54 protein-coding genes, 1 tRNA gene and 1 riboswitch (1 of these 56 cut by a window edge) are annotated in these 56,317 nt (G+C 72.4%); of the genes, 41 read left to right on the forward strand and 14 right to left on the reverse strand.

All coding sequences use genetic code 11. The features are described 5' to 3' along the window. From FB554_RS00005 to FB554_RS00030, 7 genes are all read left to right on the forward strand, one after another. Window positions 1-732, forward strand: a 732-nt coding sequence (locus tag FB554_RS00005) for a TadA family conjugal transfer-associated ATPase (RefSeq protein ID WP_170206727.1), incomplete at its 5' end; no start/stop codon positions are given. Further along, window positions 726-1,469, forward strand: a complete 744-nt coding sequence (locus FB554_RS16985) for a hypothetical protein (protein ID WP_170206728.1) — start codon at window positions 726-728, stop codon at window positions 1,467-1,469. The genes FB554_RS00005 and FB554_RS16985, both read left to right, overlap by 7 nt. After that, the gene (locus FB554_RS16990; protein ID WP_170206729.1) at window positions 1,466-2,116 is read left to right on the forward strand and encodes a type II secretion system F family protein; all 651 of its coding nucleotides are present in this window, start codon (window positions 1,466-1,468) and stop codon (window positions 2,114-2,116) included. Before FB554_RS16985 ends, FB554_RS16990 begins: the two co-directional genes overlap by 4 nt. A gap of 146 nt (window positions 2,117-2,262) precedes the next feature. Beyond that, the gene (locus tag FB554_RS00015) at window positions 2,263-2,457 is read left to right on the forward strand and encodes a DUF4244 domain-containing protein (protein WP_142004066.1); all 195 of its coding nucleotides are present in this window, start codon (window positions 2,263-2,265) and stop codon (window positions 2,455-2,457) included. A gap of 3 nt (window positions 2,458-2,460) precedes the next feature. Further along, window positions 2,461-2,829, forward strand: coding sequence for a TadE family type IV pilus minor pilin (locus FB554_RS00020; RefSeq protein WP_236022187.1), 369 nt, complete (start codon window positions 2,461-2,463; stop codon window positions 2,827-2,829). Then, the gene (locus tag FB554_RS00025; RefSeq protein ID WP_142004067.1) at window positions 2,819-3,229 is read left to right on the forward strand and encodes an Rv3654c family TadE-like protein; all 411 of its coding nucleotides are present in this window, start codon (window positions 2,819-2,821) and stop codon (window positions 3,227-3,229) included. The genes FB554_RS00020 and FB554_RS00025 overlap by 11 nt, the downstream gene beginning before the upstream one ends. Further along, the gene (locus FB554_RS00030; protein WP_142004068.1) at window positions 3,226-4,593 is read left to right on the forward strand and encodes a M20/M25/M40 family metallo-hydrolase; all 1,368 of its coding nucleotides are present in this window, start codon (window positions 3,226-3,228) and stop codon (window positions 4,591-4,593) included. The genes FB554_RS00025 and FB554_RS00030 overlap by 4 nt, the downstream gene beginning before the upstream one ends. Before the next feature lie 54 nt (window positions 4,594-4,647). Here FB554_RS00030 and FB554_RS00035 read toward each other — a convergent pair whose 3' ends face one another. Both FB554_RS00035 and FB554_RS00040 read right to left on the reverse strand, forming a co-directional pair. Further along, window positions 4,648-5,322: a hypothetical protein gene (locus FB554_RS00035; protein ID WP_142004069.1), complete on the reverse strand. Its 675-nt coding sequence runs from the start codon at window positions 5,320-5,322 to the stop codon at window positions 4,648-4,650. Between the two features lie 110 nt (window positions 5,323-5,432). Further along, on the reverse strand, window positions 5,433-7,772 hold the full coding sequence (locus FB554_RS00040; RefSeq protein WP_142004070.1) for a DEAD/DEAH box helicase: 2,340 nt from the start codon (window positions 7,770-7,772) through the stop codon (window positions 5,433-5,435). A gap of 107 nt (window positions 7,773-7,879) precedes the next feature. Between FB554_RS00040 and FB554_RS00045 the strand changes: the two genes are divergently transcribed. The 4 genes from FB554_RS00045 to FB554_RS00060 all read left to right on the forward strand — a co-directional run bounded on the left by FB554_RS00045 (window position 7,880) and on the right by FB554_RS00060 (window position 11,138). After that, window positions 7,880-8,221 carry an anti-sigma factor antagonist gene (locus FB554_RS00045; protein WP_142004071.1) on the forward strand — a complete coding sequence of 114 codons (342 nt, stop codon included), beginning with the start codon at window positions 7,880-7,882 and terminating at the stop codon, window positions 8,219-8,221. A gap of 30 nt (window positions 8,222-8,251) precedes the next feature. After that, complete coding sequence (locus FB554_RS00050; protein ID WP_142004072.1) at window positions 8,252-8,953, forward strand: AIM24 family protein; 702 nt, start codon at window positions 8,252-8,254, stop codon at window positions 8,951-8,953. 10 nt (window positions 8,954-8,963) lie between these two features. Next, the gene (locus FB554_RS00055) at window positions 8,964-10,472 is read left to right on the forward strand and encodes a DUF7059 domain-containing protein (RefSeq protein WP_142004073.1); all 1,509 of its coding nucleotides are present in this window, start codon (window positions 8,964-8,966) and stop codon (window positions 10,470-10,472) included. Window positions 10,473-10,568: 96 nt separating this feature from the next. After that, a complete protein-coding gene (locus FB554_RS00060; RefSeq protein ID WP_142004074.1) occupies window positions 10,569-11,138 on the forward strand; it encodes a hypothetical protein in 570 nt (189 codons plus the stop codon). Window positions 11,139-11,175: 37 nt separating this feature from the next. Here FB554_RS00060 and FB554_RS00065 read toward each other — a convergent pair whose 3' ends face one another. Then, window positions 11,176-11,955 (reverse strand): dioxygenase family protein, encoded by a 780-nt coding sequence (locus FB554_RS00065; protein ID WP_142004075.1) that lies wholly within the window; start codon window positions 11,953-11,955, stop codon window positions 11,176-11,178. Window positions 11,956-12,105: 150 nt separating this feature from the next. Between FB554_RS00065 and topA the strand changes: the two genes are divergently transcribed. Both topA and FB554_RS00075 read left to right on the forward strand, forming a co-directional pair. Next, a complete protein-coding gene (gene topA, locus FB554_RS00070; RefSeq protein WP_142004076.1) occupies window positions 12,106-14,922 on the forward strand; it encodes a type I DNA topoisomerase in 2,817 nt (938 codons plus the stop codon). Between the two features lie 148 nt (window positions 14,923-15,070). Beyond that, on the forward strand, window positions 15,071-15,781 hold the full coding sequence (locus tag FB554_RS00075) for a DUF4352 domain-containing protein (RefSeq protein WP_142004077.1): 711 nt from the start codon (window positions 15,071-15,073) through the stop codon (window positions 15,779-15,781). Window positions 15,782-16,267: 486 nt separating this feature from the next. Here the strand turns inward: FB554_RS00075 and FB554_RS00080 are convergent, their stop codons facing one another. Both FB554_RS00080 and FB554_RS00085 read right to left on the reverse strand, forming a co-directional pair. Then, window positions 16,268-17,287: an IS481 family transposase gene (locus FB554_RS00080; RefSeq protein ID WP_142004078.1), complete on the reverse strand. Its 1,020-nt coding sequence runs from the start codon at window positions 17,285-17,287 to the stop codon at window positions 16,268-16,270. Between the two features lie 113 nt (window positions 17,288-17,400). After that, window positions 17,401-18,759 carry a serine hydrolase domain-containing protein gene (locus FB554_RS00085; RefSeq protein WP_142004079.1) on the reverse strand — a complete coding sequence of 453 codons (1,359 nt, stop codon included), beginning with the start codon at window positions 18,757-18,759 and terminating at the stop codon, window positions 17,401-17,403. 112 nt (window positions 18,760-18,871) lie between these two features. Here FB554_RS00085 and FB554_RS00090 point away from each other — a divergent pair, with 112 nt between their 5' ends. The 5 genes from FB554_RS00090 (at window position 18,872) to FB554_RS00110 (ending at window position 24,075) form a co-directional block, all read left to right on the forward strand. Beyond that, on the forward strand, window positions 18,872-19,738 hold the full coding sequence (locus FB554_RS00090) for a polysaccharide lyase family protein (protein WP_211344502.1): 867 nt from the start codon (window positions 18,872-18,874) through the stop codon (window positions 19,736-19,738). Between the two features lie 45 nt (window positions 19,739-19,783). Continuing rightward, window positions 19,784-20,575 carry a MerR family transcriptional regulator gene (locus FB554_RS00095; protein ID WP_338070542.1) on the forward strand — a complete coding sequence of 264 codons (792 nt, stop codon included), beginning with the start codon at window positions 19,784-19,786 and terminating at the stop codon, window positions 20,573-20,575. A 67-nt stretch (window positions 20,576-20,642) separates the two neighbouring features. Further along, window positions 20,643-21,281, forward strand: coding sequence for a dTMP kinase (gene tmk, locus FB554_RS00100; RefSeq protein WP_142004081.1), 639 nt, complete (start codon window positions 20,643-20,645; stop codon window positions 21,279-21,281). Continuing rightward, window positions 21,278-22,423 (forward strand): DNA polymerase III subunit delta', encoded by a 1,146-nt coding sequence (locus FB554_RS00105; protein WP_142004082.1) that lies wholly within the window; start codon window positions 21,278-21,280, stop codon window positions 22,421-22,423. The genes tmk and FB554_RS00105 overlap by 4 nt, the downstream gene beginning before the upstream one ends. Window positions 22,424-22,524: 101 nt before the next feature. Continuing rightward, window positions 22,525-24,075 (forward strand): alpha/beta hydrolase, encoded by a 1,551-nt coding sequence (locus FB554_RS00110; protein ID WP_142004083.1) that lies wholly within the window; start codon window positions 22,525-22,527, stop codon window positions 24,073-24,075. 45 nt (window positions 24,076-24,120) lie between these two features. Here the strand turns inward: FB554_RS00110 and FB554_RS00115 are convergent, their stop codons facing one another. Then, window positions 24,121-24,609 (reverse strand): SRPBCC family protein, encoded by a 489-nt coding sequence (locus tag FB554_RS00115; protein WP_142004084.1) that lies wholly within the window; start codon window positions 24,607-24,609, stop codon window positions 24,121-24,123. A 91-nt stretch (window positions 24,610-24,700) separates the two neighbouring features. Between FB554_RS00115 and FB554_RS00120 the strand changes: the two genes are divergently transcribed. The 9 genes from FB554_RS00120 to FB554_RS00160 all read left to right on the forward strand — a co-directional run bounded on the left by FB554_RS00120 (window position 24,701) and on the right by FB554_RS00160 (window position 32,865). Next, window positions 24,701-24,773 (forward strand) — tRNA-Thr (locus FB554_RS00120). Between the two features lie 122 nt (window positions 24,774-24,895). Further along, a complete protein-coding gene (locus FB554_RS00125; protein ID WP_142004085.1) occupies window positions 24,896-25,816 on the forward strand; it encodes a hypothetical protein in 921 nt (306 codons plus the stop codon). Beyond that, entirely contained in the window at window positions 25,809-26,234 is a 426-nt protein-coding gene (locus FB554_RS00130; RefSeq protein ID WP_142004086.1) for a hypothetical protein, read from the forward strand. The genes FB554_RS00125 and FB554_RS00130 overlap by 8 nt, the downstream gene beginning before the upstream one ends. Window positions 26,235-26,663: 429 nt before the next feature. Beyond that, window positions 26,664-27,401 (forward strand): ABC transporter ATP-binding protein, encoded by a 738-nt coding sequence (locus FB554_RS00135; protein ID WP_142004087.1) that lies wholly within the window; start codon window positions 26,664-26,666, stop codon window positions 27,399-27,401. A gap of 35 nt (window positions 27,402-27,436) precedes the next feature. Beyond that, window positions 27,437-28,684, forward strand: a complete 1,248-nt coding sequence (locus FB554_RS00140; protein WP_142004088.1) for a hypothetical protein — start codon at window positions 27,437-27,439, stop codon at window positions 28,682-28,684. 68 nt (window positions 28,685-28,752) lie between these two features. Further along, entirely contained in the window at window positions 28,753-29,295 is a 543-nt protein-coding gene (locus FB554_RS00145; RefSeq protein ID WP_142004089.1) for a hypothetical protein, read from the forward strand. Window positions 29,296-29,453: 158 nt separating this feature from the next. Then, window positions 29,454-30,806, forward strand: a complete 1,353-nt coding sequence (locus FB554_RS00150) for a hemolysin family protein (RefSeq protein ID WP_142004090.1) — start codon at window positions 29,454-29,456, stop codon at window positions 30,804-30,806. Then, window positions 30,806-31,837 carry a hemolysin family protein gene (locus FB554_RS00155; RefSeq protein WP_142004091.1) on the forward strand — a complete coding sequence of 344 codons (1,032 nt, stop codon included), beginning with the start codon at window positions 30,806-30,808 and terminating at the stop codon, window positions 31,835-31,837. Before FB554_RS00150 ends, FB554_RS00155 begins: the two co-directional genes overlap by 1 nt. Next, window positions 31,834-32,865, forward strand: coding sequence for a serine hydrolase (locus FB554_RS00160; protein ID WP_142004092.1), 1,032 nt, complete (start codon window positions 31,834-31,836; stop codon window positions 32,863-32,865). The genes FB554_RS00155 and FB554_RS00160 overlap by 4 nt, the downstream gene beginning before the upstream one ends. 34 nt (window positions 32,866-32,899) lie before the next feature. Here FB554_RS00160 and FB554_RS00165 read toward each other — a convergent pair whose 3' ends face one another. Beyond that, entirely contained in the window at window positions 32,900-33,883 is a 984-nt protein-coding gene (locus FB554_RS00165; protein ID WP_142004093.1) for an alpha/beta fold hydrolase, read from the reverse strand. 56 nt (window positions 33,884-33,939) lie between these two features. On the opposite strand from FB554_RS00165, the gene FB554_RS00170 reads away from it, so the two are divergent. Together FB554_RS00170 and FB554_RS00175 are read left to right on the forward strand one after the other, a co-directional pair. After that, window positions 33,940-34,596 (forward strand): GntR family transcriptional regulator, encoded by a 657-nt coding sequence (locus FB554_RS00170; protein WP_142004094.1) that lies wholly within the window; start codon window positions 33,940-33,942, stop codon window positions 34,594-34,596. 5 nt (window positions 34,597-34,601) lie between these two features. Then, window positions 34,602-35,954, forward strand: coding sequence for an MFS transporter (locus tag FB554_RS00175; protein WP_236022188.1), 1,353 nt, complete (start codon window positions 34,602-34,604; stop codon window positions 35,952-35,954). Window positions 35,955-35,983: 29 nt separating this feature from the next. Here the strand turns inward: FB554_RS00175 and FB554_RS00180 are convergent, their stop codons facing one another. The 4 genes from FB554_RS00180 to FB554_RS00195 form a co-directional block, all read right to left on the reverse strand. Beyond that, window positions 35,984-36,547 (reverse strand): acyl-CoA thioesterase, encoded by a 564-nt coding sequence (locus tag FB554_RS00180; protein ID WP_236022189.1) that lies wholly within the window; start codon window positions 36,545-36,547, stop codon window positions 35,984-35,986. Window positions 36,548-36,552: 5 nt separating this feature from the next. Further along, entirely contained in the window at window positions 36,553-37,566 is a 1,014-nt protein-coding gene (locus tag FB554_RS00185) for a ribonucleotide-diphosphate reductase subunit beta (RefSeq protein ID WP_211344503.1), read from the reverse strand. Beyond that, entirely contained in the window at window positions 37,563-40,196 is a 2,634-nt protein-coding gene (locus tag FB554_RS00190; protein WP_142004095.1) for a ribonucleoside-diphosphate reductase subunit alpha, read from the reverse strand. Before FB554_RS00190 ends, FB554_RS00185 begins: the two co-directional genes overlap by 4 nt. Before the next feature lie 122 nt (window positions 40,197-40,318). Next, window positions 40,319-40,544, reverse strand: a riboswitch (cobalamin riboswitch). Window positions 40,545-40,861: 317 nt separating this feature from the next. Further along, window positions 40,862-41,452, reverse strand: a complete 591-nt coding sequence (locus FB554_RS00195) for an inorganic diphosphatase (RefSeq protein ID WP_142004096.1) — start codon at window positions 41,450-41,452, stop codon at window positions 40,862-40,864. 124 nt (window positions 41,453-41,576) lie between these two features. Between FB554_RS00195 and dacB the strand changes: the two genes are divergently transcribed. The 9 genes from dacB (at window position 41,577) to FB554_RS00240 (ending at window position 50,790) form a co-directional block, all read left to right on the forward strand. Continuing rightward, window positions 41,577-43,007, forward strand: a complete 1,431-nt coding sequence (gene dacB, locus FB554_RS00200) for a D-alanyl-D-alanine carboxypeptidase/D-alanyl-D-alanine endopeptidase (protein ID WP_142004097.1) — start codon at window positions 41,577-41,579, stop codon at window positions 43,005-43,007. A gap of 36 nt (window positions 43,008-43,043) precedes the next feature. Next, the gene (locus FB554_RS00205; protein WP_142004098.1) at window positions 43,044-44,084 is read left to right on the forward strand and encodes a zinc-dependent metalloprotease; all 1,041 of its coding nucleotides are present in this window, start codon (window positions 43,044-43,046) and stop codon (window positions 44,082-44,084) included. Then, on the forward strand, window positions 44,060-45,193 hold the full coding sequence (gene tilS, locus FB554_RS00210) for a tRNA lysidine(34) synthetase TilS (RefSeq protein ID WP_236022190.1): 1,134 nt from the start codon (window positions 44,060-44,062) through the stop codon (window positions 45,191-45,193). Before FB554_RS00205 ends, tilS begins: the two co-directional genes overlap by 25 nt. A 2-nt stretch (window positions 45,194-45,195) precedes the next feature. Further along, window positions 45,196-45,747: a hypoxanthine phosphoribosyltransferase gene (gene hpt, locus FB554_RS00215; RefSeq protein ID WP_142004099.1), complete on the forward strand. Its 552-nt coding sequence runs from the start codon at window positions 45,196-45,198 to the stop codon at window positions 45,745-45,747. A gap of 226 nt (window positions 45,748-45,973) precedes the next feature. Continuing rightward, window positions 45,974-48,001 carry an ATP-dependent zinc metalloprotease FtsH gene (ftsH, locus tag FB554_RS00220; protein ID WP_142004100.1) on the forward strand — a complete coding sequence of 676 codons (2,028 nt, stop codon included), beginning with the start codon at window positions 45,974-45,976 and terminating at the stop codon, window positions 47,999-48,001. Then, window positions 47,979-48,557, forward strand: coding sequence for a GTP cyclohydrolase I FolE (gene folE / locus FB554_RS00225; RefSeq protein WP_142004101.1), 579 nt, complete (start codon window positions 47,979-47,981; stop codon window positions 48,555-48,557). Before ftsH ends, folE begins: the two co-directional genes overlap by 23 nt. Before the next feature lie 45 nt (window positions 48,558-48,602). After that, entirely contained in the window at window positions 48,603-49,412 is an 810-nt protein-coding gene (gene folP / locus FB554_RS00230) for a dihydropteroate synthase (protein ID WP_142007330.1), read from the forward strand. Continuing rightward, window positions 49,409-50,296, forward strand: a complete 888-nt coding sequence (gene folK, locus FB554_RS00235) for a 2-amino-4-hydroxy-6-hydroxymethyldihydropteridine diphosphokinase (protein WP_142004102.1) — start codon at window positions 49,409-49,411, stop codon at window positions 50,294-50,296. The genes folP and folK overlap by 4 nt, the downstream gene beginning before the upstream one ends. Next, window positions 50,293-50,790, forward strand: coding sequence for a DUF3180 domain-containing protein (locus tag FB554_RS00240; RefSeq protein WP_142004103.1), 498 nt, complete (start codon window positions 50,293-50,295; stop codon window positions 50,788-50,790). Before folK ends, FB554_RS00240 begins: the two co-directional genes overlap by 4 nt. A 297-nt stretch (window positions 50,791-51,087) precedes the next feature. Here FB554_RS00240 and FB554_RS00245 read toward each other — a convergent pair whose 3' ends face one another. The 3 genes from FB554_RS00245 to FB554_RS00255 form a co-directional block, all read right to left on the reverse strand. Beyond that, window positions 51,088-52,047 carry a DUF6801 domain-containing protein gene (locus tag FB554_RS00245; RefSeq protein WP_142004104.1) on the reverse strand — a complete coding sequence of 320 codons (960 nt, stop codon included), beginning with the start codon at window positions 52,045-52,047 and terminating at the stop codon, window positions 51,088-51,090. Between the two features lie 237 nt (window positions 52,048-52,284). Continuing rightward, entirely contained in the window at window positions 52,285-53,451 is a 1,167-nt protein-coding gene (locus tag FB554_RS00250) for an NADH-quinone oxidoreductase subunit D (RefSeq protein WP_142004105.1), read from the reverse strand. Window positions 53,452-53,470: 19 nt separating this feature from the next. Continuing rightward, window positions 53,471-54,481 carry an EamA family transporter gene (locus FB554_RS00255; RefSeq protein WP_142004106.1) on the reverse strand — a complete coding sequence of 337 codons (1,011 nt, stop codon included), beginning with the start codon at window positions 54,479-54,481 and terminating at the stop codon, window positions 53,471-53,473. Between the two features lie 41 nt (window positions 54,482-54,522). On the opposite strand from FB554_RS00255, the gene FB554_RS00260 reads away from it, so the two are divergent. The 3 genes in view from FB554_RS00260 to FB554_RS00270 are tightly spaced (at most 60 nt apart) and all read left to right on the forward strand, a layout consistent with a single transcriptional unit that may run on beyond the window. Next, on the forward strand, window positions 54,523-55,074 hold the full coding sequence (locus FB554_RS00260) for a CGNR zinc finger domain-containing protein (protein ID WP_142004107.1): 552 nt from the start codon (window positions 54,523-54,525) through the stop codon (window positions 55,072-55,074). A 46-nt stretch (window positions 55,075-55,120) separates the two neighbouring features. Then, the gene (locus FB554_RS00265; RefSeq protein WP_142004108.1) at window positions 55,121-55,978 is read left to right on the forward strand and encodes a DUF8017 domain-containing protein; all 858 of its coding nucleotides are present in this window, start codon (window positions 55,121-55,123) and stop codon (window positions 55,976-55,978) included. A 60-nt stretch (window positions 55,979-56,038) separates the two neighbouring features. Continuing rightward, window positions 56,039-56,317: the 5' end (the start) of a DUF8017 domain-containing protein gene (locus FB554_RS00270; RefSeq protein WP_142004109.1), read on the forward strand. 774 nt of this gene lie beyond the right edge of the window; the window shows 279 of its 1,053 coding nt (coding positions 1-279); it begins with the start codon at window positions 56,039-56,041; its stop codon lies beyond the right edge, outside the window.

The following is a 56,317-nucleotide window of genomic DNA, read 5'->3' on the forward strand; positions in this document are numbered from 1 at the left end:
CAGGGCGCCGCACACATCTCGCTGCGCGTGCCCCGCTCGACCGGCCTCGACCTCGACGCGCTCGGGCGCAGCGGGGGCGTGTCGCCCGTGCTCGTCCCGGTGCTGCGTCGCCTGGTGGGCGCCCGTCTGGCGTTCGTCGTGAGCGGCGGCACCGGCTCGGGCAAGACCACCCTGCTCGCCGCGCTGCTCGCCGAGGCCGACCCCGGCGAGCGGCTGGTCGTCGTCGAGGACGTGCGCGAGCTCGCGATCGCCCACCCGCACGTGGTGCGGCTCGAGGCCCGCTCGGCCAACGTCGAGGGCCGCGGCGCGGTGACGATGACCGCGCTCGTGCGCCAGTCGCTGCGCATGCGACCCGATCGCCTCGTCGTGGGCGAGGTGCGCGGGGCCGAGGTGCGCGAGCTGCTCAGCGCGCTCAACACGGGCCACGAGGGCGGCTGCGGCACGCTGCACGCCAACACCATCGGCGACGTCGTCGCGCGGTTCGAGGCGCTGGGTGCGCTCGCCGACATGACGCCCGAGGCCACCCGCACCCAGCTCGCGAGCGCGGTCCGCGTGGTGCTGCACCTGCGCCGCACCACCGGTCGCCGGCACCTCGCCGAGATCGGGGTGCTGCGCCGCGACGGCGGTGACCTGCGCTGCGTCCCGGCGTGCACCGTGCACGACGACCGGGTCGAGCCGGGGCCGGCGGCCGACGAGCTCGAGGCCCTGCTCGGGTCGGTGCCCGCGTGGTGATCCTCACGGCGCTGCTGCTCGCCGCAGCGGTCTGGGCCTGGCCCGGGCGGCGCGAGCGAGCGTTGCTGCGGGTCGCCGTGCTCGACACCGCCGACGCCGGTGCCGAGGCCGGCGCCGTGTCGGTGCCGTGGTGGCGGCGGGAGGTGCGGCTGCCCCGGCGGAGCGGTTCGGGCCGTGAGGAGGTCGTGCAGCAGCTGCTCTCGGGTCTGGCGGCCGGCCTGGGGGCCGGGCTGGCGGCACCCGCCGCGCTGTCCGCCGCGGTGGCGTCGTTGCCGGCGGCCGTCCGTCGCGACGCCGCACTGGTGCGTGCCCTCGGAGCGCTCGAGACCGCCGTGGCCGGGGGAGGGTCCGCGGGCGCCGCATGGGTCGACCTCGGGCAGCAGCTGCGGCTCCCCGTGGCGCTGCAGGTCGGTCGGGCCTGGACGATCAGCGAGCGGCTCGGGTCGCCGTTGTCCGAGGCGGTGCGCAGCGCCCTCGATGCCCACAACGCACGGCGCGCCGTGGAGCGGGCGTTCGCCGCGCAGGCGGCCGGCCCGCGGGCCACCGCGCAGCTGCTCACCTGGTTGCCGCTGCTCGGGGTGCTGCTCATGCCGGTGCTGGGCGTCGCCCCGACGTCGGCCTACCCGCCCGCCGTGCTGCTGCTCGCCGTGGCACCCGGACTCCTCCTGCTGCTCGCCGGACGCCGGCTCACCCGGCGGCTCATCGACCGGGCGCTGCGCCCACCCCAGCTCGGATGAGCGCGCTGGCGGCGGTGCTCGCCGGGTGCCTGGTCGGCGCCGTCGTCTGGTTGCTGCCGACGCTGCGCCGCGCACCGGGCCTGCGTGCCGCGCCGCTGGTCCGCGCCGAGGCGAGCGTCGACGACGAGCACGAGGACGAGGGCTCCGGTCCCGGAGGCACCGAGAGCACGACCGGTGCCGTCGCTGCCCCCGCGTCCGACGACCAGGCCGCGGTGGGGCCGCAGGAGGTCGCCGACGCCATCGACCTGCTCGCCCTGGCCCTGACGAGCGGGGCGGCGGTCACCTCCTGCCTCGACCTGGTGGCCGAGCAGTGCCCCGGGCGCGTCGGTGCCGAGCTACGGCAGGTGTCGGCGGCGCTGCACTGGGGCGTCGAGCCGCGCGCCGCGTGGGCCTCGGTGTCACCCATGTGGGCGCCGGCCGGGGCGGCGCTCGTGCTGGCCGAGACCGCGGGCGCCGCCCCGGCCGCGCTGTGCCGCGAGGCCGCCGCGCGGGTGCGGTCCGACGAGCGGCACCGCCTCGAGACGGCCGGGGCCAAGGTCGCCGTGCGGCTCGTGCTGCCGCTGGGGCTGTGTTTCCTGCCGGCGTTCGCGCTGCTGACCGTCGTCCCGGTCGTCGTGGCCATGGCCTCGGCGATGCTCACCTCCTGAGCGGCTGGATCTGGTTGATCCACAGGGAGATTCGGCGAGCGACCGTGATCCACAGGGTCGGCTCCACCGCTGGAGGGTGACCGTCTCCAGGCGCAGGCTGGCTGCAGAGGCGGCGCACCTGTCGCCGCCGCGAAGGAGGTTTGCGCATGACTCGATCCATGGCCGCACGGTGGCGCCGGCTGCGCGTGCTCGGTGAGGCGGGGATGACCACGGCGGAGTACGCCGTCGGCACCCTCGCCGCCGTCGCGTTCGCCGGGCTGCTGATCGCGGTGATCAAGAGCGGTCCGGTCAAGTCGGCGCTGAGCGGGATCATCACGTCCGCGCTCAGCGTCGCCGGCTGAGCCGTGGCGCGGTCGCGGGCCCGGGCCGACGCGGGCATGGTGACGGCCGAGCTCGCGACCGCGCTGACCGCCCTGGTGCTGGTGCTCGTGCTCAGCCTGAGCGCCCTGGTCGCCGGGGTCGACCTGATCCGGTGCACCGACGCAGCGCGGGTCGGAGCCCGCGCGGCGGCCCGTGGCGACGACCCGCAGCAGGTGCGCGCGCTGGTGCTCGAGGCGGCGCCCGACGGGGCGTCGGTCACGGTGACCGACCGCGGTCAGGCGCAGGTCGAGGTGACCGTGCGCAGCCGCCCGCGAGGGCCGGTCGGGGTGCTGGTCGGGTCAGACCTGAGCGCCCGGGCGGTCGCGGTCAGGGAGGGCGCCGATGCCCCGTGAGCCGAGCGCGCGTCGACGCGACGAGGGGTCCGGCACGGTGCTCGTGGTGGGGGCCATCGGGGTGCTGGTCGTCCTGCTCCTCGGCGGCCTGACGCTGGTGAGCGCGGCGCACGCGAGCACCCGCGCCCGCACCGCGGCCGACCTCGGCGCCCTGGCCGGAGCGATGCAGCTGGTGCGCCCCGACGGCGCCGACCCGTGCGCGAGCGCCGCGGCCGTGGTGCGCGCCAACGGGGGCGCGCTGCTGGAGTGCCGCGCGACCGCGCAGGTGCTCGACGTGCGGGCCTCGGTGCCCGCAGGCTGGCCAGGGCTCGGTGCGGCCACCGCGCGCAGCCGCGCCGGACCGCAGGTGGGTGAAGGGCCCGCCCTCGACCGGCCCGCGGTGGCAGGATCGCCCGGGTGAGCGATCCCGTCGAGACCGACCGCACCGACGCGTGGGCCGACGCGGCGGCCGAGCACCTCGCGGCGCTGGTCCGGCTGCCGACCGTCTCGCGGCCCGACCGCGACGAGCAGGACGCCGAGGCGTTCGCCGAGCTGCCGCGGCTGCTCGAGCGGCTCTATCCGCGCCTGCACGCCACCCTGGAGCGTGAGGTCGTGGGCCCCGGCGGCCTGCTGTTCCGCTGGCCCGGCGCCTCGCCCGACCGCCCAATCGTGCTGATGGCCCACTGGGACGTCGTGCCCGCCGACGCGGACACCTGGCAGGTGCCGCCGTTCGAGGGGCGGATCGACCGCGCCGCCGGCGTCGTGCACGGCCGCGGCACGCTCGACGACAAGGGCTCGATGGTCGTCGTCTGCGAGGCGGTGGAGTCGCTGCTCGCCGAGGGCCGCGCGCCCGCCCACGACGTCTACCTGTCCTTCGGGTGCGACGAGGAGGTCTTCGGCACGGCCGCCGAGGCGGCCGTCGAGGCGCTGGCCGCACGGGGCGTACGCCCGTGGCTGGTGATCGACGAGGGCGGGGCCGTGGTCGAAGGCGTGTTCCCCGGTCTGCAGCGACCCGCGGCGATGATCGGCGTCGCCGAGAAGGGGGTGCTCGATCTGCGGATCCGGGTCGAGGACCAGCCCGGCCACGCCGCCACCCCGCGTCGCGGGGGAGCGGTCGCGCGGCTGGCGCGGGCGCTGCACCGCATCGAGCGGCACCCGTTCCCCGTGGTCCTCACCGACCCCTCGCTGGCGATGGTGCAGACGCTCGGACGGCACGTCACCGGGCCCCTGCGTCCGCTGCTCGCGCGCGCCCACCGGGCCCGCCCAGCGGTCGCGCGTGCACTCGCCGCGCTCGGCCCCGAGACCTCGGCCGTCGTGCGCACCACCGTCGCCCTCACCCGGCTGAGCGGAAGCCCGGCCGTCAACGTCGTCGCGGCCAGTGCCGAGGCGCGCGCCAACATCCGCATCCAGGTGGGGGAGACCGTCGACGGCGTCGTCGCCCGGCTGCGCCGGGTCGTGCGCGACGAACGGGTGCAGCTGGAGGTCGTGAGCGGCAACGACCCGAGCCCCGAATCACCCAGCGACGGACCGCAGTTCGCGCTGCTCGCCCGCGCGGTCGAGGCGACCTACCCCGGCACGGTGGCGGCGCCGTACGTCATGCTCCAGGCCTCCGACGCGCGGCACTTCTGCCGGATCAGCGATCACGTCTATCGGTTCAGCCCGTTCGCCATGTCCCGCGCGCAGCGCGACAGCATCCACGGCGTCGACGAGCAGGTCGACCTCGACTCGCTCGGCCGGGGCGTCGCGTTCTACCGCACTCTCCTGCTGCACGACGACGGCGCCTGAGCCGCGGGAGATCCGCGGGCTCAGGCGCCGTCAGGTCGTGCTAGCCGGCCCTCGTCAGCGACGGTCGGTGTCGCGGTTGAACTTGTCGCGGGCACGGTCGAACATGCCCTCGCGGCCCTGGGCGTTGCCACGGCCGTGCGGGTCGTTGCCCGGCTCGACGTAGTCACCGTCGCGGCGACCGTCGGTGTAACCCGCCTGGCCGCGACCCGGCTCGACGTAGTCACCGTCCCGGCGGCCGTCGGCGACACCGGCCTGGCCACGGCCGGGCTCGACGTAGTCAGCGTCGCGACGCGGCTCGACCACGTCGGCGTCGCTGCGCGTCTGGGCGCCGGCCGGGGTCACCCGCGACTGGTCGCCCTGCACGACGGTGTCGCGCTCGCGCTCGGCGTCGCGGGCCGCGACGCGACCGCGCGCGGCCTCGACGTCGGCGCGGTCCTTCTTGCGGATGGCGGTGTCACGCGACTCCTCGGCCTCGTCGGCCCGCCGCTCCAGGTCCTTGCGGTTGCGACGGCGCTGGATGCCGCGCTTGCTGCCGTACTTGATCATCCAGAGCGCCAGGGCGGCGAGGACCGCCGCCGCGGCACCGAGGATGAACGCGGTCAGCCCGTTCATGTCCATGCTGATTCCGGCAGCGTCGATCGGGAACGTCGTGCTGGTGTCTGCACCAGTGACGACCCACAGAACGATCGCTGCCACGATGACGAGCAGCAGGATGGCTGCGATGATCATGGTGACTTCACTCCCTCACACCCCGAGACGAAAGTGCTTGCTGTTACTGACGATACAGAAACAACAAGCGGATGAGCAGGAGGAAGTCACCGGCCCCAACGGATGGGAAGTCAACCCCTGGACGGATGTTCGGCCTCCCGGAGCACCAGCTCCAGCACCCGGCGCGCGCCCTGCTTGTCGAGCGGCTCGTTGCCGTTCCCGCACTTGGGTGACTGCACGCAGGCCGGGCAGCCCGACCGGCACGGACAGTCCGTGATCGCGGCCAGCGTGCCGCGCAGCCAGGTCGCCGCCCGCTCGAAGCCGCGCTGGGCGAACCCGGCCCCGCCGGGGTAGCCGTCGTAGACCACGACGGTGGGCAGCTCGGTGTCGGGGTGCAGCATCGTCGACACTCCGCCGACGTCCCACCGGTCCGACTGGGCGACCAGCGGCAGCATCGCGATCGCGCAGTGCTCGGCGGCGTGCAGCGCGCCCGGGCCGTCGGCCTCGTCGACGACCTCGGCGAGCAGCTCGGGAGGAGCCGTCCACCACACCCCTCGCGTCGTGAGCCGCTGCTCGGGAAGGTCGAGCGGGTGCTCACCGATGACCTCGCCGGAGGGCAGCATCCGCAGGAACGAGGTGACTTGCGTGCGCACGTCGATCACCCCGTGGCACAACCGGATCGGGCCCCACCGGGTCTCCCGCTCGGGCGCCACGACCCGGAACTCCGACGTCGAGCGCGCCACGGTCGACCACCCGGGGTCGCCCTGCGTCACGTGCGCGCTGCCGTCGTCGAGGTCCAGCTCGGTGACGACGTACGTCTTCCCCTGGTGGACGTACACGGCGCCGGGATGCGTTGCGCGGTGGGCGCGTTCGGCGTCGACCGTGCCGAGCACGCGGCCCGTGCGGTTCTCGACGATGCGCACGACGGGCTGGCCCGCGCCGCGCAGCGACACGTGGTCGCCGGGGCGGTCGTCGCGCGCCCAGAACCAGCCGCGCGGCCGGCGGCGCAGCACCCCGCGCGCGACCAGCGTGTCGAGCAGCGGCACCATCGTCGGCCCGAACACCTCGGCGTCGGCCTCGGTGAGCGGCAGCTCGGCCGCCGCGGCCGCGAGGTGCGGCGCGAGGACGTAGGGGTTGGCCGGGTCGAGCACGGTCGCCTCGGCCGTGCGCCCGAAGATCGTGCCGGGGTGGTTGACCAGATAGGTGTCGAGCGGGTCGTCGGCGGCGACGAACACGACGAGCGCGGGGGCGTCGCGGCGACCGGCGCGCCCGGCCTGCTGCCACCACGACGCGATCGTGCCGGGCCAGCCCGCGAGCAGCACGGTGTCGAGGCCGCTCACGTCGATGCCGAGCTCGAGGGCGTTGGTGGCGGCGAGCCCGCGCAGCTCGCCGCTGCGCAGTCGCCGCTCCAGCTCGCGTCGCTCCTCGGGGAGGTAACCGCCGCGGTAGGCCGCGACCCGGTCGGCGTAGTGCGGGGCGTCCTCGGTCAGCCGGGTGCGCACCATCTCGGCGACGACCTCGACCCCGACGCGGGAGCGGGCGAAGGCCAGCGCCTGCGACCCGTCGGCCACCAGCCGGGCGAGCAGGTCGCCTGTCTCGGCCACGGCGCTGCGCCGGGGAGCGTCCGGCCCCTGCCCGGGGGCGGCTCCCGGCTCCCACAGCGCGAACGTGGTGGCCGGGCGGGGCGACCCGTCGTGCGTCACCGCCTCGACGGGGAGGCCGACCAGGCGCTCGGCGTGCGCGGCCGGCTCGGCGATCGTCGCCGAGGCCAGCACGAAGGTCGGGTGCGCCCGGTAGCGAGCGCAGATGCGCCGCAGACGGCGCAGCACCGCGGCGAGATGGGAGCCGAAAACGCCCTTGTACGAATGGCACTCGTCGATCACGACGTAACGCAGTGCGCGCAGGAACGGTGCCCACCGCTCGTGCTGCGGCAGCAGCGTGTGGTGCAGCAGGTCGGGGTTGGTCAGCACCAGCTGGGCGTGGTCGCGGATCCACCGGCGCTCGTCGACCGGGGTGTCGCCGTCGTACGTCGCGGCCCGCACCCCCGGAACGGCCAGGCGCTCGACCGCGGCCAGCTGGTCGGCCGCCAGCGCCTTGGTGGGAGACAGGTAGAGGGCGGTCGCGCCGCGCCCGGTGACGGCGTGCGACCCGTCGGCGACCGCCGAGAGCACCGGCAGCAGGTAGCCGAGGCTCTTGCCGCTCGCGGTGCCGGTGGAGACGACGACGTGCCGACCGTCGGCCGCGAGGTCGGCGACCGCGCGCTGGTGCGTCCACAGCCGGTCGACCCCCTCGCCGCGCACGGCGGCGGCGACCTGCGGGTTGACCCACTCGGGCCAGTCGGCGAGCTCCTGCGCGCGCGCCGGCTGGTGCTCGACGTGCAGGACCCGGCCGGTGCCGGCACCGGCCAGCCCCGCGAGCAGCCGCTCGGGGTCGGCGCTCGCGCGCTGCGGCGGTGCCGTGGTGGTGGTCATGGTCCTGCCACGGTAAGCCGTGGCGGGCCGGATCCTGGGCAGGCGTAGGAGACCCGCCACCGCTCTGACTAGGGTTCGTGCTGCGCAGACCCGTGAGGAGGCTCGGCTTGAACCTGGACGTCAGCACGCGTGAGGTCGGCGATGTCACTGTCGTGGCGATCGCCGGCGAGGTCGATGTGTTCTCGGCCCCGGCCCTGCGCGACGAGATGAATCGGGTGATCGCCGAGGGCCGTACGCGTCTGGTCGCCGACCTGACCGACGTCCCCTTCCTCGACTCGACCGGCCTGGGTGTGCTCGTCGGCCGGCTCAAGGCGGTGCGGCAGCAGCAGGGCGAGCTGCGTCTGGTGATCGCCAGCGACCGGCTGCTGCGCAACTTCAGCATCACCGGGCTCGACAAGGTCTTCCGCATCTACCCCACGGCCGACAAGGCGCTCGCCGACCTCAGCTGAGCCGCATGCCGCGTGGCTAGGCTGCGCCCCATGCAGAGCAACCTCTTCGACCAGAAGAACCTCGAGGTCCAGAGCCAGAACCGGTTCACCCTCCAGAACCCCCAGATGCTGCGCGTCGCCCTCGGCGAGGACGTGCTGTCGGTCAAGGGCGCGATGGTCGCCTACCAGGGGCAGATCCAGTTCAACCACGAGGGCGCCGGGTCGATGGGCAAGCTCCTCAAGAAGGTCGTCACCAGCGAGGACGTGCCGCTGATGCGCGTCTCGGGCCGGGGCGAGGTCTTCTTCGCGTCCGCGGCCGGCTACGTCTTCCTGATCGACCTGACCGGCGACGGCATCTCGGTCAACGGCCGCAACCTGCTGGCGTTCGACTCGCGCGTGCAGTGGGACATCAAGCGGGTGCAGGGCGCCGGGATGATGTCGGGCGGCCTGTTCAACATGCTGCTGCAGGGCCAGGGCACGGTCGCGCTGCACAGCGTCGGCCAGCCGGTCGTGCTCGACTGCTCCCAGCAGCCCACGTTCGTCGACGTGCAGGCGTGCGTCGGCTGGTCGGCCAACCTGGTGCCCCAGGTCGTCAACAGCATGAACATGAAGTCGATGCTGCGCGGCGGCAGCGGCGAGGCCTTCCAGTACGCCTTCCACGGCCCGGGGTTCGTCATCGTCCAGCCCGACGAGTGGACCCCGGCGGCGCAGAGCGGCGGCGGTGGCGGCCTCATCGGCAACCTGATGAGCTGACCTCGCGACGATGTCGGCCAGCCCGGCGCCACCCCGGGTGACGCCCGACCTCCCTCGCCTGCGCGACGCGCTCGCCGCCGCCGACTACACCCTCGACGGCATCCTCGGCTGCCTCGGCGACCGGGCGGCCCGGGCGCTGCACCGCGAGCAGCCCACCCCGGCCGAGCTCGTCACCCGACCGCTCACCACCCCGGTCGCCGTCCTGGTGCGGCTGTTCGCGCTCGGTTACGCCGTCGAGGCGGCGCGGGTCGACGCGGCGCTGCCCGGCTTCGGCACCGACCGACTCGTCGAGCACGGCCTGGTCGCGCGCGAACCCGCCGGCGTGCGTGCGCTGTTCGACCTGCGCCCGTACGCCGACGAGGACCACGCCTGGTGGGTCCTGTCGGACCTGTCGGAGGTCATGACCGGCGAGCCGCTGCTGACCGACCACGTGCTCGGCATCGGCGGCGCCTCGACCACGCTGGCGTCGTGGACCCCGCGGCGCGCCGCCGCCACCGCCCTCGACCTCGGCACCGGGTGCGGCGTGCAGTCGCTGCACCTGTCGACGCACGCGGCCTCGGTCGTCGCGACCGACACCTCCGAGCGGGCGCTGGCGATGGCCGCGGCCAACGCGGCGCTCAACGGGCAGGACTGGGAGCTGCGCCGCGGCGACCTGCTCGCCCCGGTCCAGGGGCAGCGGTTCGACCTGGTCGTGAGCAACCCGCCGTTCGTCATCACCCCGCGCACCGGCGAGGTGCCGGACTACGAGTACCGCGACGGCGGGCGGGTCGGGCACGAGGTGGTCCGGTCGCTCGTGCGCGGGGTCGGCGAGCACCTCGAGCCGGGCGGCGTGGCCCAGCTGCTCGGCAACTGGGAGGTCCCGGTCGGCGGCGACTGGCGCGAGGTCGTGGGGGAGTGGCTCGACGGCACCGGCCTCGACGCGTGGGTCGTGCAGCGGGAGTCGCAGGACCCCGCGGAGTACACCGAGCTGTGGCTGGGCGACGGCGGGCACCGTTATGGGACAACGGGTTTCGCCGACATGTATGCCGCGTGGCTCGAAGACTTCGCGAGCCGTGACGTCGAGCGGGTCGGCTTCGGCGTGATCACCCTGCAGCGCCCCGCAAGCGATCGCGAGCCGTGGCGCGACCTCGTGGAGGTCACTGGTCATGTCGCGCAGCCGATGGGTCCCGCGGTCGACGCGGGCCTGCGCGCCCGCACCTGGCTGGCCGAGCACGGCGACCCCGGCGTGCTCGCGACGGCCTGGCGGTGCGCCGACGACGTGACCGAGGAGCGCTACGCCCGCCCCGGCGCCGACGACCCCAGCGTGATCCTGGTGCGCCAGGGCGGCGGGCTCGGGCGCACCGTGCGGGCCGGCACCGTGCTGGCGGCCTTCCTGTCCGTCTGCGACGGCGAGCTGCCCGCCGGCCCGGCGCTCGACGCCATCGCCTCGCTGCTCGACGTCAGCCCGGAGGCCGTGAGCGACGAAGCCCTCCCCGACGTACGCTCGCTGGTCGCCGACGGCCTGCTCGTCGCGGACTGAGCGCCACCCGTCACGACGGGTGCGTCGCCGCCCGGTGCTCGCTAGCGTGGTCGGCCCGCGACCAGGAAGGGAGTGGTCCGCGTGCGCGTGACCACGATGGGGAATCTGCGAGTCGCCCTGACGGTGGGGTTCGTCCTGGGCTGCGTGGCCATCTGGCTCGCGGCCGAGCCGTTGGGCTGGTCCGGCGGGCCGGTGGTGGCGGCGATCGGGGCGGCGGTCCTGCTGTTCTTCCCGACGGTGCTGGTGCGCCGTATCGACGGCGACACCCCGCTGGCTCGGCTCGGCGTCACCACCTGGTGCGTGCTGATCCTGGTGCTCGCGCTGGCGGCGATGGCCGCGCTGCCGCGGCTTCCGCTGGTGACCGCCGGAGCGGTCGTCGCGACGGTCGTCGCCGGCTGGCAGCTGCAGCAGCGCGCGCGGGCCGCGATCGAGCGTGACCCGGGCATGCTGCTTGCGCCGGGCGGCGACACCGACTTCGGCGTCTACACCGCGCTGACCCCGATGCTGAGGCCGCCGTCGTCGCAGCCGCCGGAGACCGAGCAGGGCAGCACGCTGCACGACCCCGACGGCGGTCGCGACCGCCTCGCCGAGTGGACGCGCCCGCAGGCCGAGGACGAAGGGCCGCCCGAGTCCGGGCCCGGGCGCACACCTCCCCGCGAGCGCTGACCGCGCCCGTGAGCGCTGACCGCGCCGCGATCGACGCTCAGGCCAGCTGCCAGGACCGCTTCGACATGCCGTGCCAGAAGCCGTCGATCGCGGTGGTGGACTCCAGCCCGCCGCCCGCGGCAGCGCCGAGCGAGAGATAGAGCGGAGCCCAGTGCTCCGTGCGCGGGTGCGCCTGGCGTACGGCCGGGGCGCGGTGCAGGAAGTCGATGAGCTGGTCGACGTCGCCGGCGGCGACCGTCTCCGCGGCCCACTGGTCGAACTCGGCCGAGACGCTCGGCGGGGGAGCGTCGGCGGGTGCGCTCGGGTCGAACCAGCGCAGGTTGTGGGTGGTGAAGCCGGACCCGACGATCAGCGTGCCGTCCTGGCGCAGCGGTGCGAGCCGGCAGCCCAGCTCGAACAGCCGAGCCGGGTCGAGCGTCGGCATCGACAGCTGGAGCACCGGCAGGTCGGCCTCGGGGTACATCTCCACGAGCGGGACGTACGCCCCGTGGTCCAGCCCGCGCTCCTCGTCGCGGCGGACCGGCACGACGCCGCGCAGCAACGCCTCGACGTCGCGCGCGAGCTCACCCGCGGCCGGCGCGTCGTAGCGCACGTCGTAGTACTTCTGCGGGAAGCCCCAGAAGTCGTAGACCAGCGGTGCGCCCGTCGTGGCTGACAGCGTGACCGGGTCGGCCTCCCAGTGCGCCGAGACGATCAGCACCCGCCGCGGCCGCGGCAGGTCGGCGCTCCAGCGCGCCAGCTCCGCGGGCCAGGTCGGGTCGTCGGCCAGCGGCGGCGCGCCGTGGCTGAGATAGAGCACGGGCAGGGAGTCGGCCATGAGCACCAGCGTACGCCCGGAAAGTTGACCCGTCACCTATTTCCTGGTCCCCCGCTGCGCCGCGGCAGGCCAAGGCTTATGGTCTAGTCGCCCGAGCACGTCGAGGCAGCGACGAATCCGCTGCACGTTGGTCGGGCGGAGGGAGAAGTCATGGCGCGCAAGCTGGTCATCGTCGAGTCGCCGGCGAAGGCGAAGAAGATCGGCGAGTACCTCGGCACCGACTACACCGTCGACGCCAGCGTCGGCCACATCCGTGATCTGCCGACCCCGTCCGAGCTGCCCGTCGACATGAAGAAGGGTCCCTACGGCCGGTTCTCGGTCGACGTCGACAACGGCTTCGACGCCTACTACGTCGTCGACGCCGACAAGAAGAAGAAGGTCGCCGAGCTCAAGCGGCTGCTCAAGGACTCCGACGAGCTGTTCCTCGCCACCGACGAGGACCGCGAGGGCGAGGCCATCGCGTGGCACCTGCAGGAGGTGCTCAAGCCCAAGGTCCCCGTGCGCCGCATGGTGTTCCACGAGATCACCAAGGAGGCCATCCAGCGCGCGGTGCACAACACCCGCGACCTCGACGACCGGCTGGTCGACGCGCAGGAGACCCGTCGCATCCTCGACCGGCTCTACGGCTACGAGGTCAGCCCGGTCCTGTGGCGCAAGGTGCGCAACAAGCTGTCGGCCGGCCGCGTGCAGTCGGTCGCCACGCGCATGGTGGTCGAGCGCGAGCGCGAGCGGATGGCGTTCGTCGCCGCGTCCTACTGGGACGTCGAGGGCCAGTTCCAGCCCGAGTCGGCGGGCCAGGCGTTCGCCGCGCGGCTCACCGCCGTCGACGGCAGCCGGGTCGCGGTCGGTCGCGACTTCGACGACGCCGGCCGGATCAAGGACTCCGGCCTCGCTCACCTCGACCAGCAGCGCGCCACCGCCCTCGCCGAGGCGGTCAACGCCTCGCGCGGCGAGGTCACCTCGGTCCAGGAGAAGCCCTACACCCGCCGCCCGTCGGCACCGTTCACCACGAGCACCCTGCAGCAGGAGGCGAGCCGCAAGCTGCGGCTGAGCTCCAAGAACGCGATGCGCGTCGCGCAGCGGCTGTACGAGAACGGCTACATCACCTACATGCGCACCGACTCCACGACACTGTCGGAGTCGGCCCTGACCGCCGCGCGGCAGCAGGCGCGCGACCTCTACGGCGCGGAGTACGTCCCCGACTCGCCCCGGCGCTACGAGAAGAAGTCCAAGAACGCCCAGGAGGCGCACGAGGCCATCCGCCCCGCGGGTGACCGGTTCCGCACGCCCGCCCAGGTCGCCGGTGAGCTGCGCGGCGAGGAGTTCGCGCTCTACGAGCTGATCTGGAAGCGCACCGTCGCTTCGCAGATGGCCGACGCCCGCGGCTCGACCGCGACCGTCCGGCTGCGAGTCCCGGTGCAGGAGACCGGTTTTGCCCGCGAGGCCGAGTTCAGCGCGAGCGGCACGGTCATCACCTTCCGCGGGTTCCTTGCCGCCTACGAGGAGGGGCGCGACGCCACCCGCGACGCCGCTGGCGAGGACCAGACCGAGCGGCGCCTGCCGAAGCTGAGCGAGGGCGTCGGGCTCGACGTGCTGCGCGCCGAGGCCGACGGCCACACCACCAGCCCGCCCCCGCGCTTCACCGAGGCAACCCTCGTGAAGGCGATGGAGGAGCGCGGGATCGGCCGGCCGTCGACGTACGCCGCGACCGTCGGGACCATCCAGGACCGGGGGTACGTCGGCACCCGCGGCACCGCGCTCGTGCCGACCTGGCTGGCGTTCGCCGTGACCCAGCTGCTCGAGCAGCACTTCCCGCGACTGGTCGACTACGACTTCACCGCGTCGATGGAGGAGGGCCTCGACGAGATCGCGGCGGGCAACGACCAGCGCGCCGCGTGGCTGTCCCGGTTCTACTTCGGCGACGAGGCGACGACCGCCGAGGGGCTGCGCGCCATGGTCGACAACCTCGGCGAGATCGACGCCCGCGCGATCTCGACCATCCCGATCGGCGAGGGCGTCGTCGTGCGCGTGGGCCGCTACGGGCCGTACGTCGAGCAGACCGTGCCCGAGGGCGTCGACCCCGCGACGGGCGAGGTCGTCGACGCCGAGCAGGAGGCCAAGGCGGGCGACACCCCGCGCCGCGCGAGCATCACCGACGACGTCGCCCCCGACGAGATGACCGTCGACAAGGCGCGCGAGCTGCTGGCCCAGGCCGACGACGACGGGCGGGTGCTCGGGCAGGACCCGAAGACCGGCCACGACATCGTCGCCAAGTCCGGTCGTTACGGCCCGTACGTCACCGAGGTGCTGCCGCAGCCGGAGCAGCCGGCGGGCGAGACCAAGCCGAAGAAGAAGGCGACCGGTCCCAAGCCGCGCACGGCCAGCCTGTTCAAGGACATGGACCTCGCGAGCATCGACCTGGAGACCGCGCTGCGGCTGCTGAGCCTGCCCCGCGTCGTCGGCGTGGTCACCGAGAAGGTCACCGGCGAGGACGGCGCCGAGACCGAGAAGCAGGTCGAGATCACGGCGCAGAACGGTCGCTACGGGCCGTACCTGAAGAAGGGCACCGACTCGCGCTCGCTGCAGACCGAGCAGCAGCTGTTCGACATCACGCTGGAGGAGGCGCAGCAGATCTACGCCGAGCCCAAGCGGCGTGGGCGGGCTGCGCAGCCGCCGCTGAAGGAGCTCGGCACCGACCCCGCGTCGGGCAAGCCGGTGGTGGTCAAGGACGGTCGCTTCGGGCCCTACGTCACCGACGGCGAGACCAACGCGACGCTGCGCAAGGACGACGACCCCAGCACGATCTCGCCCGAGCGGGGGTATGAGCTGCTCGCCGAGAAGCGCGCGAAGGGGCCGACCACGCGCAAGCGGGCCGCCAAGAAGACGACGAAGAAGGCCACCAAGAAGACGGCCGCGAAGAAGTCGACCGCCAAGAAGTCGACGACGAAGACGGCCAAGAAGGCCTGACCGGCGACCGCCCGCCCCACCCGCCGGGGCGGGCGGTTACCGTATGCCTCGGCTCCAGCGAGCCATCCGGACGGTGCGGGGGAACCGTCACGGCGCACCAGGCGTCCGACCCGCGTACCTGATGGGCCCCCCCAAGGAGAGACGCCACATGTTCAGCACCCGCACCAGCCGTGCCGCTGCCGCATCCATCGCCCTGGCCGGCATGGTCGGCCTGAGCGCCTGCCAGAGCAACGAGGTCACCACGGCCCCGTCCACGTCGTCGGCCGCCTCGCCGGCCGCGCCCACGAGCCAGGCGCCCAGCACCAGCCAGGCCCCGGCCGCCCCCTCGACCAGCGAGGCTCCCGCGCCGTCGACCACCGAGGCTCCGTCTTCCAGCGAGGCGCCGTCGAGCTCCGCCTCGTCGGGTGACGCCGGTGACACGAAGGTGACGGCCGAGGGCACAAAGCTCAAGTTCGGGCAGGAAGCGGTGGTCCTGGAGAGTTCGACTGGCGACACGAGCGCTGACAGTTACCGACTCAAGGTCGACGGGCTCGAGGTCGCGCCGGACTCGGTCTACACCGGCAACCTCAAGAAGGAGAACGGCCCGGTTTACTTTCTGAAGTACACCGTGACCAACATCGGCAAGGCGGGTTCGGGCAGCTTTGATGCAAGCAGCGTCAACAGCTTCATGCTCATCCCGCAACTGAAGGCTGGGCAGTCCGGCAAGAAGCTGCTCGGTTCGCTGCCGCAGTGCGACTCTGACGACACCGAGCTGTCGGTCGGTCAGAGCGGGAAGGGATGCGAGGTGTATCAGGTCAAGGGCGGTTCCACCGTCACTGACGTCGTCTGGTCTCCCGGCCGCATCACCTGGGGCAAGTGAGCTTTAGCTAGACAGGGTGCGTGCCAGGCAGCGTGTGCTGTGCGTTCCGCCCATCGCTCAGTTTGAGTCTGCTAGGTGCGCGAGCACTCAATCAAGGGGAGGTATGGGGAACGATGAGACGGGCTCTTACTGTGGCTGTTGCGGCGGCTGTCTTCGCAATTCCGGTGGTCTCTGGTTCGACGGGGTCGGCTTACGCGGCAGCGAACCCCTGCTCGCAGTACTACCAGCAGTACCAGACATACGCCCATTACGCGGAGCAGGCTCTGGAAGCAGGGGATGCGGTGGCGTACCAACGGTACGCTTCAGCGGCTAATGCCTACCTCCAGCAGTACAACGCCTGTATGTCTGGTTGACCGCAACTCTTCACGAGCCGCCTAGTTCCGTCTTCCAGACGGTGGTGGGTGACAGACTTCAGCGACGGCCCGGTCTCTCCTGCGGGGAGACCGGGCCGTCGACGTACGTCGGGGGCGGGTGGCGAGAGACCGGCTAGGTGTACTGACCCGCCAGGTTGGGTACACGGTCCGCGGGGGTAGCGCCGTGGAGCGCGGTGTGGCCGCGGTGGTGATTGTAGGTATGGAGGAACTGGGGGAACTGCGCGACGCGTTCGGACTCGCTCGCGTAGGGGCGGGCGTAGGCCCATTCTTCTTGCAGGATCCGGTTGAACCGTTCGACCTTGCCGTTGGTCTGCGGGCGGTAGGGCCGGGTCCGCTTGTGCCGAATCGCGTTGTCGTTCAACACGCTCGCGAAGTCGCGGGAGCGATAGCAGGAGCCGTTGTCGGTCATCACTCGGGCGATGGTGACCCCGATGCTGGTGAAGTGCTCGATCGCGCGGGTCATGAACGCCGAGGCCGTCTGCTTGGTCTCGTCGGCCAAGATCTCGCTGTAGGCGTATCGGGAGTGGTCGTCCATCGCGTGGTGCAGGTAGGCGTAGCCCAGGTTCGGCCGCCCGTGCACCTTCCGGGGCCGGTTCGGGTCGCGGTGCGCGCTGCTGTTGCGTGAGCCAACGACACGGCCCAGGACGCGATGACCGCCACCGTCGGGGATCCGACCGAGCTTCTTGACGTCTACGTGCACCAGCTCCCCCGGAGCGTCCCGCTCGTAGCGCAGCACCCGACGGCGCTGGGCCCGGACCGGGGCACCGGTCGCCGGGTCGGTCCAGCGCAGCACCACAGCGCCGTACCGGGTCAGGATCCGGTGCACGGTCGCCGGGTTCATGCCCAGGTGATACGCGATCCTGGCCGGCCCCCAGCGGCGCGAGACCCGCAACCCGAGCACGCGCCGCTCACGACGCCGGCTCGTCTGATGTCGACAGCTCCGAGGACGACTGGAGCGGTCCTGCATCCCGTCCTTGCCGTGCGCCCGGTACCGGTCAGCCCAGCGCTTGGCCGTGGTCACTGACACGTTGAACCGGTCCGCCGCCCGACGCAGTGGCCAGCCGTCCTCGACGACGCAGCGCGCCAACCGCAGCCGCCCAGTGGGAGTCAGGCAGGCATTAGCGTGGGACATGAAGACCTCCGGGTTGAGGAGCGGTTCCTAGACAGCTCCACACCTCACTCGGGGGTCTTCCCCATGTCACCCCGCCATGCCGATCGCGTCACCAACCTCCCGGGTCAGTACAGCTAGGGCGTGGGCTCGCCGAACCCGAGCGGCTCGCGGGTGAAGCGGTAGGTCGCCCAGCTGAGCTGGCGCACGGACCCGTCCTCGGCCCGGCGCACCACCAGCCGCTCGCCGCGCTCGCGGCCGGACACCGTGACGTACGCGTCGTCGCCGGTGCGTTCGAACACCGAGGGAGGGGCGTCGGCCGGCGCCCGGTCCAGGCGCGCCTCGAGCCGGCCCTCGCGCACCGAGAAGGTGAAGCCGGAACCCTCGGAGAACCAGCGGCCGACCAGCGGCACCAGGTCGTCGGGCAGCTCGGTGCCGGGGGTCCACGGCTCCGGCTCGGGCGGCTCGCGGTCGAGCAGCGCGGCGCCGAGAGTCGTGGCGAGCTCGGCGGGGTCGCCGGCGACGGAGGAGTTCATCAGCGCCATGCCGGTGGTGCCGGACTCGCGATGGGTGAAGAACCCGGTGATCGAGCCGGGCAGCCCGCCGGTGTGGCCGACCCAGGGCTGCCGCTCGCGCCGGACCAGCTCCAGCCCGAGGCCCCAGCCGAGGGTCCAGCCGCGCAGGTCGGCCACCACCTGCGGCTGGCTCATCTCCTCGATCGTGTCGGCGGCCAGCACCGACTCGTCGGGGTCTGCGAGGAAGGCGTGCCAGGCGGCCATGTCGGTCGCGGTGCTCCACAGCGCCCCGGCCGCGCCGGTGGCCCGCTTGTCGACGAGCGGCTCCTCGACGGGGACGTCGGTGTAGGGCGCGACGTAGTAGCGGCCCGCGAGCGGCGGGGTCGGGACGAGGCCGGTCCGGCGCAGGCCGAGCGGGTCGAGCAGGCGCCGCTGCAGGCTGTCGGCCCAGCTGTCGCCGTCGAGGCGGGCGACGATCTCGCCGAGGATCGAGTAGCCGAGATTGCTGTAGTGCCAATAGGTTCCGTCGGGCAGCACCCGCTCGGCGTCGTCCCAGCCGGCCACCAGCTGCTCGCGGTCGGGGAACTCCAGGGTGTCCCACACGTCGCCCACCGGCTCCCGCTGCATGCCGGTGGTGTGCGACAGCAGCTGGCGCACGGTGACCCGCTCGTGCCGCGACCCGGGGATCAGCTCGTCGACGGTGTCGCTCAGGTGCAGCCGGCCCTCGTCGCGCAGCTGCATGACGAGCACGGCGGTGAACGTCTTGGTGTTGGAGGCGACCTGCACCTGCGTGTCGAGGTCGTGCGGCTGGCCGGGGTGCGCCAGGGTGGCCGACCCGATCCCCTTGTGCCACAACACCTTTCCGTTGCGGGCGGTGGCGGCGAGCATCCCCGGGACGCGGTGCTGACGCTGGTGGTCGGCGGCGAGCCGGGTGAGCTCTCGGTCGGTCTCGGGCAGGACGGTCTCGACGGGTTCGGCCATGCACCCGAATGTAGCCATGGGTGGACGGTCACCTGACGGTCATGGAGCGGTCGTGCGGCGGACACGTTGCGCGGACAGGGTGGGGTCACCACACGAGGCCTTGGGGGTGACGATGGCCCTGGCTCAGCAGCCACGCGGTCGACGGTCGTACGCCCTGCCCGCGCGCGCGACCGGCGACCTGTGCCGCGTGCACCTGACCTGGGAGGACCCCGGGCGGCAGGCCGCCTCCTACTTCGTGCACGGGCAGCCGCACCACCTCTCGGGCCCGCAGCGGATGCGCCCGACGAGCCTCAACCTGCTCGGCCAGACCGGTGAACCGGTCTTCGTGCACAGCGGGCTGCACCCGGCCGGCGAGGCGTGGGACTACCTCGTGGTCGCGGTCGACGACCGCGGCGAGGTGTGCGCCACCAGCGACGTCGTGGGGGCCGCCTCGTCGGTCTCGGTGTCGGTGAGCGGGCGCCCGGTCGCCACCGTGGGCTCGTTCGAGGGCCGTTCGCACGGGCGGGCGCTGGCCCGGTTCGGCTACGTCCGATACCAGTCGACCTTCCCCGCCGACGTCGACTTCACCCACGGCCGCGACGAGCCGTCGACCGCCTGGAGCTGGTTGCAGCCCGGACCCGACGACGCGTGGGCCGGACGGCGCACGCACCGCTTCCGGCTGCGCTTCGACCTGGACCACGCGCCGCGCGAGGACCTCGACCTCGCCGTGTGGCTGGCGGACCGGCACCCCACGCGTGCCGCGACGGCCGGGCTGAGCATCAACGGGGAGCGGCTGGAGCCGCTGCTGTTCGTCGACCAGGCCGACGGGGCCGGCGGCGCGGACCACCAGGTGGCGCCGGGGCACGGGGCGGGGCCGGCGTACCTCGAGCGGGCGGTGCCGGCCACGGCGCTGCGGCCGGGGGAGAACGTGCTCGAGATCGTCAAGGACCAGGGGTCCTGGATCGCCTACGACGCGCTGGGGCTGTTCGCGCGGGGCTGACGTCGGCTTGACTCTCCCGTGACGTGAGGCGCTGGAGTGGGCGCCGTGACCAGGGAGCAGGACCAGACGATGTCGACGTGGACGGTCGGTGAGGTCGCGCGCGAGCTCGGCGTGACCGTCCGCACGCTGCACCACTACGACGAGATCGGGCTCGTGGTGCCGAGCGAACGCTCGGCCGCGGGCTACCGGCTCTACACCGAGCCCGACCTCGAGCGGCTGCAGCACGTCGTCGTGTATCGCCGGCTGGAGCTGTCGCTGGAGCAGATCCGAGACCTGCTGCAGGGCGGCGACGCACAGACCCACCTGCGCCGGCAGCGCGAGGCGGTGCTGGCGCGGCTCGACGAGCTCGCCGGCCTGGTCACGGCCATCGACAACGCACTGGAGAAGACCATGAGTGACCAGCGGTTGACCCACGAGGAGCTGAAGGAGCTGTTCGGGGGCGAGTTCTACGACCACCGCGACGAGGCCGAGCAGCGCTGGGGCGACACCGACGCCTGGCGGGAGTCGCAGGAGCGGCAGAAGCGCTACGGCAGGGCCGAGTGGACCCAGATCAAGGCCGAGACCGACCAGCTGCAGGGCGAGCTCGCGCGGCTGTTCAAGGCCGGCGTCCCGGCCACCGACCCGGCCGCGACGGCCGCCGTCGAGGCGCACCGGCAGCACATCACGCGCTGGTTCTACGACTGCCCGCTCGAGATGCACCGCAACCTCGGGGAGCTCTACGTCAGCGACCCGCGGTTCACCGCGAGCTACGACGAGGAGTACGCCGCGCCCGGCCTCGCGCAGTGGGTGCGCGACGCGATCGGGGCCAACGCCGATCGGCAGGACGCGGCAGGCTGAGCGCGCGGGAGGGCCGCGGGAGTCGGGTCGCGGGGCGCTGTCGGCGGGGTCGCCTAGGCTGCGAGCCATGCCGGAGCCTGCTGCCGCCTCGCGTGGGGTGTTCGTCGTGCTCGAGGGTGGCGACGGCGCCGGCAAGTCCACCCAGCAGCGGCTGCTCGCCGACTGGCTGGCCGAGAGCGGCGCCGAGGTGGTGCTCACCCGCGAGCCCGGCGGCACCCCGCTCGGCGAGCAGATCCGCGCGCTGCTGCTGCACGGCGACCACGTCGCGGCGCGCGCCGAGGCGCTGCTGTTCGCGGCCGACCGCGCCCACCACGTCGAGACCGTGGTGCGCCCGGCGCTCGAGCGGGGCGCCGTCGTGGTCCAGGACCGCTATCTCGACTCCTCCGTCGCCTACCAGGGTGCCGGGCGCGACCTGGCGGCCGATGACGTACGCCGGTTGTCGCTGTGGGCGACGCACGACCTGCGCCCCGACCTCACCGTGCTGCTCGACGTGCCGCCGCAGGTCGGTGCCGAGCGGCGCGGCGGGGTGCACGACCGGCTCGAGCGGGAGGGGGCCGACTTCCACGAGCGGGTGCGCCGCGGCTTCCTCGACCTCGCCGAGGCCGAGGCGCACCGCTATCTCGTGGTCGACGCGTCGCTGCCGGCCGACGAGATCGCCGGGATCGTGCGCGAGCGGGTCGCCCCGCTGGTGGGGGGTGCGTCGTGACGGTCTGGCGCGACGTCGTCGGCCAGGACGAGACGGTCGCGACCCTGTCGGCGGCGGCCGCCGACCCCGCGCAGATGACGCACGCGTGGTTGCTCACCGGCCCGCCGGGGTCCGGACGCTCTACTGCCGCAAGGGCTTTCGCGGCTGCGCTGCTGTGCCCCGACCACGGCTGCGGCGACTGCCACGAGTGCCGCACCGCCAAGGACGGCAGCCACGCCGACGTCACCGTCGTGGCCACCGAGGGGCTGTCGATCCAGGTCAAGGACGCGCGCGAGCTGGCTCGGGTCGCCCAGCACCGGCCGTCCGTCGGCGCGTGGCGGATCATCATCATCGAGGACGCCGACCGGCTCACCGAGCGCGCCGCCGACGCGCTGCTCAAGGCGCTCGAGGAGCCGGTGCCGCGCACCGTGTGGCTGCTGTGCGCGCCCTCGCTCGAAGACGTCATCGTCACGATCCGCAGCCGCTCCCGGCACGTGCGGCTGCGCACCCCGCCGGCCGACGCGGTCGCCGAGCTGCTGGTGCGGCGCGACGACGTCGATCCGGCGATGGCGGCGTACGCCGCGCGCGCCGCGCAGTCGCACGTCGGCCTGGCACGTCGGCTGGCCCGCGACGAGGGGGCGCGCATCCGGCGGCGCGACACCCTGCAGCTGGCCGGGCGCATCGGCTCGCTCGGCGACGCGATGGAGGCTGCGGCCGACCTGGCCTCGATCGCCACCGAGGAGTCGACCGCGAGCTCGGCCGAGCGCGACGCGGCCGAGAAGCAGCGGCTGCTCGAGCAGCTCGGCGCCGACCCGGCCGCCCGCACCCAGCCGCCGCACATCCGCTCGCAGGTCAGCGCGCTCGAGAAGGAGCAGAAGACCCGCGCCACGCGGTTCGGGCGCGACGTCGTCGACCGGTCGCTGGTCGACCTGCTGTCGCTCTACCGCGACGCGCTCGTGGTGCAGGCCGGCACCCCGGTCGAGCTGGTCAACGTCGACCAGACCGAGCTGCTGGCCACGCTGGCGCGCTCGTTCAGCGCCGAGCAGCTGCTGGCGTGCATGACCGCGATCGGCACCGCCCGCGAGCGCATCGAGGCCAACGTGCCCCCGCTGCTCGCGCTCGAGGCGATGACGATCAGCCTGCGGCTGCCGCAGCGCCGCTAGCTCCCCGCGACGGCGCCGGATCCGGTGCGAGCCGCGCGGCCGGGCGCCGAGGTTCGTCGGTTAGCGTTCAGGGCAACCCCCCGACGAGAAGGTGAGCCCGGATGACCCCCACGACCGATCGGCGCCGCCGAGTGCGCACCACCGCAGCAGTCACGGCGGCCGCGGCCCTCGTGCTCGCGGGGTGCACCGACTCCGGCTCGTCCGAGCAGTCGTCCACGTCCGTGCCCGCCAGCGCCACCAAGGCGCCCGCGCCGTCGCTGGCGAAGTTCTACGAGCAGAAGCTGGACTGGCGCGGCTGCGAGGACGGGGCGCGGTGCGCGCAGCTGGAGGTGCCGATCGACTACGCCAAGCCTGCGGACGGCACCATCAAGATCGCGGTGCTCAAGCGGGCGGCCACCGGCAAGCGGCAGGGCTCGCTCGTCGTGAACCCCGGCGGCCCGGGCGGTTCGGGTGTCGACTACGCCAACGCGGCCGACTTCATCGTCTCGCGCGACGTGCGCAAGGCGTACGACGTCGTGGGCTTCGACCCTCGGGGCGTGCAGCGCTCGGCGCCGATCACCTGCTACTCCGACACCCAGATGGACGCCTACCTCGCGGGTGACCCGACGCCGGACGACCCGGCCGAGGAGACCGCGTTCATGAACGGCAGCAAGGCGTTCGGCGCCGCGTGCAAGACGAAGGCGCCCCAGCTCGTCGGGCACGTGTCGACGGTCGAGGCCGCCAAGGACATGGACGTGCTGCGGGCGGTGCTGGGGTCACCGAAGCTGGACTACCTGGGCAAGTCCTACGGCACCTTCCTCGGCGCGACCTACGCCGACCTGTTCCCGCAGAACGTCGGCCGGTTCGTGCTCGACGGCGTGGTGCCGCCCGACCTCGACAACAGCGCCGTGAACCGCGGTCAGGCGGAGGGGTTCGAGCGGGCGACGAAGGCGTACGTCAGGGACTGCATCTCCGCGGGCAGCTGCCCGCTGGGAGGCACCGAGGCCGCCGGCGTGAAGCGCATCCAGGACTTCCTCAAGCAGCTCGACGCCAAGCCGATCCCGGTCACGAACGACGCGCGGGTCAAGCAGCTCACCGAGGGCTGGGCGTCGATGGGCATCGCGGCGGCGATGTACGACCAGGGCAGCTGGTCGACGCTGACCGACGCGTTCCGGCAGGCGTTCCGGGGTGACGGCAACGGGTTGATGTCGCTGGCCAACAGCTATGCCGAGCGGGACAGCTCGGGCAGCTACGGCGGCAACATCATGCAGGTCATCGGCGCGGTGAACTGCCTGGACCGGCCCGGCTCGTCCGACCCCAAGTCGTACGAGCGCGACGCGGCCGACTTCAGCAAGGTCGCCCCGACCTGGGGGAAGATGCTGGCCTGGGGCACCGCCGGGTGCGGCACCTGGCCGGTGGAGGCCACGGGCAAGCCGAAGCGGATCACGGCCGAGGGCGCCGACCCGATCCTGGTGGTCGGCACCACGCGCGACCCGGCGACGCCCTACGAGTGGTCGGTCCGGCTCAACAACATGCTGGCCGACAACCGGTTGATCTCCTGGGACGGCGACGGCCACACGGCCTACATGCGCAGCAACCAGTGCGTCGACGACACGGTCGATGCCTACCTGCTCGAGGGCAAGGTGCCGAGCGCGAAGGACACCAAGTGCTGAGCGGGTCGGCCTGACGTCGTTGCGCGGCGCGGCGCTCGGCCGGTCTCAGGTCTCCGGGCCGAGCGCGGCGTCGAGCACCGCGGGGTCCTCGCAGGCGCGGGCGAACGCGGCGATGCGGGCGCGGATCTCGCGGCCGAGCACCTGCTGGCCGATGGGTTCGGCGACGGGGGCGAGCAGGGCGGGCTTGATGGCGTAGGTGTACTTCCAGACCGCGAGCGTGCCGTCGACGCCGCCGCGCACCTCGGGGGTGAAGCGCCAGCCGCCGCCGAAGCTCGCGAAGAACCACGGCCCGGTCTCCATGGTCATCCCGACCGACGACGGCGGGCGGTAGGACACGTAGCGGCTGACCATCGACGGCCCGACGCGCGCCCGGGTGAGGGTGCGCACGCCCTTGCCGGGCCGCTTGGCGTCGAGCAGCTCCTGGTGACGGATGAACGGGTCCCAGCTCAGGCGTACGTCGCCGGTGGTCTGACTCACCGCGAACGCGACCGCGGGACTCACCGGCACCCACGTCGAGGCCACGACCTGAGGCACGCTCACGAGCGTAGGCGAGGCGCCGGCGCTCGATTCGGCGGCTCGCGGCCCCGTGCGTATACTCGGTGCTCGCGCCCGGCGACGGGCGCCCGCCGCCTTAGCTCAGTCGGCAGAGCGATTCACTCGTAATGAATAGGTCGTCGGTTCGATTCCGACAGGCGGCTCACCTCCAGACACCCCCGGCCGACGGTCGGGGGTGTTCTCGTGCCGGCGGATCGGCCCCCACCTGTCGCACCCCCCTGGCAGCATGCCGCCAACAGCTCAGGGGAGGGTGACCATGCCCGAGATGGACGAGCAGGACGTGGACGAGAAGGCGGAGCCGGGATTCGGGGGCTGGCTGTCGAGGTCTTGGCTCACGGCCTGTGCCTCTGCCCTCGTCGGAGGGATCGTCACTGCGGTCGTCATCCATGGACCGAACCAGTTCCGTCATTGGCTCGACACGTTCAGCCGGACGCCGGGCTTCGGTGGTGTTGCGGCGCTGGGCGCGGCTGCGGTGGCGTTCGCGGCCGCGAGCAAGACCGTGCGGGCGTCCAGGGAGAGCACGACGAAGACGATCAGGGCACAGGCCGTGGAGAAGCGCGAGGACCGGTGGTGGGACACGGCCAGATGGGCGTATGACTCCTTCGCGCGGCAAGAGGCGACCAGGAACGTGCCAGTGGTCCTTGCCGTCCTGCAGCACCTCACGACCGAGCTCGGCGAGCGACCGGACACCGAGGGCGGCAGGCTCGTGAAGTCGTTCGCGGCCGCGGTGGAGGAGGAGGTCAACCAGCAGCGATTGGCCGCGGCGCAGGAGACGGTGCGGATCCTGCAAGCCGCTGTTCAACCCGACAGGCCAGGCCGGCCCCCGGTCATCGCGCCAGATGGCACCCGAGTGGGCTGGACGCCATGGAAGATCGTGGAGGAGTCGGGCCCGCACAAGGGCGAGGTATGGGCTGCGCTGCCGATGGAGCCCGGCGAGGAGACGAGAGTGCGGATGGCTCCCGTGTCCCTTGACGTGCAGGCCCACGTGTCCTACGTGCCCACGAGAGCGACGCCTCAACAGGTCGCAACGTCACCAGTCATCACGGTGCCCCTCGCAGCCGATCCCACCGGGGAGCAGCTCGCTTCGCTCCGTGTGCACTACGGCTCCAATGGAGTGACAGGGCCCGATGGCAGGGGTCATGATGGAAGCGCGGAACGAGCGGAGGAGCCCTCGGATGGTGAGTGACCGGACGCAGACCAAGGGTGGCAGGACGATTCGGCGGGTTCAGCTGGACGAGGCCATTCAGATCCCTGAGGCCGGTCGTGAGGTGACCGACAACGTGCTCTCGCAGGTCCGCGACGTGGTGTCCCACTACGAGACTCCTGAGTGGCAGCGGCTGGCCGTTCGCGATGCCGTTGCGCAGGTCGAAGTCCCAGAGTCGGTGCGACAGGCGATCCGCGAGATGAGTGGGGATGAGCTATTGCCGGACGGCACCCGTGAGGCTCTCAGGAACGCGGGATCGGTCAGCAGCGTTCCGGCGCCAATCCTGGAACAGGTCCAGCTTCTGGTGAAGTCGTATCTCGACTCTGTCGAGCTCGCGAACGAGGCGCGGGCACTGCGCCACGACGTGACGTCGTTGCGGGTCGACGCCGAGGCATCTTGACTCTCGCGGGAGCGTGGAGATGAGCCACGCACCGGTGGCAGCCTGGATGAGGCGGGCTGGCTCGTCCCGCTGGACGACGAGGGCAACCGCGTGGTGGCGCTCTACGTTCTCGCCGACCCGGCCGGGCACCCCATCTGTCTTCTCGTTCAATAGGCCCGCACAATGGGCCCGCACCGAGCGCAGACGACACGGATCGGGCTAGCTGCTGGGGAGGCCCGAGGATGTGCCTCCTGAGGTAGCGCTTGGCCCCCGGGGTCGCCGTGTGGCCTGCCGGAAGACTGGCGCAGGTAGTGTCACCAGGCGGTGGTTCGAGATTCGCGACGTCCCACTCGGCCCGGGCGACGCGAACGTCCCGCACGGAGGTCAAGGGGGATCTGTGGAGATCGAGCAGCAGGCAGAGATCACGAGCTGCGCGCCTTGAGGGCGCCGATGCGGTCGATCGTCGTTGATCACGTCTCGCTCCGGTACCGGCGCTCCAGCCGCGCGGCGCTGCAGGACGTGACCTGTGAGCTACGACCCGGCGTGACCGGGTTGGTCGGCGTCAACGGAGCGGGCAAGTCGTCGCTGTTGTCGTTGATCGCCACCGGTCGTCGGCCGAGCAGCGGCAGGATCACTTGGGACGAGAGCGAGCCGAGCCTGGCCGACGTCCGGCGCGAGACGTCCTGGGTCCCCCAGGCGGCGGCACCCCCGAGGAACTTCACCGCCGAAGAGTTCTTGACCTACGGCTGTTTCCTCAAGGATGTTCCGCGCCGTGCTCGGACGAGCCGCGTGGAGCATGCTCTCGAAAGCGTTTGTCTGCTGGACTCGCGGCGCGTGAAGTGCGGGGCCTTGTCCGGTGGTCAAGTGCGACGTCTCGGCATTGCCTGGGGCATGTTGAGCGAGCCGCAGGTGCTCCTGCTCGACGAGCCGACAGCCGGCTTGGACGTCTACCAGCGTCGTGGGGTGCGCGAGCTGATGCGAGCGGGCCTGGCGCCGATGGTCGTCGTGAGTAGCCACTCGTTCAACGACCTGGAGAGCGTCGCGGATCGTCTTCTTGTCCTCGACTCAGGGCGCCTGGTTTTCGAGGGGTCGATGCAGCAGGTGCGAGAAAGGTTGTCGGCGGTGGAGAGTCACGACCCAGAAGAAAGGTTCGTCGCACTTCTGGACTCGGTGCGGGAGGTTGAGTGAGACCTCAGCGAGCACAGTTTTTCCTCGTCGCAGTCATGATGCTCTCGCTCCAGCTGGCCGCGGTCTTCTCGCGCGGAACCTCGCAGTTCTGGGCGCGCGAGTCGGGTAGTGCTCTGGACTGGGCCTTGGCGTCGTCGCCTCTGGTTGCCGCATGCGTGGCTGGTGTTGCTTGCTACCAGGCGCAGGTCTGCGTTCCCGGGAGGCAGCCTCACGAGGCCTTGGCCCAGGTGCGCACTTCCAGAGCCGTGATCCTGTCGTCGTGGCCCGCGGTCGCAGGCGGCATCACCTCCACCGTGCTCGTCGTGGGGATCGCGCTGCTGATCGTTCTTCGTACCCGCGGGGATCTGCCGCTTCCGCATACCTGGGGGTTGCTGATCGTGGCGTTATGCATGGATGCCGCCGCTGGTGCCGCGGGAGCGATCTTGGGGTTGATCCTGCGCGGCCCTATCGTCCCGTTCCTCGTGGCCATACTGGGATTCTTGGGATTCTTCGTGGCCGGATCCGTCGGGATCGCTCGGCTCCTGCGAATCGGGGGCAGCACCGGCTCGGTCTCTGACTTCTCCGTGTCGTGGCCGACTGTAGGAATCTGGTGTGCGGCCCTGCTGACGATCCCATCGATGCTGGTCCTGATGGTCGGCTGGGTTCGAGGTTCGCCCAGACTCTTGAGCTCCACGCCGATCACCGTGCTCTGCCTGGCCGTCGTGGCGGGGCTGTTCTGGGTGCTGGCCGCCGACAGCGGCGGTCAGGGCTACGTCTACCAGCTGAAGCGAGACACTCCAGATCGCTGCGCCTCGCAGGACGGCATCACGGTGTGCTCGAGATCGTCGTCGGCCTTTGATCCGGCCTCCACGGCGGAGGCCCTGGCGCCGTACGAACAGGTTGTGCGCTCGCTCCGCCCCGGAGGGTCGAAGGATTCCCGCTGGAACGTGGTGTCCGTGGCCGGGGAAGCGCCGCCGGGCCGTTTGATCATCGCGAACTCAACCGGCGCGGAGATCCCCATGAAGTACGAACTGAGCGAAGGGGCGCTCGGCGGGTCAGGGTGCCCCAGGCTGGTCAACAGTCCGAAGTTCGTCTCGGTGCTCACGGTTGCCGGCGAATGGGTGGCCTACCAGGTGACCAACGAGCCCGTTCCTGGAACCACTGCCGCACAGCTGGAGTGGCTGAGGTCGCCGGAAGGAAGGTCGTGGACCGCGCGGGCCGCAGCGGCGATCGAGTCTTGCGACGTCGCCGGCGTGCCGGCTCCACGCGGCTGGGGCTCGCAGGAGTCGGGCCTGACGTGGTGAGTGGGCTACTGCTCTTCGTTCGGGCCCGCGGCGGGACCGCGGTGTGCGGTGTCCTGGCAGCGATCGTCGTGGCAAACCTCACGCTGCAGAATCAGCTGATCTTCGATCCCGGAAGTCCCGAAGGGACTCTGGTGCAGGCTTGGTTCCCCATCGCCGTCTCCCTCGCCGCGGCCCGGGCCTCATACGACTCCACGGGCCCCCTCTCGGTATTCGCAGGGAAGCGGGTGCAGGCCATCGCTGCCGGCTGGCTGGTGGCAGTCGGCTGTGCGGCTCTGATCGTGTCCCAGCCCGGCGCGCCTGCAGCCGAGTCATCGATCTACCAGATCCGCCCAGCGCTTCCTGTCGGGCTGACTGTCGCCGTCGCGTACCTGGCGAGCTGCGTCGCACCGTTCTGGTGGACGGCAACCATCAGTTTCGTCTGGGCGACGGCGCTGTTCTTCGCCGCGCGTCCGGCACTCACCGGCGGTGACTCGTGGGTGGCGGCGATCTGGGACGGTGCGAACGGTGCAGACACCGTCGTGTCCGTCCTGATCGTGGTGGCCGCCGCAGCGGTGAAGTCGGTTTGTGCGGCGCGGCGCATCGTCCAGCCGCCCGCCGACCCGCATCGGTGACTCCGATCGGTGAGGAAACGTGCGCTGCAGCGCACGGTTGCTCACCGATGCCGGTCACCGATGAGGCACCTCGTGCCTTCCCCTATCGTGGGATCCTCCACCGCCCCGACCCCCGCACAGAAGGACGACGTGGACACCTATCGACATAGGCCTCGGCGATGACCGAGGTCCTGCTTCTGCTGCTCGCCGCGGTGCTCGTCGTGCTGTGCGGGCTGTTCGTGGCCGCCGAGTTCGCGTTCGTCACCGTCGACCGGCGTGCCGTCGAGCGCGAGGTCGCGACGGGCGACCGGGCCGCCACGGGCGTACAGACCGCGCTGAAGTCGCTGTCGACGCAGCTGTCCGGCGCCCAGGTCGGCATCACCATCACCAACCTGGCGATCGGTTTCCTCGCCGAGCCCTCGCTCGCCCGGCTGCTGACCGGTCCGCTCGGCGCGGTCGGCATCGAGGGCGGCGCGGCCCGCGCGGTCGGCGTCGCCATCGCGATGGCCGTCTCGACCACGCTGACCATGGTGTTCGGCGAGCTGGTGCCGAAGAACTTCGCGATCGCGCTGCCGCTGCGCACGGCCCGCGCGGTGCAGGGCTTCATGCGCGGCTTCACCAGGGTCACCCGCCCGCTCATCGCCTTCCTCAACGGCGCGGCCAACAAGTTCCTGCGCCGCATCGGCATCGAGCCGACCGAGGAGCTCGCGTCGGCGCGCAGCCCGCAGGAGCTGTCCTTCCTCGTGACTCGCTCGGTCGACCAGGGGACGCTCGACGAGGCCACCGCCAATCTCGTACGCCGGAGCCTGCTCTTCGGAGACCGCCGGGCGCACGAGGTGATGACTCCGCGCTCGCAGCTGGACTTCATCAGCCCCGACGAGCGGCTCACCCAGGTGGTCGACCGGATCCACGACAGCGGTCACGCCCGCTTCCCGGTGCTCGACGCGAGGACCGACGAGGTGCTGGGGCTGATCACCACCGCGCAGGTGCTGCAGGTGCCGGTCGACATGCGCAGCCGGCGCACGGTCGCCGACGTCATGCTGCCGCCGACCCTGGTGCCGTCGTCGGTCGACCTCGACACCCTGCTGGAGATGCTGCGCGACGGCCCGCACCAGCTCGGCGTCGTCATCGACGAGTTCGGCAGCGTCGACGGGGTCGTCACCCTGGAGGACCTCGTCGAGGAGATCACCGGCGAGCTCGACGACGAGCACGACCAGCCGTCCGCCCCGCGCGAGCTGACCACCGGCACGTGGGAGCTGTCGGGTCTGCTGCGCATCGACGAGGTGCGCGACACGATCGGGCTGTCGCTGCCGGAGTCCGACGACTACGACACCCTCGCCGGGCTCGTGCTGTTCCGCCTCGAGCGGATGGCCGAGCCGGGCGACGAGGTCGAGCTCGACGGGTACGACCGTGAGCACCGCACCCGCCCGGTCACCCTCGGCGTCGTCGACCTCGAGGGCGTGCGCATCGACACCGTGCGCGTCTCCGTCGGCGACCCGGTCGAGCCGGACGAGACCGAGGGGGAGCGCTGATGGACTGGGTCTTCCTCGGCGTCGCCGTGCTGCTGCTCGGCCTCAACGCCTTCTTCGTCGGCGCGGAGTTCGCGCTGATCTCGGCGCGCCGCAGCTCGATCGAGCCGCTGGCGCAGCAGGGCGACCGGCGCGCGCAGGTCACCCTCGGCGCCATGGAGAACGTGTCGCTGATGATGGCGACCGCGCAGCTGGGCATCACCGTCTGCTCGCTCGGCCTCGGCGCCGTGGGCGAGCCGGCGCTCGCCCACCTGATCTCCGGGCCGATGGGCGCGGTGGGGCTGCCCGACGGGCTGATCCACCCGGTCGCGTTCGTGCTCGCGCTGGCCATCGTGGTCGGGTTGCACGTCGTCGCCGGCGAGATGATCCCCAAGAACATCGCGCTCGCCGGACCCGACCGCAGCGCGCTATGGCTCGGGCCGCCGCTGGTGCTCGTGAGCCGGGTGCTCAAGCCGTTCGTCGTCGCGATGAACTGGCTGGCCAACCGGGTGCTGCACCTGATCGGCGTCGAGCCGCGCGACGAGGTCGTCAGCACCTTCACCCGCGACGAGGTGCACGAGATGGTCGAGGAGTCCAGCCGCGAGGGGCTGCTCGACGAGCACGAGCGCGACCTGCTCAGCCGCGCCCTGCACTTCGAGGAGGGCTCGGTCCAGGAGGTCACGATCCCGGTGTCCGAGGTCGTGCTGGCCCCGCGGACGGCGCCCCGCTCGAAGCTCGAGACCCTCTCCCGCGAGTCGGGCTTCTCGCGCATCGCGCTCTACGACCCCGACGTGCAGGACCAGTTCGTCGGCTACGTCCACGTCAAGGACGTGCTCGACAACAACCCCCGCATGCAGTCCGAGCCGGTGCCCGACAGCGCCGTGCGCAGGCTGCCGTCGCTGGCGTCGGAGGCGACCCTGCGCGACGCGCTCGAGACGATGCGCCGCTCGCAGGCGCACATGCTGCAGGTGCGTGACGGCGGGCGCACGGTCGGCATCATCGTGCTGGAGGACGTCATCGCGCGCATCGTCGGCCAGATCGGTGCGCAGGGCTGAGCGGCGACGAGCTCGACCGGGTCCCGGGGCAGGTACGCCTGGCGCGGGTCGGCGGCGACGTGCGGCTCCACGAGGCGTCGGGTCACGCACTGCTGTACGCCGACCGCGCGAGAACCCTTCTGCCCGAAGCGGATCGGGTCCTCATGCGGCGCGACACCGTCTTCGACGTCGCGTCGATCACGAAGGTGTTCACGTCGCTGACGCTGGCGGCGCTGGTCGACCGGGGTGACGTCGCGCTCGGGGAGCCGGTGCGGGCGTACCTGCCGGGGTTCGTCGGCAAGAACGCCGTCACGGTGCGCCACCTCGCGCTGCACACCAGCGGACTGCCGTGGTGGCTGCCGCTGTGGAGCGACTGGCCCGACCGCGCCGCGCGTCTCGACGCGGTGCTGCGCTGCCCGCTCGAGGCCCCGGCCGGGACGCGATACACCTACAGCGACCTCAACCTGATCACGTTGCAGCTGGTGCTCGAGGCGGTCGCCGGCGACGGGCTCGCGGAGCTGGTGCGGACGCGCGTCACCGGCCCGATCGGCATGTCCCGCACCGGTTTCGGGCCGGTCGAGCCGTCCCTGTGCGCCGCCACCGAGGACGAGGTCGACGCCGGCCGCGGGGTCGTGCGGGGCGAGGTGCACGACGAGAACGCGTGGTCGCTCGGCGGCGTCAGCGGCCACGCCGGCATCTTCTCGACCGCGCACGACCTGGGCCTGCTCGGTCAGGCGGTGCTCGACGGGTTCGGCGGCAGGTGGGCGCGCGACGACCTGAGCTCGGGCGCGACCGGCGAGCAGCACAGCCTGGTCTTCGAGCTGGACCGCCCCGCGTGGATGGGCGGCCTCGCCGGGCCGCGCACGATGGGGCACACCGGGTTCACCGGGACGTCGCTGGTGATCGACCCCGACCGGCAGGCCGTCGCGGTGCTGCTCACCAACCGGGTGCACCCCACGCGCGAGACGCCGAGCATCCACCCGCTGCGCGCCGCCTTCGCCGACGAGGTGGCCGCGCTCGACAACCTCAAGAATGATCGAGGCGGATAGGCATGCCGGTCCGCCTCGATCATTTCTGGTCGTCTCAGGGGGCTGACCGGACCCGGCGGGTGATCTCCTCGGCCACCAGGTCGGCGTTGGCCTCGGGCAGCCAGTGGCCGGCCTTCACCTCGACGAACCGGTAGTCACCCGACACGAGCTCGGCCGTGCGCTCGGCCGCCGCGCGGCCGAGCGCGAAGTCCTTGCTGCCCCAGACGTACGTCGTGGGGACGGTGACGGTGCTGGGGGAGGTCGGTCTCGATACGCGCTCGTCCCTCGCGCTACTCGACCGGCTTGGGCTTGCGCTGCTCGACCGGCTTGGGCTTGCGCTGCTCGACCGGCTTGGGCTTGCGCTGCTCGACCGGCTTGGGCCTGCGCTGCTCGACCGGCTTCGGGTCGCGAGCTTCTTGGCCTTGGCGAGCACGGTCGTGGGCATCGCGCGGTACCAGTTCATCGGCGCGGTCAGCGAGGCCGGCGTGGGGAAGCGCGCCTCGTAGCGCGCGGCCTGCTCGTCGGTGAGGCCGCTGCGGCGGTAGAACCCGCCGAGCATGGCGTGCAGCCGCCTCTCGGGCAGGGTCGGCAGCTGGAACATCGCCATGTACCAGCTGCGCTTGGCCTGGTCGCTGCGCAGCATCGCCCAGTTCAGCGCCCGCGGGTGCGGCGTCGACAGCACGGTGAGCGACGCGACCCGCTGCGGCACCCGCTCGCCCAGGGTCCACGCGACCGCGCCGCCCCAGTCGTGACCAACGACGTGGAAGCGCTCGGCGCCGGCCGCGTCGGCGAGGGCGAGCACGTCGGCGACCAGCTCGCGCATGGCGTACGCCGACCGCGCCTTCGGGCTCGCGCCGGGTGAGTACCCGCGCTGGTCTGGCGCGATCGTGCGCAGACCCGCGGCGTTCAGCGCGGGCGTGACGTCCTGCCAGGCGGTGCGGTCCTGCGGGAAGCCGTGCAGCAGGACGACCAGCTCGCCGTCAGCCGGGCCGGCGTCGGTCACGTCGAAGGTGAGTCCGTCACGGGTGTAGGTGTCCACGCTCACAACCTACGGCGTCGACTCCGCACGCGTGTTGTATCTATGATGGATACAACATGAGTGCATCAACGACCACGCGCACCTCGGCCGCCGACCGGGTGTACGACCACGTCAAGTCGGCCATCCTCGGCGGCGACCGCGAGGGCGGCTCCTTCCTCACCGAGGGCGAGGTCGCCGACGAGGTCGGCGTCTCGCGCACGCCGGTGCGCGAGGCCCTGCTGCGCCTGCAGGTCGAGGGTCTCGTCACGCTCTATCCCAAGAAGGGCGCGCTGGTCACCTCGGTGACCGCGCGCGACGCGCGCGAGGTGCTCGAGGCGCGGCAGGTGATCGAGGAGTGGGCCGCCGGGCGCGCCTGGAGCCGCCGCGCCGACCTGGTCGAGATGCTGGAGCCGGCGCTGGAGGCCATGCGCGCCGCCCGTCAGGCCGACGACCCGGGCGCGTTCTCGACCGCCGACCGGACGTTCCACGAGCTGATCGTCGACGCCGCGGGCAACGGGGTGATCTCCCGGCACTACTCCTCGTTGCGCGACCGCCAGCTGTGCATCCTCGCCGGGCAGATCCGGGCGGGGTCGGGCCGGATGAAGCACGCCCTCGACACCCACGGCGAGCTGCTCGAGCTGCTGCGCAGCGGCACCCGCGCCCAGTTCGTCAAGGCCTCCCGCGAGCACGTCGCCGACGCGATGCAGCGGCTCGGCGTCGGTGGCGAACGGTGAGCGCCGTGACCGCCGAATCCGCAACCACCGCAACCGATCTCGACGACGGGTTGCGCTTCCGGCTGGGCGGCCGGCGGGCGTTCGCCGTGTGGCTCACCGCCATCGCGATCTACGTCCTCGCCGTCTTCCACCGCACCTCGCTGGGCGTCGCCGGCATCATCGCCGCCGACCGCTTCGGCATCAGCTCGGCGCAGCTCGCGACCTTCGCGATGGTGCAGCTCGCGGTCTACGCCGCCATGCAGATCCCGGTCGGCGCGCTGCTCGACCGCTTCGGCTCGCGCGTCATGCTCGGCGCCGGCCTGCTGACGATGAGCTCGGCCCAGCTGGCCTTCGCGTTCGTCGAGTCCTACGCCGGTGGCATCGTCGCGCGCATCTTCGTCGGCATGGGCGACGCGATGGTCTTCGTGTCGGTCCTGCGTCTGGTCGCCCTGTGGTTCCCGCCGGCCCGGGTCCCGATGGTGACCCAGGTGACCGGCCTGCTCGGACAGCTGGGCGCGCTGGTCTCGGCCGGGCCGCTGGCGTACGCCCTCAAGGAGCTGGGCTGGACCACGAGCTTCCTCGCGGCGTCGGTCGCCGGGGCGGTGCTCGCGATCGCGCTCGCGGTCGTCGTGCTCGACAGCCCCTACCGCGAGCACGAGCGCACCGAGCTCAAGATGCGCGCCGTGGGCCGGGCCGTACGCCTGGCCTGGCGCCAGCCCGGCACCCGCCTGGGCCTGTGGTGCCACTTCACGACGCAGTTCAGCTCCAACGTCTTCGCGATCATGTGGGGCTTCCCGTTCCTCACCGCGGGGCAGGGCCTCAGCACCGCGCAGGCCTCGACGCTGCTCGGCCTCATGGTGGTCACCGCGATCTGCGCGAGCCCGGTCTTCGGGGTCTACATCACCCGCTACCCCTACTCCCGCTCCACCCTGGTGCTGGGCCTGGTCGTCGCGATCATGGCGGTGTGGGGAGCGGTGCTGCTGTGGCCCGGCCGCGCGCCGATGTGGCTGCTCGTGCTGCTCGTCGTCATCACCGCCGCCGGCGGCCCGGGGTCGATGATCGGCTTCGACCTGGCGCGAACCTTCAACCCCAGCAACCGGATCGGCAGCGCGACGGGCATCGTCAACGTGGGTGGTTTCGCCGCCGCGCTCGGCACGGTGGTGCTGATCGGCGTCGTGCTCGACCACGTCGCCCCCGGCGGCCCGTCGACCTACACCGTCGACTCGTTCCGCTGGGCGATGGCCGTGCAGTACCTCGTCTGGGTCACGGGCCTGGTGATGATCGTGCGCTACCGCCGCCGCACCCGCAGCGTCGTGCACAGCGACGAGGCGTACGCGCACCTGGTGCCCGCACGCCTCGCCGACCGCGCTCGCCCCTGACGCCGAGTCTCGTTGGGGCGCAGGGGGTTTCAGCCCTGCTCGCGCGACCTCAGGATCGCCTCGCGGCGGGCGAGCCGGTGCTCGCGGCGGATGGTCGCCTCGCGGAAGCGCCGCTGCTCCTCGCGCGTTCGAGGCTGCAGCTCGCGCACGCCGCGCGGCTTGCCCTCGCCGTCGACCGCCACCATCACGAGGTACGCCGTCGCCACGTGCACGGGGTCGCTCAGGTCGTCCCACCGCGTCGTCTCGACCCGGCAACCGACCTCCATCGAGGTGCGGCCCGCCCAGTTGACCTGGGCCTTCACCGTGACGACGTCGCCCACCCGCACCGGGGCGAGGAAGAGCATCTCGTCCATCGACGCGGTGACGGCCGGACCGCCGGAGTAGCGCGCGGCGGCGGTGCCGGCAGCGTCGTCGACGAACTTCATGATCACGCCGCCGTGCACGGTGCCCAGCAGGTTGGTGTCGTGCGCACTCATGATGTGCGCGAGCGTGAGCCGGGTGTCACGCGGTGCGGTCTCGAAGTCGTCGGTGGGAGCGTTCACGGCATCCACCATGCCCGCTCCCACCGGCGCCTCCTGCAGCTGGTCGGCCACGCGGGTCAGGATCCGGCCTTGGCGTCGACCTCGTAGGAGGTGTTGATCGCCTCGAAGAAGTTGACCAGCTGCAGCGTGTCGTTGGCCGTGGCCATCCACTTCGCCGGGTTGCTGACGTTGAACTCCGGCTCGAAACCGAGCTCCTCCAGCCGCCGGTCGGCGAGGTACTTCACGTAGGTGTTGATGTAGTCGGCGTTCAGCCCGAGGATCCCGTTGGGCAGCAGGTCGCGGTTGTAGCGCTCCTCCATCGCGACGGCGTCGAGGATCATCTGGCGGATCTCCTCGGCGAACTCCTCGGTCTGCAGGTCGGGGTTCTCCTCCAGCACGGTGTGGATGAGGTTGATCCCGAACTTCAGGTGCAGCGACTCGTCGCGCACGATCCAGTCGACCAGCGCCCCGAAGTTGCGCAGCAGGTTCCGCTGCCGGAACGACAGGGCCACCATGAACCCGCTGTAGAACCAGATGCCCTCGAGGATCACGTTGTAGGCCACCAGGTTCCGGACGAAGTCCTGCTTGCCCTCGGTGGTGGTGATGTCGAGGGTCTGCTCGGTCATCCGCTGGATGAACCGGACCTCGAACTCCTCCTTGGCCGCCATCGACGGGATGTCGACGTGCGCCGAGTAGGCCTCCTCGCGGTCGATCGGGAACGTCTCGAGGACGTACTCGAACGCCACGCAGTGGTTGGCCTCCTCCCACATCTGCTTGGCCAGGTAGAGGTGCGCCTCGGGCGCGTTGATGTACGGGTAGACCCCGAACGCCAGGGCCTTGTTGACGAGCAGCTCGTTGGGGTTGAAGTAGCTCATCAGGAAGGTGACGGCGTGGCGCTCCTCGTCGCTCATCCGCTGGAAGTCGGCGAGGTCCTCGCCGAGCTGCACCTCGTGCGGGAACCAGGTGTTGGCGACCGCCTGGTTGTACAGCTCGTACGCCCAGTCGTAGCGAATCGGCTTGAGCAGCAAGCCTTCTGAGATTCCGGTGCCGAGCAGCTGCCCGGCGTTCTGGGTGGTGGCGTCGGTGGTCACTGGCAGGCCTCGCAGTTCAGGAGCTCTTGGGGGTCGGTGGGGCAGACGAGGACGTCGTCGTCACGGACGACCTCGACGGCGGGGGTGGGGGTTTCGACGGGCGCGGCCGGCGCGGGCGCGACCGGTTCGGGCGCCACCGGGTCGACCAGGACGGGCGCGGCCGGTGCCGCCACGGGTGCGGCCACCGGCTCGGGTGCGACCGGCTCGGTCGCGACCGGTGCCGCGGGTGCCGTCGGCACGGCCGGCCTGGCGGGCGTACGCCGGGCGAACCCGAACCCGCCGGCGCTGCGGCCGGAGGACTTGGACTTGTTGACCGCGACCGTCGACTGCTCCGCGGTGTGCCGCGGCTTCATGTGCAGGTAGTAGGTCGTCTTGACGCCCTTGCGCCACGCGGCGGAGTAGATGCGGGTCATCTCGCCGATGTCGCGCGACTCGAGGTACATGTTCCGGCTGATCGCCTGGTCGATCCACTTCTGGGCGCGCGCGGCCACCTCGAGGTAGGCGTACGGCGACAGCTGGAACGACGTGCGGTAGATCGCGAGCAGGTCCTCGGGCATGTCGGGCACGTTGGTGAGGTCGCCCTGCGAGCGCAGCAGGTCCTCGCGCATCTGCTCCCACAGACCGCGCTCCTGCAGCGCGCGCACCAGGTTGCGGTTGATCTCGAGGAACTTGCCCGACGACGTCGCCCGGCTGAACAGCTGGGAGAACTGCGGGTCGAGACCGGGCGTGGTGCCGGCCACCAGACCGATCGACGCGGTCGGCGCGATCGCCATCAGCGTGGCGTTGCGCATGCCGCCGGAAACCTTGGCGCGCAACGCATCCCAGTCCATCCGGGTGGTCCGGTCGACATCGACCGGCACGCCGCGGCGGCGCTCCATCGCCTCGAGCGTGTCGATCGGCACGAGGCCGCGCGACCAGCCGGAGCCGGCGAAGTTGGGGTACGCCCCGCGCTCGCTCGCGAGGTCGGCGGACTCGTCGATCGCGTGCCACGAGACGAACTCCACGAGCCGGTCGATGAGCTCGTACGCCTCGTCCGACTCGTAGGAGATGCCGAGCCGCTCGCACACGTCGGTGAAGCCCATGACGCCGAGGCCGACCGCGCGGTTCTGGTCGTTGGAGTGCTCCGACTCCGGCACCGACGAGCGGGTGATGTCGATGAGGTTGTCGAGCTGGCGGATCGCCATGCGCGCGCTCTCGGCGAGGCGGTCCCAGTCCCACTCGCCGTCGTCGAGGTGGCGCGAGAGGTTGATCGAGGCCAGGTTGCAGACCGACACGTTGTCGCGGTCCTGCGGCAGCGTGATCTCGGTGCACAGGTTCGACAGGTGGATCGTGCCGGTGTTGTCGTTCAGCGCCCGGAGGTTGATCGAGTCCTTCCAGGTGAGCCACGGGTGCGACGTGGTCTGCAGCGACACGAGGATCGCCGTCATCTGCTCGCGCGCCCGAATCTTCTTGAACGAGCGCAGCTTTCCCTTCTCGGCGAGGTCGACATACTCCGCGTAGCGCGCGGAGAACTCCTCGCCCACGAGCTCCACCAGGTCGGGGGTCTCCAGCGGGTCGAAGAGGTACCACGGCTGGTCGTTCTCGACGCGCTTCATGAACTCGTCGGAGATCCAGACCGCGGTGTTGGCGGTGCGGGTGCGGCGGTAGGGGTCGCCGGCGTTCTGCCGCAGGTCGAGGAACTGCGGGAAGTCCAGGTGCCAGTTCTCCATGTAGAAGCACAGCGCGCCGAACTTCTTGCCGCCGCGGGAGACCGCGCGCAGCGTCGAGTCGATGGTGTGCATGAACGGGATCGGCCCGGTGGAGGTGGTGTTGTTGCTGCGGATGGGGGAGCCCTCGGCGCGCAGCTTGGTGACCGACAGGCCGATGCCGCCGGTGCCCTTGGTCAGCCACATGACGTCGCGCACCGACTTGGCGATGTGCTCGATGTCGTCGTCCATCTGCATCACGAAGCAGTTGGACAGCTGCGGGTTGGCGGTCCCGGCGTTGACGAGGGTGGAGCCGGCCGCGAGGTAGTCGAGGCGAGACATCTTGCGGTAGAAGCGGATCGCGGCCTGCGTGGGCTCCTTCTCGTTGACCGAGAGGCCCATCGCGACGCGCATCCAGAAGTAGGCCGGCACCTCGAGCATCTGCCCGCCGGGGCCGGTCGCCATGTAGCGGTTGCGCAGCGTCACGATGCCGATGTAGCGCAGCGCGTCGTCGTTGCTGTGGTCCAGCGCGGCGGCGAGCTCCTCGAGGTTGAACGCGCTCGCGAGCCGCGGGTCGAACAGCCCGTCCTCGACGGCCTCGCGCACGTAGCCCGGGAAGCGCGCCTGGTGCAGCAGCGCCAGCTCGGTCTGGGTCTCGAAGTCGCCCAGCACCTTCTTGTAGATCGTCTTCAGCAGCAGCCGCGAGGCGACCACGTCGAAGTCGGGGTCGTCCTTGACGTTCTGCACCGCGACCTGGATCGCGGCCTCGTCGAGCTGCTCGGTGGTGATGCCGTCGAACAGCGTGATCTCCAGCTCCGACGCGAGCTGCATGGTCATCGCCAGCCCGTCGGGCAGGCCTTCGGCGGCGCGCTCGATCGCCCGGTTGATCCGATCGGCGTTGTACGGCTCGCGCGACCCGTCGCGCTTGGTGACCTGAATGGCCATGTCGTGATGCCTCCTCCCTCGAGTCCTGCGTGCCCGAGGTCGCGAGGGGAGGCGGACGTACGACCGCGCCGGGGCAGCCGTGATCGTCGTGGGCCTGTCCCTCGAGGCCGCGGACCACCGTCCGGTCGGACGGCGTGCTGGCAGGTCTTCGGACTCGTGGGCGTGGGCCGGCTGGCCCGCCTAGTGGCCGTCGCTTCCCAGACCGGCTCGAGGCCGGATCCAGTGCCGATGACGGCGGTCGTTCCCACTCACCGCTGCGGGGCAGTCCCGGAATCGCACCGGGTTCCCTCTTGCCTCACCGGCCAGATGCGGAACATCTGGGGGTGAACCAGCAACGAGAGCACCATATGTGGTGCCGCCCGCGACACGCTAGCCGGGGATGTGCTGGATCGCCGAGAGGCCGGGTGCTATACGCGCGGGGCGCCCGCGCGTACGACAACGGCGGACCAGGCCGTGCTTTCGGCCGCGTCTCCTCCTCCGGCCGGGCTCGCAGGCTCGCCCGCCCGGCATCGTCGACGGCGGCACAGATAACACGACGGCGGACCACATCAGAAGTGGTCCGCCGTCGTACTAACTGTGCCGCCGTCGTCTCGTTCGTCTTGTCGACGATGCCGGGAGGTGCGCAGCGCAGCACGCAGCTCCCGGAGGAGGAGACAAGACCAGAATCACTCCGGCGCGTCGGCCTGGGAGTCGGAGGTCTGGTCGCGGTCGATCGAGCGCTCGGTCTCGTCGGGGGCGTGGCCGGGCATGGCCCAGCGGGCGGTGGTGACGCCCTGGTCCTTGGCGCGCTGCAGCGCGTCCTCGACGACGCGGTCGGCGTCGGCGGAGCCGATCCAGTGCGAGCCCTCCTCGACCGACTTGCCCGGCTCGAGCGCCTTGTAGGTCTCGAAGAAGTGCTGCATCTCCTTCAGCGTGAAGTCGCTGATGTCGGTGATGTCGGTGACGCCGTCCTTGCGCGGGTCGCCCGCGGGCACGCACAGGATCTTGTCGTCGCCGCCGGCCTCGTCGACCATCTTGAAGACGCCGACGGCGCGGGCGCGCACGACGCAGCCGGGGAAGGTCGGCTCGTCCAGCAGCACGAGCGCGTCGAGCGGGTCGCCGTCCTCACCGAGGGTGTCCTCGATGTAGCCGTAGTCGGCGGGGTAGGACATCGCGGTGAAGAGCAGCCGGTCGAGCCGGATGCGGCCGGTCTCGTGGTCGATCTCGTACTTGTTGCGAGTCCCGCGTGGGATCTCGATGCTGACGTCGAACTCCATGGAATGTCCTCATCGTTGAGCTGTGCGGTGCGGCGCACCGGGGTGGGGCGCCCGCGGGGTACGTCCGCGGACAGTTCGCGGTTAGTGTCTCCCACGAGAACGGGTCGCGGAGCAAGGGGGCAGCGTGCGCAGATCGCACCGCGCGCTGGTCGCGGGCGCCGCGACGGTCGCGCTGATCGGCGGCTACGCCACCTTCGACACCTTCGACGTCGTGCCGGGCGTGCTCACCACCGCTGACGCTCCGCGCGAGGCCGTGCCGCTGCCGGGGGAGTCGACCCCCCCGCCCGACGTACGCCGTCCGCAGCCCCCGCAGCCCCCGCAGGCACCCGCCGCTCTCCCCGGGGTCGGCGGCACCGCGCCCACGCCCGAGGGCGTCCGCGCCGCGCTGCAGCCGCTGCTCGACGCCCCCGGTCTCGGCCCGACGACGTCGATGGCGGTGCGCGACGCCAGCACCGGGCAGAGCCTGTTCGCGCTCGACCCCGACGCCGCGCGCACGCCGGCGTCGATCACCAAGCTGCTGACGGCGTACGCCGTGTCGCGCACACTCGACCTCGACAGCACCCTCGCGACGACCGTCCGGCAGGGGCCGGGCGACCAGGTGGTGCTGGTGGCGGGCGGTGACACCGCGCTCGCCAGGGGCAAGGGCAACCCTGACGAGGTGGCCGGCCGTGCCGGGCTCGGCGACCTCGCGAAGCAGGTGGCGGCCAACCTGAAGAAGCAGGGGCGCACGTCGGTCACGGTCGGCTGGGACCTGTCCTACGCCCCCGGTCCGCTGCAGAACGTGAACTGGCAGCAGGACCTCGTCGACATGGGCTTCACCACCCGCGTCGGCATGCTCGGGCTGGCCGACGACCGCTCCGACCCCGGCACCGCCCCGCCGACCGACCCGGCGCGCAGCACGACCCAGGCGTTCGTGAAAGCCCTTGCGGCAGAAGGGATCACGGCCGAGCTGGGCCAGAAGGTGACGACCCCCGACGGGGCGCCGCAGCTCGGCGTCGTGCGCTCGGCGCCGCTGGTCGACGTGCTCGGGCTGGCGCTGCGCGACAGCGACAACGCGATGACCGAGTCGCTCGGGCGGCAGGCCGCGGCCAAGGACGGGGTGCCCGGCGACGGTGCCTCGGTGACGGCGTGGGTGCTGCGGGTGCTGCGCGAGGACGGCATCGACCTGCGCGGGGTGAAGCTGATGGACGCCAGCGGCCTGGCCGACGGCACGACGATCCCGGCGCGGGTCGTCACCGACGTCGTGCAGCGCGGGGCGAGCGGCCAGGTCGAGGCGTTCCAGGACGTGCTGACCCGGCTGCCGGTGAGCGGCTGGAACGGCACGCTGCACAACAGGTTCCAGGCGACGGGCAGCACCGACGGCGCGGGCGGCGTGCGCGCCAAGACCGGCAGCCTCCCCGGAGTGACCAGCCTGGCCGGCACGGTCGTCACCCGCGACGGGCGCCTGCTGGTCTTCACGATCATCAACAACGGAGAGCAGCCGCGCGGGCCGCTGGCCGCGCGCGCCGACCTCGACCGCATCGTCACCGCGCTCGCCGACTGCGGCTGCCGCTGAGCAGCCGCCGCGTCCTGACGACGTAGGGTCGCCAGCATGAGCCAGGAGTACATCGACTGGGACCTCGCGCGACGCACCGGCCACCGCATCGTCAAGGACGGGCCCAAGGTGACGCTCGACGAGGCACGGGCCGCCGTGGCCGAGCTGCACTCGGCCGCCGACCGGGCCCACCAGCCGGTCGCCGACACCGCCGCGCTGCACGCGCCGGCCGGCGACACCCCCGTGCACGTCGTCGACCGCACCGCCTGGATCGACGCCAACACCGCCTCGATGGGCGCGCTCGTCGCGCCGGCGGTCGAGAAGATCACCGCCAAGAAGGCCGCCGGGCCGACCGTGCGCAAGGTCGGCGCCAAGGTCACCGGCGCCGAGATGGGCGCGCTGCTCGGTTATGTCGCGAGCAAGGTGCTGGGGCAGTTCGACCTCGCCCCCGAGGGCACCCCGAGCCTGCTGCTGGTGGCGCCCAACGTCGTGCAGGTCGAGCGCGAGCTCGGCGTCGACCCCAGCGACTTCCGGCTGTGGGTCTGCCTGCACGAGGAGACCCACCGGGTGCAGTTCACCGCCGTGCCGTGGCTGCGCGAGCACGTGATCACCAGCGCCCGCACGCTGATGGTCGACCTGGTGCCCGACCCCGACAAGCTGCCCGAGCGGCTGCAGCAGATCACCGGCCGGCTGCCCGGCGCGTTCAAGGAGGGCGGCCAGGGTCTCGCCGACCTCGTCACCACCCCGCAGCAGCGCGAGGAGCTGGCCCGCGTCACGGCGATCATGTCGCTGCTCGAGGGGCACGCCGACGTGGTCATGGACGCCGTCGGCCCGCAGATCGTCCCCACGGTCGGCGAGATCCGCGCCAAGTTCGACGAGCGGCGCAAGGGCGCCAGCGGCCCCGACCGGCTGCTGCGGCGGCTGCTCGGGCTCGAGGCCAAGATGCGGCAGTACCGCGACGGCGCGGTCTTCGTGCGCAGCGTCGTCGACCGGGTCGGCCTCGACGGCTTCAACCAGGTGTGGACCTCGCCCGAGACGCTGCCGCTGCCCACCGAGATCGCCGAGCCCGAGGCGTGGGTCGCCCGGGTGCACGGCTGACCGACGCCGTGCCGGGTCCGCCGCCCGCGGTCGCCCGCACCCGCCTGGCCGTACGCCGTGGGCTGAGCTCCCTTGCGGGAGAGGCTGATCCGCCCGGCCGGGAGCTGACGGTGCTGGTCGCGGTCAGCGGTGGCCCCGACTCGCTGGCGCTCGCCGCGGCCACCGCCTTCGAGGCGCCCCGGGCGGGCGTGCGGGCCGGTGCCGTCGTGGTCGACCACGGCCTGCAGCCCGCCTCCGACGCCGTGGCCCGGGCGGCCGCCGACCAGTGCCGGGCGCTTCGTCTCGACCCGGTGGAGGTCGTGCGCGTCGAGGTCGCCGACGGCTCCGGCGACGGGCCCGAGATGGCGGCGCGCACCGCCCGCCACGCCGCGCTCGAGGAGGCGCGGGTGCGGCTCGGGGCCGACCGGGTGCTGCTCGGTCACACCCGCGACGACCAGGCCGAGCAGGTGCTGCTCGGCCTGCTGCGCGGCTCGGGGGCCCGCTCGCTCGCGGGCATGCCGGAGGCGTCGCCGACGCTGCTGCGCCCGTTCCTCGACGTCACCCGCGAGGAGACCGAGTCTGCTTGTGCCGCAGCGGGACTCACGCCCTGGCGCGACCCGCACAACGACGACCCGCGATTCGCCCGGGTGCGCGCCCGCGCCGCGCTCGCCCAGCTGTCGGAGTCCCTCGGGCCGCAGCTCGGCGCCAACCTGGCCCGCACCGCGCGCCTGCTGCGCGACGACGACGACGCGCTCACCGCCTGGGCCGACCACGAGCTCGCCGCGGCCCGCCCCGCCGCGACCGGCCACGTCCCCGACGGAGACGCCGCGCTCGAGATCGACGGCCTGGTGCGCCTGCCGCGAGCCGTGCGCACCCGGGCGCTGCGGCGGTGGCTGCTCGAGGCCGGGGCCGACGGGGCGGCCCTCGGGTCGCGGCACCTCGCCGAGGTCGACCGGCTCGTCGCCGACTGGCGCGGCCAGGGCCCCGTGGACGTACCGGCCCTGTCGGTGCGGCGCATCGGGCCCACGCTCGCCGCCCACCCCCACGGTCGGGTTGAATGGGCTCGCCCCAAGCCCCGCCCCGCCGACGCCGCCGACGACGTCGCCGGTGCAGACGCAGATCAGGAGTGAGCGTGGACGCCTCGCACATGGGTGACGACCTGGAGAAGGTGCTGTTCACCGAGGACCAGATCCGGGAGCGGCTCGCCGAGCTCGGCGAGGAGATCTGGCGCGACTACGAGGGCAAGGACCTGCTGCTCGTGGGCGTGCTCAAGGGCGCGATCCTCGTGATGGCCGACCTCATGCGCACCCTCCCCGGCAGCGTGCCGATGGACTGGATGGCGGTGTCGTCCTACGGCTCGGGCACCAAGAGCTCGGGCGTGGTGCGCATCCTGAAGGACCTCGACACCGACATCAGCGGCAAGCACGTGCTGATCGTCGAGGACATCATCGACTCCGGCCTGACCCTGTCGTGGATCCGCTCCAACCTGGAGTCGCGCGAGCCGGCGTCGGTCGAGATCTGCACGCTGCTGCGCAAGCCCGACGCCGCGAAGGTCGAGATCGACTGCAAGTACGTCGGGTTCGAGATCCCCAACGAGTTCGTCGTCGGCTACGGCCTCGACTTCGACGAGCAGTACCGCAACCTGCGCGAGATCGGCACCCTCGCCCCGCACGTCTACAGCTGACGCCGGGCCGCGGCGCCGAAGGCCGCGGCGCCGAACGCCGCAGCGGGGAACACTGCCCGCGGGCCGCGCGTTCAACTGCGCAGACGCGGGCATACCGCGTCCGGACGGGCCGTGCGCGGCGTGTACCGTCGGCCAAGTCTGTGTCTCGGCTGCTGCCCACCCTGCGAGCAGGGCGCCGCCGCCGGCCAACCTGAGCAGGAGGATCGGGGCCCCGCCCCGCAGTTTCATGAACGCGAAGCGCATCGCCCGTGCACCTGGGTTCTGGATCGTCCTCGTCGTGGCGATCGCCTTCCTGTGGTTCGCCGTGGGTGGCTCCGGTGGCTTCCAGCGGGTCGACACCTCGCAGGCGATCACCCTCATCAACGAGAACAAGGTCGAGTCGGCCAAGGTCACGCCCGACCGGGTCGACCTCACCCTGAAGTCCGCGCAGGACGTCGGCGACGTGCAGGACGCCGACAAGGTGCAGGCCTACTACGTCCCGGCCCGCGGCGAGCAGATCGTCACCGCGCTCAACCAGCGCCCGCCGAGCCAGGGCTTCACCGACGACCCCGAGCAGCAGAACATCTTCGTCAGCATGCTGCTGACGATGCTGCCGCTGCTGCTCATCCTCGGTCTGTTCTGGTTCTTCATGTCCCAGATGCAGGGCGGCGGCGGCCGGGTCATGCAGTTCGGCAAGTCCAAGGCCAAGCTCGCCAGCAAGGACATGCCCAAGGTCACCTTCGCCGACGTGGCCGGCTCCGACGAGGCCGTCGAGGAGCTGCACGAGATCAAGGAGTTCCTCTCCGAGCCGCGCAAGTTCCTCGAGGTCGGCGCCAAGATCCCCAAGGGCGTGCTGCTGTACGGCCCGCCCGGCACCGGCAAGACGCTGCTCGCCCGCGCGGTCGCCGGCGAGGCGGGCGTGCCGTTCTACACGATCTCCGGCTCCGACTTCGTCGAGATGTTCGTCGGTGTGGGCGCCTCGCGCGTGCGTGACCTGTTCGAGCAGGCCAAGGCCAACGCGCCGGCCATCATCTTCGTCGACGAGATCGACGCCGTCGGGCGCCACCGCGGCGCCGGCCTCGGCGGCGGTCACGACGAGCGCGAGCAGACCCTCAACCAGCTGCTGGTCGAGATGGACGGCTTCGACGTCAAGACCAACGTCATCCTCATCGCCGCCACCAACCGGCCCGACATCCTCGACCCGGCGCTGCTGCGCCCGGGCCGCTTCGACCGGCAGATCGCGGTCGAGGCGCCCGACATGGTCGGCCGGCACCACATCCTGCAGGTGCACGCCAAGGGCAAGCCGATGGCTCCCGACGTCGACCTGCTCGCCGTCGCCCGACGTACGCCGGGCTTCTCGGGTGCCGACCTCGCCAACGTGCTCAACGAGGCCGCCCTGCTCACCGCGCGCAGCAACGGCCGGGTCATCGACAACGGGGCGCTCGACGAGGCCATCGACCGCGTCATGGCCGGCCCGCAGAAGCGCACCCGCGTGATGAGCGCCAAGGAGCGCAAGATCACCGCCTACCACGAGGGCGGGCACGCCCTGGTGGCCGCCGCGCTGAACTACACCGACCCGGTCAGCAAGGTGACGATCCTGCCGCGCGGCCGCGCGCTGGGTTACACCATGGTGCTGCCCGTCGACGACAAGTACTCCACGACGCGCAACGAGCTGCTCGACCAGCTGTCGTACGCCCTCGGCGGCCGGGTCGCCGAGGAGATCGTCTTCCACGACCCCAGCACCGGTGCGGCCAACGACATCGAGAAGGCCACCGGTCTGGCGCGCAAGATGGTCACCCAGTTCGGCATGAGCGAGCGGGTCGGCGCGATCAAGCTCGGCCAGGGCAACTCCGAGGTCTTCCTCGGCCGCGACATGGGCCACGAGCGCGACTACTCCGAGGGCATGGCCGCCGTCGTCGACGAGGAGGTCCGCCGGCTGGTGGACGCCGCGCACGACGAGGCGTGGCACGCCCTCAACGACAACCGCGACATCCTCGACAACCTGCTCCTGGAGCTGCTCCAGCGCGAGACGCTCGGCCAGTCCGACCTCGAGGTCGTCTTCCGCGACGTGCGCAAGCGCCCGCAGCGCCCGGTGTGGCTGTCCAGCGACCTGCGCACGGTGAGCGACCGCGGCCCGGTGCTCACCCCTGCCGAGCGCGAGGCCCTGGCCCGCGGCGAGCAGCTGCCCGAGGACAAGCAGCAGGTCGAGGAGCACCCGCCGGAGGCGGTCATCGAGGTCCCCGAGGGCGGCTATGTCGACCCGCGCGAAGATTGACCACCGCCGGGCCGCCGCGGCGGTCCGGGAGCTGTTGATCGCCGTGGGTGAAGACCCCGAGCGCGAGGGTCTGCGCGACACGCCTGACCGGGTGGCGCGGGCGTACGCCGAGATGTTCGCCGGGCTCCAGCAGGACCCGGCCGAGGTGCTGCAGCGCACCTTCGAGATCGACCACGACGAGCTGGTCATGGTCAAGGACATCGAGGTCTACTCCACCTGCGAGCACCACCTGCTGCCCTTCCACGGCGTCGCGCACGTGAGCTACATCCCCGCCAAGGACGGCCGGGTCACCGGGCTGTCCAAGCTGGCCCGCCTCGTCGACGTCTACGCCAAGCGGCCGCAGGTGCAGGAGCGGCTCACCAGCCAGATCGCCGACGCGATCATGCGCCACCTCAAGGCCCAGGGCGCGCTGGTCGTGCTCGACTGCGAGCACCTGTGCATGTCGATGCGCGGGGTGCGCAAGCCCGGCGCCCGCACGCAGACCTCCGCGGTGCGCGGGCTGCTGCGGGACTCGGCCACCCGGGCCGAGGCGATGAGCCTGGTCACGGGGCGCTGACCCGTGACCGGCCTGCCGACCCGACCGACCGGCCGACCGCTCCTGATGGGCGTCGTCAACGTCACGCCCGACTCCTTCTCCGACGGCGGCCGCTGGTTCGACGCCGACGCGGCGATCGCCCACGGCCGCGAGCTGCTGGCGCAGGGCGCCGACCTGCTCGACGTGGGCGGTGAGTCGACCCGCCCGGGCGCCCAGCGCCCCGACGAGCAGGAGGAGCTGCGCCGCGTCCTCCCGGTCGTCACCGAGCTGGCCGCCGAGGGCGCCTGGGTGAGCGTCGACACCATGCGCTCCGCGGTCGCCGCCCGCGCGGTCGACCACGGCGCCCGGATCGTCAACGACGTCAGCGGCGGGCTCGCCGACCCCGCGATGGCACGGGTCGTGGCCGGGCTGTCGGTGCCGTTCGTCGCGATGCACTGGCGCGGCCACAGCCACGACATGCAGACCCGCGCGGTCTACGCCGACGTCGTCGCCGAGGTGCGCGACGAGCTGCTCGCGCGGGTCGAGGCGCTGGTCGCCGCGGGCGTCGCCCCCGAGCACGTCGTCCTCGACCCGGGTCTGGGGTTCGCCAAGACCCCCGAGCACAACTGGCAGCTGCTCGCCTCGCTGCGGGATCTCGTACGTCTGGGGCACCCGGTCCTCGTCGGCACCTCGCGCAAGCGCTTCCTCGGCGACATCGGCGCCGCGCCCGGGGCACCGTTGCCGCCCGAGCAGCGCGACGCCGCCACCGCGGCCACCAGCGTGCTGCTCGCCCAGGACGACGTCTGGGCGGTGCGCGTGCACGACATCCCCTCGACCCGGGCCGCGGTCGAGGTGGTCGCCGCGGTGCGGGCCGCCCGGGCGGGAGCGGCGTCGTGAGCGCCGACCGGATCAGCCTGACCGGCCTGCGGGTCGCGGCCTGCCACGGCGTGCTCGAGCACGAGAAGACCGAGCCGCAGCCGTTCGTCGCCGACGTGCTGCTCGAGATCGACCTGCGCGCCGCGGGCGACAGCGACGACCTCGCCCGCACGGTCAGCTATGCCGACGTCGCGCAGGAGACCGAGGCGATCCTCGCCGGGCCGCCGGTCGACCTGGTCGAGACCCTGGCCGAGCGGGTCGCCGCCGCGGCGCTGCGGCACGACCCGGTCGAGGCCGTCGAGGTCACGATCCACAAGCCCAAGGCGCCCGCCGGCGTGACCTTCGAGCCCGGCGGCGGCCCCGCGGTCACCGTGCGCCGCGAGCAGGACCGCGAGGTCGTCATCGCCCTCGGCGCCAACCTCGGCCGCCGCGAGCACACCCTGCTCGCGGCCCTCGGGGCGCTGCAGGCGCTGCCCGGGCTCGACGTGGTCGCGGTGTCCGAGCCGTTCAGCACCGCGCCGGTGGGCGGCCCCGAGCAGCCCGACTTCCTCAACGCCGTCGCGGTCGGTCGCACCCGCCTGGCACCGTGGACGCTGCTGCGCGAGCTGCACCGCATCGAGGCGCGGCACGGCCGGGTGCGCGAGACCCGGTGGGGCGCCCGCACGCTCGACCTCGACCTGATCCAGGTGGGCGTGCCGGGCCAGGCCTCGGAGGTGCGCTCCGACCGCGCCGACCTGACCCTGCCCCACCCGCGCGCGCACGAGCGCGCGTTCGTGCTGGCGCCGTGGGCCCAGGCCGACCCCGACGCACTCCTGCGCGTCGACGGCCAGGTGCTGCCCGTCGCCCAGGTGCTCGACGGACTGGGCGAGCAGGACGTACGTCCGGGGCCGGGGTGGCCGCGATGACGCCGGACGAGGGGCTGCGGCCCCGGGTCGTGCTGTGGAGCGGCGCCGGGATGCTGGTCGTGTGCTACGCGCTCCTGCGGTTCGTCAGCAGCCGGGGCGGCAACCTGCCGCAGAACAGCTGGCTGACCATCGCGGTGATCGCGCTCGTCGCGATGCCGATCCTGGTGCTGGCCTGGCAGATCAAGAGCTACGTCGCCGGCCGCACGCCGGAGCCGCCGAGCCCGCAGCTGGCGCGCGGGGTGCTCGTCGCCGCCCGGGCCAGCGCGGTCGCCGGTGGCGTGGCGTTCGGGTGGTACGCCGCGCAGGTGCTGGTGCGCCTGCCCAACGCCGACGTCGCCTCGCAGCGCGAGGAGATGTGGCTCGCGCTCGTGCTGGCGGTGGTCAGCGTGCTGCTGTCGGTCGCCGGGTTCGTCGCGCAGGCGTGGTGCCGGATCCCGCCCGAGGACGACGACGAGGACCGCCGCTCCCGCGGCGGCGGCGCGGCCACGGCCTGACCCGGGCGATCCGTCCGGCACGCGGCTCGGCGCGGGTGGGCTCTGCATTTCGTACGTGAACGCACGATCTGGGGCGGGCAGGCCCGGAGCGGCGCGGGTGGGCTCTGCATTTCGTACGTGAACGCACGATCTGGGGCGAGCGCCGCCCGGGTGCCGGGCCGGCCGGGGCGGTTCGTGACGGGGGTCGCGGCCTCCCGGCGCGGAGCCGTCACCTCTCGTCGACCGGCCAGGCGGACGTACGACGGCGGGGCCGCCCCCCTGAGGGCGACCCCGCCGAAGCTTGCGGGTGGTGCTGGATCAGTCGCGCAGACGACGACGACCCGTGGCGACCGCGAGGGCGGCACCGCTGATGGTCAGCAGCGCGACACCGGCGGCGGTGGCGTTGTCGCCCTCACCCACGACACCGGTCTCGACGGGCGGGCCCGTCGGCTGACCCGGGTCGCTCGGCTCCTGGGTGCCGGTCGGGGTCGCGGTGTCGGTCGGCTCCGGCGAGTCGGTGGGCTCCGGCTCGGTCGGGGTCGCGGTGGGCGAGTCGGTCGGCTCCGGGTCGGTCGGCGACGCGGTCGGGGAGTCCGTCGGCTCCGGGTCCGTCGGGGTCGGCGACGGGTCGGTCGGCGACGCGGTCGGCGAGTCGGTGGGGCTCGGCGACGGCTCGGGGCCGGTGTCACCCACGGTGATCGTCGCGAGCGTGCTGTCTTGGCCCTCGTTGAGAGAGCACTCGATCTGGGCCACGAAGCCGGTGTTGGTGGTCAGGGCGGTGGTGAAGTCCCCGATGACGACCGGGACCTCTCCCGGGGTCTCCGGCGCGGTCTCGCTCTCGCCGGTGCCAGTGGCGGTGACCGTAAGGGTTCCACTCTCGGGAACGGGGATCGGGGTGCCCTGGACGGTAAGCGATGCCGAGCGCTGTTCGCCATCGACGGTGTAACCCGCGTCAGCCGTGCCCTCGGTGATCTCGGTGTTGCCCAGGCTTCGCAGGGTCTGCACCGAGTCCTCGCCGGCGGTGACGGTGGCGGTGATGGCTGGGCTTTCGATGGTAGCGCCGGGCTCGACGGACTCGGGCAGGTCACCCTCGACGGTCACGAGCCAGGGGTCTTCGAAGGTGATGCCGAAGGCCGGCACGGAGCAGGTGTAACTCAATTCGGCACTCTGCGCGGCGTCGGCGGAGGGGGCGGTAGCGAGGGCGAATCCGGCGAAGGCGAGTGCGGTGATGCCGGAGAGGGCCCCGACCCGGCGGCCCGTAGTCGTGCGGTGCGACATGCTTCTCCTCTGGATGGCGGTAGGAGCCTCCCGCTACCTACCGAACAGTAAGTAAGTCCCACCATGCCAGGCCGATCAGCCTCGTGGGAGAGGTTGATCACAAATTTTTCAGGATCACCTGTTAGCGGGCAGGCGAACGGGGACTCGTCCGGGGCGGCTGAGGGCAGTCCCGGACCCCTCTCGACGGGGCGGTCCGACCGCCCGCCGACGCGGCCGCGCGGACTCCTTGTCGATGCCCTACTTGTCGATGTCGCCGACGACGAAGAAGGTCGAGCCCAGGATCGCCACCATGTCGGCGAGGAGCGCTCCGGGCAGCAGCTCGCGCAGCACCGCCACGTTGTTGAACGACGCCGAGCGCAGCTTCAGCCGCCACGGGGTCTTCTCACCGCGTGAGACGAGGTAGTAGCCGTTCAGCCCGAGGGGGTTCTCGGTGGCGGTGTAGTCATCGCCCTCGGGCACCTTGAGCACCTTGGGCAGCTTGACGTTGACCGGCCCGCGCGGCAGGTCGCGCAGCACCTCGACGCACCGGTCGGCGAGGTCGAGGCTGACCTGGGTCTGCTCCAGCAGCACCTCGAGCCGGGCCAGGCAGTCGCCGGCCTCCCGGGTGACCACGCGACCCGGGCCGCCGGGGCCGAACAGCTCGCCGTAGGCCAGGTAGGGCGCGTCGCGCCGCAGGTCGATGTCGAGACCGGACGCACGGGCGATCGGCCCGGACACGCCGTACGCGCTCGCCAGGTCTCGCGGGAGCACGCCGACCCCGCGCGTGCGGGCGCGCAGGATCTCGTTGCCGACCAGCATGCTCTCCAGGTCGGGCAGGCGCCGCCGCACCAGCGCGACGGTCTCGGCGACGCGGTCGAGCCAGCCGGCGGGGAGGTCTTCGCGCAGCCCGCCGACGCGGTTGAACATGTAGTGCATGCGGCCGCCGGAGATCTCCTCCATCACGGCCTGCAGGTCCTCGCGCTCGCGGAAGGCGTAGAAGATCGGCGTGATCGCGCCGAGCTCGAGCGGGTAGGACCCGAGGAACATCAGGTGGTTGAGCACCCGGTTGAGCTCGGCCAGCAGGGTGCGCGTCCAGGTGGCCCGCTCGGGCACGTCCATGCCGAGCATCCGCTCGACGGTCAGCGCGACCCCGATCTCGCTGCTGAACGCCGACAGCCAGTCGTGCCGGTTGGCCAGCACCAGGATCTGTCGGTAGTCGCGCACCTCGAACAGCTTCTCGGCGCCGCGGTGCATGTAGCCCACGATCGGTTCGGCCTCGACGATGCGCTCCCCGTCGAGCACGATGCGCAGCCGCAGCACGCCGTGCGTCGCGGGGTGCTGCGGCCCGATGTTGAGCACCATGTCGGCGGTCGCGAGACCGCCCGCGCCCACGCCGACGGTGAGCTCCTGCGGGTTGGGGGCCATGCCGGCCAGTATGCCGACCTCAGGTCGCGGGGCTCGTAGGCCGCACGGCGTCGATCGCAGATTGGGCCTCCGGCCCGGGTGGTACGTCGGCGGCGGCCGGCTCGGTCGCGCCGAGTCGGACCAGGATCACCCCGAGCAGGATCAGCACCCCGCCGGCCAGCTGCATCGGCCCGGGCAGCTCGCCGAGGAAGAGCCAGGCGAACAGCACCGCGAAGAGCACCTCGGACAGGGCGACGAAGGAGGCGATGCGCGAGCCGAGGTATCGCGCGGACACCACGCCGGTGGCGTAGGCGAAGGCCGCGGCCAGCACGCCCATGCCGAGGATCGGGACGAGCACGCTGACCTCGCTCCCGGCGAGCGGGACCTGCGTGGCCGACCAGCGGAACGGCAGCACCTGCAGCGCCGACACGAGCACCACCGGCACCAGGCCGGCGATCATCCCGAACCCGGTGAGCGCCAGCGGCGGCAGCGCGTCGTCGTGGTCGCGCGCGGCGAGCAGGAAGTAGGCCGCCGAGCACACCGCGGCCGCGAGGCCGAACGCGACGCCGACCGGGTCGAGCCGCACGCCGCCGAAGACGTCGAGCACGAGCGCCAGCCCGCCCATGGCCGCGACGGTGCCGCCCACGGTGAGCGGGTGCGGCGCGCGCCGGGTGGTGATCCACGACAGCAGCACCAGCAGCACGGGGGAGAGGTATTCGAGCAGCAGCGCGACGCCGACGGAGAGCCGCTCGACCGCGAGGAAGTAGAACAGCTGGCAGCCGGTCACCCCGGTCATGCCGTAGAGCACGACGGTGCGCAGGTTGCGGCGCAGCAGGTGCCACCGGCCGCGCATCGCGAGGGCGGCGGGGACGCCGAGCACCAGGGCCGCGACCCCGATGCGGGCGGTGATGGCGGCCGCGGGCGTCCAGCCGGCCTGGAACAGCGCCTTGCCGAAGACCCCGGACGTCGCGAAGGCCGCGGCCGAGACCAGCGCGAGGGGCAGGCCGAGCGGCGCGATGCGGCGCGGCCGGCGTAAGGAGTTATCCTGCATGATGCCCCTGACGCTAGGGGCGCCGTGTGCAAGGAGTCAAGTTGATCTTCACCCATGACACCGAGGTGGCGCTCGCCAACGCCGTGGCGCTCGTCAACAGCGACCCGGCGCGCTCCGGCGGGGTCGAGCACCTGCCCGACGTGGCGGCGCTCGACGCCCACTTCACCGAGTGGGGCTGGACGGGCCGGCACGACGGCACCGAGGCCGAGCTGGCCGAGGTGCGGGCGATGCGTCCCCGGTTCGCCGAGCTGTGGGAGCTGGCGGAGGACGACGTCGCCGAGCGGGTCAACGCCCTGCTCGCCGAGGCGCAGGCGCTGCCGCAGCTGGTGCGCCACGACGGGTGGGACTGGCACCTGCACGCGACCACGCCGGCCGCGCCGCTCGCCACCCGGATGGCCGTCGAGCTCGGCATGGCCCTGGTCGACGTGGTCCGGGCCGGCGAGCTGTCGCGGCTGCAGGTCTGCGCGGCCGACGACTGCAGCGCCGTGCTGGTCGACCTGTCCAAGAACCGCTCCCGCCGGTACTGCGACGGCGGCTGCGGCAACCGCGTCAACGTGCAGGCCTACCGCGCCAGGCAGGCCCGCCACGACTGAGCCGTGAGCGCGGGCCGGGGCGGCACCACGAAGTACGGTGTCGTCCGTGAACCCACCCCCACCCCCGGCGCCGCGGCGGCGGCGCACCGCGCTGATCGCGGGCGGGGCGGCAGGTGGGGTGCTGCTCGTGGCCGCGCTGGCGTACGGCCTGACCCGGGGTGACGACGTCCCGTCCGTGGCAGGGAGCGCCCGGGCGCCCGAGGCGAGCGCCCCGGCGACGCCGGGCGCCACGGCCACGCCCGGTGCCCCCGACGCGGCGAGCCCCACCGCGGGGACCGGTCAGCCGACGGGCGGGGCGGTCGCGCCGCCGGGGTCGAGCAGCTCGAGCGCGTCGCAGCCGCCGGTCGGTGCCGACGGCCGGCGCACGGTGACGGCCGAAGACCGGCTGACCCGTTGGTCCTACGCCGTGCCGGGCTCGGCCGAGTGGGTCGTCGGGAACGACCTGATGTCGTACGTCGACGAGGCCGGGCGGGTGCTGGTGCGCGCGTCGAGCCCGAGCTACTTCCGCAGCGGCTACTGCCGCGGGGGAGCCGGTGTGGCACGCAGCTGGGTCGGCTGGTCCAGCGAGCGGCGCGACGACACCTCGGCGACGGTGACGAACCGGTGGGTGGCCGCCGTGGCGCAGGGGTCGCAGGGGCGCGGCGACGACCCGCACACGCCGGTGCGCACCCAGGAGCTGCCGCGTGTCGACGGCATGACGGTGCGGCAGTCGAGCAGCGTGGTCACGCTGCGCACCCCCGATCCGCAGGGGTGCCTGCCGCCGCAGGTCGAGGTCACCGCGACGCAGTACTCCGGAGCCCTCGGATCACGCACACTGGTGATGGTGCGCGACGTCGCCGTGCGCGACATGCTCCCGGCGCAGGTGAAGGAACAGATCTTCGCGTCGGTCCGTCAGACTCGCTGACGACCGGCCGGTGCCGGGGTCGGGGGCGGCGCCGCAGGGAAGCGACGGGAAGGGCGCTCAGTGAGCAACTCAGGCAGTGGCTGGGACGGCTACGGCAACGACTGGCGCGACCAGGAGTTCGGGCACGGGCAGGAGCAGTACTACCGCGGTCTGCAGGTGCCGGGGGGCGGCCCCGGCCAGCCCGAGCAGCAGCCGGCGTCGCCCGGCGGGCCCGGCGACGGACGTACGCCCTCGCCGATCTTCCCGCAGCCGCCGCCACGGCGTTCCGGTCCCGGTCGAGGGCTGGTGGTGGGCGGCATCGCCGCCGCGCTGCTGCTCGTGGGCGGCGGCATCGGCACG

The organism is Barrientosiimonas humi (assembly GCF_006716095.1).
GTDB lineage: Bacteria > Actinomycetota > Actinomycetes > Actinomycetales > Dermatophilaceae > Barrientosiimonas > Barrientosiimonas humi.

What these genes read in the sequence shown, in the direction of transcription:
- FB554_RS00195 (WP_142004096.1), bottom strand. Translation starts at nt 41,452, where the DNA reads ATGGAGTTCGACGTCAGCATCGAGATCCCACGCGGGACTCGCAACAAG.
- FB554_RS00170 (WP_142004094.1), top strand. Translation starts at nt 33,940, where the DNA reads ATGAGTGCATCAACGACCACGCGCACCTCGGCCGCCGACCGGGTGTAC.
- FB554_RS00245 (WP_142004104.1), bottom strand. Translation starts at nt 52,047, where the DNA reads ATGTCGCACCGCACGACTACGGGCCGCCGGGTCGGGGCCCTCTCCGGC.
- FB554_RS00050 (WP_142004072.1), top strand. Translation starts at nt 8,252, where the DNA reads ATGCAGAGCAACCTCTTCGACCAGAAGAACCTCGAGGTCCAGAGCCAG.
- FB554_RS00035 (WP_142004069.1), bottom strand. Translation starts at nt 5,322, where the DNA reads ATGATCATCGCAGCCATCCTGCTGCTCGTCATCGTGGCAGCGATCGTT.
- FB554_RS00135 (WP_142004087.1), top strand. Translation starts at nt 26,664, where the DNA reads ATGCGGTCGATCGTCGTTGATCACGTCTCGCTCCGGTACCGGCGCTCC.
- FB554_RS00055 (WP_142004073.1), top strand. Translation starts at nt 8,964, where the DNA reads ATGTCGGCCAGCCCGGCGCCACCCCGGGTGACGCCCGACCTCCCTCGC.
- folE (WP_142004101.1), top strand. Translation starts at nt 47,979, where the DNA reads ATGTCGACCCGCGCGAAGATTGACCACCGCCGGGCCGCCGCGGCGGTC.
- FB554_RS00150 (WP_142004090.1), top strand. Translation starts at nt 29,454, where the DNA reads ATGACCGAGGTCCTGCTTCTGCTGCTCGCCGCGGTGCTCGTCGTGCTG.
- FB554_RS00085 (WP_142004079.1), bottom strand. Translation starts at nt 18,759, where the DNA reads ATGGCCGAACCCGTCGAGACCGTCCTGCCCGAGACCGACCGAGAGCTC.
- ftsH (WP_142004100.1), top strand. Translation starts at nt 45,974, where the DNA reads ATGAACGCGAAGCGCATCGCCCGTGCACCTGGGTTCTGGATCGTCCTC.
- FB554_RS00140 (WP_142004088.1), top strand. Translation starts at nt 27,437, where the DNA reads ATGATGCTCTCGCTCCAGCTGGCCGCGGTCTTCTCGCGCGGAACCTCG.
- FB554_RS00040 (WP_142004070.1), bottom strand. Translation starts at nt 7,772, where the DNA reads ATGACCACCACCACGGCACCGCCGCAGCGCGCGAGCGCCGACCCCGAG.
- FB554_RS00090 (WP_211344502.1), top strand. Translation starts at nt 18,872, where the DNA reads ATGGCCCTGGCTCAGCAGCCACGCGGTCGACGGTCGTACGCCCTGCCC.
- FB554_RS00190 (WP_142004095.1), bottom strand. Translation starts at nt 40,196, where the DNA reads ATGGCCATTCAGGTCACCAAGCGCGACGGGTCGCGCGAGCCGTACAAC.
- FB554_RS00025 (WP_142004067.1), top strand. Translation starts at nt 2,819, where the DNA reads ATGCCCCGTGAGCCGAGCGCGCGTCGACGCGACGAGGGGTCCGGCACG.
- FB554_RS00155 (WP_142004091.1), top strand. Translation starts at nt 30,806, where the DNA reads ATGGACTGGGTCTTCCTCGGCGTCGCCGTGCTGCTGCTCGGCCTCAAC.
- FB554_RS00205 (WP_142004098.1), top strand. Translation starts at nt 43,044, where the DNA reads ATGAGCCAGGAGTACATCGACTGGGACCTCGCGCGACGCACCGGCCAC.
- FB554_RS00080 (WP_142004078.1), bottom strand. Translation starts at nt 17,287, where the DNA reads ATGTCCCACGCTAATGCCTGCCTGACTCCCACTGGGCGGCTGCGGTTG.
- FB554_RS00075 (WP_142004077.1), top strand. Translation starts at nt 15,071, where the DNA reads ATGTTCAGCACCCGCACCAGCCGTGCCGCTGCCGCATCCATCGCCCTG.
- FB554_RS00060 (WP_142004074.1), top strand. Translation starts at nt 10,569, where the DNA reads ATGGGGAATCTGCGAGTCGCCCTGACGGTGGGGTTCGTCCTGGGCTGC.
- FB554_RS00255 (WP_142004106.1), bottom strand. Translation starts at nt 54,481, where the DNA reads ATGCAGGATAACTCCTTACGCCGGCCGCGCCGCATCGCGCCGCTCGGC.
- FB554_RS00250 (WP_142004105.1), bottom strand. Translation starts at nt 53,451, where the DNA reads ATGGCCCCCAACCCGCAGGAGCTCACCGTCGGCGTGGGCGCGGGCGGT.
- folP (WP_142007330.1), top strand. Translation starts at nt 48,603, where the DNA reads ATGGGCGTCGTCAACGTCACGCCCGACTCCTTCTCCGACGGCGGCCGC.
- FB554_RS00240 (WP_142004103.1), top strand. Translation starts at nt 50,293, where the DNA reads ATGACGCCGGACGAGGGGCTGCGGCCCCGGGTCGTGCTGTGGAGCGGC.
- FB554_RS00015 (WP_142004066.1), top strand. Translation starts at nt 2,263, where the DNA reads ATGACTCGATCCATGGCCGCACGGTGGCGCCGGCTGCGCGTGCTCGGT.
- tmk (WP_142004081.1), top strand. Translation starts at nt 20,643, where the DNA reads ATGCCGGAGCCTGCTGCCGCCTCGCGTGGGGTGTTCGTCGTGCTCGAG.
- FB554_RS00065 (WP_142004075.1), bottom strand. Translation starts at nt 11,955, where the DNA reads ATGGCCGACTCCCTGCCCGTGCTCTATCTCAGCCACGGCGCGCCGCCG.
- topA (WP_142004076.1), top strand. Translation starts at nt 12,106, where the DNA reads ATGGCGCGCAAGCTGGTCATCGTCGAGTCGCCGGCGAAGGCGAAGAAG.
- FB554_RS16990 (WP_170206729.1), top strand. Translation starts at nt 1,466, where the DNA reads ATGAGCGCGCTGGCGGCGGTGCTCGCCGGGTGCCTGGTCGGCGCCGTC.
- FB554_RS00125 (WP_142004085.1), top strand. Translation starts at nt 24,896, where the DNA reads ATGGACGAGCAGGACGTGGACGAGAAGGCGGAGCCGGGATTCGGGGGC.
- FB554_RS00110 (WP_142004083.1), top strand. Translation starts at nt 22,525, where the DNA reads ATGACCCCCACGACCGATCGGCGCCGCCGAGTGCGCACCACCGCAGCA.